Genomic DNA, 56,241 nt, shown 5'->3' on the forward strand with positions numbered 1-56,241 from the left:
GTCTTTTTGACTCAATTCCCTTAATGCTGCTATCGAGCCACTTTCACCTGCATTTTCTTGGTTTTGAAAAAAAAATTCATCATATTCCCACTTTTTCCCGCCTTTTTCTTGGAACGTAACAATAAAATTACTATCTCTGTACCTAAGAAAGCTGCATCTTGGCAAAACAATCAAACGAGGTTGACAAGTTGAATGCTCTGTTGAAGAGTGACAAGTTGATACCGTCGAAGGCTTCCTACAGAGGCGGGCACATTGGCTTTCATCGGAGGATTATGTGGGAAAGACTGGAGCAAGAGATGAAGAAAGGCGGTGAGGGTATTTGTTGCGCCTCACCGCCTTAGCGAATTATAGGTATAAATGTGAATGAACTTAGAAGAAGAGGTAGCGATTGTCTTTCACTTCGGCCTTTAGATAGAGCTCGTTCATGAAACGGCTGGCTGCCTGAAGAGCTTGCTGACGGAGCTGAGCCTCTGTGGCCTTGGCGTCGAACTTGGCGCCGCCACGCTGAGCCTTCTTCACTACCTTAAACATATATGCGCCACCGTTGCCCTTGATGACACGAGGACAGAACTGGCCAGCCTTGGTGGCTGCGATGGCACCGCTGAGTGCAGGCTCGCTGGCACCTGTAGCCTGGATGAATGCTGGAGCGGCGAATGTCACCTGAGATACGGTGGTGACCTGTGCGCCCTTGGCCTTGGCTGCATCGACGCTGTTGACGCCTTTGAGCTTGGCTGCGATCTGCTCGTACTTCTTGTCGCGGATCACCTCAGACTTGATCATGTCTTTAACAGAGGCGATGTCGCGGTAGCCTTCCTTGTGGATGCCGCTGAGAGCCACCACGAGGAGATGATCGTTGTCGCCACACTCATAGAGTGGCGACACCTCGCCTGCCTTGGCGTCGAAGATCCACTTCATGGTCTCGCGTGTGCTGCGTACGCCAGCCACGTTGTGCTCTGAGTTGGCTACGTCGGCGCGCTCAGACACCTTGAAACCATATTTCTTGGCGTTGTTGACAAGAGCATCAGCAGTCTGGCTCTCGCTTACAAACTGGCTGAACTTGTTGTAGGCTGCAGAGTAAGTGGCCTTTGAGAAGTCGATGGTGTGCTTTACGATGGCTGCCACATACTTGGTGGTGAATGCCTTGCGTGCGGTGACTTTGAGGATGATGTTACCTTGTGTAACCTCCACGTTCTTCAAACCTTCAGACTGTGTGAGAGCCTCGATATACTTTTTGGTGTCGGCATCGATGGTAGGTGCGCTTTCGTACATGGCCGAGGTGAACCACTGTGCCTTGCCTTCCTGACCGTATTTCTTGGCGATGGCCTCGAAGTCGGCTCCGCCGTTGAGGGCGTTGTAGATGCTGTCGGCGCGCTGGCGAGCCTGATCCACGGTCTCGCCACCCACCTGTATCAGGCGATACTCTACTGAGTCGGGGAGCTGTGCTGAGCTGATGAGCTTGACTACGTTGAGGGTGTTGTCGTAAGCGGTCTCGAACGGAGCTGTGGTCTGACCTACCGCCATTGAGTCGATCTTTGCGGCGATGTCGCGTGGCATGACCTTAGACGATACGGGCACGCCGGTGAAAGTCACCTGCGACTGGGCCTTGCGTACAGTCTGTGCGGGGTCGGCGCCTTCCTGCAGGCTCTTCTGAGCCTCGTTCATCGATGCCACGAGGGCCTTGCGGTCGGCTGGCGACGCCGTCACCTGGAAGTCAACATACTTGATGTCGCGAGTCTCGATATACTGGCGGTACATCTCCTTTTGCTCCTCGTACTTGGCCTTGATGTCAGCCTCGCTAATGGTGACCTTGCTGTCGTTGATGGTAGAGTAGGCTATAGTAGCCAACTGCACTTCGTTCTCCTCGTTCTGGTCGTTGAATGCCATCTTGGCCGACACGGGGTTGGAGATGAGGCAGTGAGAGAGGAGGTTCTGGTACTTCTGTGCGAGAGTCTGCTGGCGCAGTGTCTTCTCGATGAACATCCAGTAGTCGTAGATTCTCTTGTACTGCTCAGCCATCTGCGGGTTAGACTTCTGTGCCTGCTTGTAGTCGGCGATAAACTTGGTGAGTTGTGAAGCGTCGAAGCGTCCGGTCTGCTGGTTGACGAACGGAGTCTGCATCAAGATAGGGTTGGTGCCTTCCTTGAGGATGTTCTGCAGCTCGGCGTCGGTGACGGTGAGTCCGAGTTTCTCTGCTTCTTTCTTCATGATAATGCTGTTGACGTAGCTGTTCCATACCTGATCTTTGACCTGGTTGAGCTCTTCCTCGGAGAGATTGTCGCGACCTTGGGTCATCTTGATTACTTCCTGGTACTCGTCAACGAGAGTCTGAAAATCCTGTACTGAGATTTTCTCTCCCAACACTTTGCCTACTTGCTGACGCTGCTCGTTGCTGGTAGCTTCGCACGAGCGGAACGCTTCTTCGGCAATGAATGCGAAGAGGCCGAGACCGATGATGACGATCAGGGTCACACCTCTTTTTCTGATTGTTCCTAATGCTGCCATTACTTGTTTTTTATTTGTTTTTTTATTTTTTTTGTTTCCTTGTTTTCGCTTTTAGCGCACAAAATTACTAAATAATTATCAAATAAAGGAATAAAAACGGAAAAAAATGGTTTTATTCGGTTATTTTTAGCTTTACAAGCTCTATTTTGGTCATTGTGCTTTTAATAATCTTGAATTCTAATTTGCCAATCTTGACTATTTCGTTGAGTTTGGGGAAGCTCTGATACTCGTGTAGAATGAGGCCGCCGACGGTCATGTAGTCATCGTTTTCAGGCAGGTCGAGGTCGAGCATCTCGTTGGCTTTCTCTATCTCGAGACGTGCCGAGAGCAGGTATTCGCCGTCGTCGGTGCGGCGGGCTATGTAGTTGTTGCTGTCGTGCTCGTCCTCGATGTCGCCGAAGATCTCCTCGACGATGTCTTCGAGCGAGACGAGTCCGCTGGTGCCGCCAAACTCATCAACGACGATGGCGAGGCTCTTCTTCTGCTGGAGGAAGGTCTGCATGAGTTTCTTTGCCGCCATGGTCTCGGGCACGAAGGGCATGGTGCGTATATTGTCGCGCCACGTAGCGGCTGAGCGGAACATCTCCGAGGAATGGATATAGCCGACCACATGGTCTATGTCGCCCTTATAGACGACGAGCTTTGAGAAGCCTGTCTCGATAAACTGGTTTTTCAGTTCCTCGACTCCGCTCTCGTCGATGTTGACACCTTCGATCTCGGTGCGTGGCACCATGCAATCTTTGACGCGTGTCTCTGAGAAGTCGAGCACGTTGTGGAAGATCTTCACCTCCTCTTCTATCTCGTCGTCGCTCTGCGCATTGTCGATGCTGCTCTGTACGAGGTAGTCGAGATCGACCTTTCCGAACTCGATATCGTCTTTTGCCTTCTGCATCTTCACTCCCACGAGGGCGAGCATCCACTTTGAGAGCAGTGTGGCGAAGCGCGATATGGGGTAGAGCAGTATGTAGCACACGAGGGCGGGGATGGCGAAGAACGAGAGCATGGTATTGGGGTTGCTCTTGAAGATGAGTTTCGGTATGAACTCGCCCGTGAACAGCACCACTACGGTGGAGGCTATGGTGTCGGCGGTGACGCGCTCGCCGTCGCCGAGCGAGGCGAAGAGAGTTGCGTCGAAGATTTGGGCGAAGAGTATGCCATAGATGACGAGGGCGATGTTGTTGCCCACGAGCATGGTGCTGACGAAGTTGTTTGGATGGCGGTAGAAGAGGGCGATGGCTCTCTGCTGTATGCCGTTCTTGCCGCGTTCCATCTCGGCGAGCATGCGGTTGCTCGACACGAAAGCTATCTCCATGCCGGAGAAGAATGCCGAGAACACCATTGATACTATGAGTGCTATCACGTTGTCTGTCATGGCGTGGCGGTTTTTTTTGTGGCGGCATGTTTGGTGGCGGCAGGGCGCAGCACGGGCACGGCGGTGGTGTCGGCAGGAACCGTGGTTCCTGGAGCGGTGCCTTGGGAGGCGGTGCCGGGAGCGTTGTCGTCGGGTTTCACAAACGAGCCTTTAGAGTTTGACACTGTGTATTTTATCATACGTTCGTCGCTACGGAAATAGGTGCCTTGCAGGGTGCGTTCGGGGCTGACCACACGTGAGAACTTGTTGGAATAGAACTCGTGTTTGATGCCGTCCCAGAACAGTTCCTCGCTCGTGAAGCGCAGGCCGTTGACGTTGCGCACACGAACTCTGCCGCGCAGTTCCCAGAGTTTCAGCTGGTCGTAGTACCACGCGGTGTCGGCCTGTATGTAAGCCTGGATATTGAACTTCTCGTCAAACTGTTCGAGAAAGATGCCGCAGATGAAGGTCCAGCGCGACGGCTGTCTGACGGTGTTGACGTCCCATCGCTCGGTGACGATCTTGTATTTTATCACTCCCGAGTCGGAGATGAGCGTGTTGACGCCGTAGCTTGTCATCATCGACACCGAGTCGCGGTCGTGGATGGCAGGGGCGGTGTGTTCCACCTCCTCGGAGCAGGAAAACACCGCCATTGTCATGGCTGCGAGGACGAGAGCCCTCATTCTATTAATATATTTATAAGGTGGAAAACTATCCAATGTGTTGTGGTTTTTGTTCTCTGTTTTCTTTTGTCCTATTCTTCCGAATGTCTATTAGTTCACTTTCCACTTGTTGAACCATCCTTCGTTGAAGGTGAGGCCAATATTGATGCGGAAAGTGTTTTCGGTGATGAGGTCTTTGGCCGACGACTTCACCCACTGTCCGCTGATGTTGAGGAACGAGCAGTGATTCCACCTGTCGAGCAATGGAATGCCGAAACCAGCGCTGATGCTGATCTCCTTTGGTCCGTCGTGGCCGTTGACTTTGAAATAAGGTGTGGCGTAAGACGCTCCGAGGCGGTAGTGAATGCGGTTGTAGAACTTGCGGCTCTGCCAGTTGGGTATCCACTCGCCGCCCACTGTGAGCTTATGTCTGTCGGTGAGCAGTCCGTAGGTGGCCTTATACTCGCCTGTGGCGGGATTGAACTCGGGGTAGGCGAGTTTGCTCCATCGCTGCAGCGAATAGTCGGCGCCCACGACAAACTTCCTGTTGTGTGACCACGCCAGTCCCACAGCGAAGGCGTGAGGCAGGCTCAGTCCGTCTTTCACGGAGAGTGTGTCGCTGGTGGAGATGGAGGTCTGCGAGTTGGTGTTGGTGGTGACGAGCATCGGGTCGGCGTTGAGGTTGTGCCCGAGGCTGTATGTGGCGCCGAGGGTGACGTTGTCCGTATTCGTGAGGTCGAGGCTGTACTGCAGTCCAAAGTCGAGCTTATAGCTATGGATGCTGACGGCATACTGCTTGGTGATGGTGTTGACATACGCGTCGTTGCTGCTGATGGTGAGCGAGCGGTCGTAGTCGCCCCAAAGGTAAGAGCCGTTGACACCAATGGAGAGGCCTTTGAAGAGCTTTGCGCCGACGCCGAGATATACTTGCCGCACGCCGCCCGAGCCGGTATGTGCCTCGGTGGTTGTGGTGGACGATGCGCCCACGGTGGTGGTGGAAGAGTAGTTGTAGCCGATATTGCTGAACGGTACTATACCGAAACTGCAGCCCACGTTTTTCATCAGTCGGAATGCGGCGACGGCATATTCGAAATCAGCGTTGTTGGCGTTGAGCTTACGGTTGCCTTCCTTGAAGTTTGTCACCTGTCCGCTGAGGCCCATGTCGAAGATCATCGTCAGGGAATCGACGGCAGAGTAGGAGGCGGGGTTGAGCATGTTGACCTGGTCAGACTGGCGCAAACCCAGTCCCAACCCGTTCATGCCGCGGTTGAATCCCTGTGCTTGTTCTGACAGCACGCCGAGTCCATACTGACTGTATGGAGAGTTGGTGCCGCTCTGGGCACTGGCGGCAAGGGCTGTTGCCATGGCCGCAAAAAGTGTTGCTATGTTTTTTTTCATTCTTTATTTTGTTCTTCGTTATGGAGAAGTATGGTGTTCAGACCTCTATGGACGAGGAATTTGTCTGCAAAGGTGCACATTTTTTCTGAATTGTGCAAATCGATATCGACTCCTCCCGTTAAATAAACCAAAAGGTTAGGATATTTTGACTTAATTTCACTGATATAGCCTTCTATTTCGTGTCTTATGCCATGTATCACGCCACTTCGGATGGCTGTTGCCGTGTCGTAGCCCACCGTCGGCGTGTCGCCCTGGCGTGTCAGCAATGGCAGTCGCGAGGTGAAGGTGTTGAGGGCGCGGAACCTCATCTTCGGTCCCGGCGAGATGTTGCCGCCGAGGTATTGTCCCGAGGAGGTGACGAGGTCGTAGGTGATACACGTGCCGATGTCGATGACCATAATGTCGTGGCCACGATGGAGCGACCACGCGCCGACGATGGCGGCGAGGCGGTCGGGACCGAGGGTGAGCGGTGTGGAATAGCACACCTCGACGGGCACTGCCGTCACACCCGGCACCAGCTGAAGCATGGGGAAGGGGAGCGACGTGATGGAGTCGCAGAAGTCGGCAGTGAGGTCTTTCACCGTTGACCAGATGCCGCCGTCGATATCGTGCCGTTGGCAGAACGGGGCGATTCTGAAGGGCTGGTCGTGCTCGACGATGATGGAGTCGATGATGTCTTTCCCGTCGAAAACGGCAAGCTTTGCACACGTGTTTCCTATGTCTATTGTGAGCTTCATAAAGCATAAATTCGTTTACAGGGTGCAAAATTATTGAAAAAAAACGAGATAAAAGCATTAAAAGTCAAAAAAAGAAATTAAATTTGCACCGTGAAAAATTCTATGATTATAGTGAAAAGACTGCTATTTTTAGCTTTCTCGCTGACAATCAGTTTGTTAAGCTGGAGTTCGAGCGATGAGGTGCATTTTGACGACGATTCGGTAGAAGTGAGCTTACTCACCTGTTCACCCCACAACGAGGTTTACAGCGTGTTTGGGCACACCGCACTGCGCTATCACGACTTGCGCACGGGAGAGGACTGGGCGTTCAACTATGGCGTGTTTGACTTCCGCAAGCCGCTGTTCGGGTTGCGCTTCACGTTTGGCATCACCGACTATGAGTTGGGTGTCGTGCCGTTCCACATCTTTAAGACCGAATATGCCAAGAGGGGTAGTTCCGTGGTAGAGCAGGTGCTCAACCTCTCGTCAGAGGAGAAAAAGAAATTATACAAGGCTCTTCAGGACAACTACCGTCCCGAAAACCGCATCTATCGATACAACTGCCTCTACGACAACTGCACCACGCGTGCCCGAGACATGATAGAGCAGAGTATAATCGACGACAAGATCGAGTACAGGGACGGAACGGGACCGCAGGCCGACCAGATGCACGGCATCACATACCGAAAACTGCTGCACGAGCGCACGGGCAACCACCGCTGGATAACCTTTGGCAACGACATCTGCCTCGGTCTCGGCGCCGACAGGGAGATAGGATGGAGGGAAAGACAGTTTCTGCCTTCACAGCTCATGGAGAGCTTCCAGGACGCGATAGTGGTGGGAAGCAACAAGGGCACCAGGCCGTTGGTGGTCAACAACCGCTATGCCGTGGAACCGGGAGTGAGGTTTGTGGAAGATGGATTCCCGCTGACACCTTTTCAGTGTTTCGCACTGCTGCTTGTGGCAGCGATTGTCATTTTGTCAGTAGAGCTATACCGCGGAAAGACATTCGTCGTGTTCGACCTCCTGCTGATGGCGCTGACAGGCACGGCAGGCATCCTGGTGGCAGCCCTGTTCTTCTCGCAACATCCCACTACAAGCACTAATCTCCAGATACTTATACTCAATCCGCTCCCGTTCTTCTTCATGGCTAACGTGGCGCGACGACGTAAGACACGCTACTGGAAAATAGTCGCCTTGACGACCGCGATCTTCCTTTTCGGCTCGATATTGCAGGACTATGCAGAGGGAATGGAGCTTCTGGCACTGACTTTGCTGACAAGAGTGTGGATGAACCGTAATTGTAACTAACTGAAAAAAGAAAAGATAAACAATAATGAACCGCAGACAACATACACTGACGCTACTCGCTACGCTCATCTCGATGCTCAGCGTGGACGCACAGGTGATGCAACAGGCTCCGAGACTCGTGGTGAACATCACCATCGACCAGCTCAGGGCTGACTATATGGAGGCTTTCTCGCCGCTATATACACTCGACGGATTCAAGAAACTCGTGAGCAAGGGACTGGTGTTCACCAATGCCGCCTATCCCTTCGCCCCAATAGACTGCTCGGCGGCCATCACCGCTGTACAGACTGGAACTACACCTTATTATAATAGCCTCGTGGGAAACATGTGGCTCGACAGGGAGACACTCAGACCCGTCTATTGCGTTGACGACAAAAAGACACAAGGACTGATGACCGATGAGGGAGGATCGCCACGCAACGTCAGCACATCGACCATAGGCGACGAACTCAAGGCTACCACGAAGGGAAAGGCAAAGGTGTACTCAATAGCACCATTCCGCAACGCTGCCATTCTCGCTGCCGGACACGCAGCCGACGGAGCAGTGTGGATAGACGACAAGACAGGCAACTGGTGCTCGTCGGATTACTACGGCGAGGAGCTGCCCGCATGGGTGAAGAACTACAACACCATCAACCCCGCATACCGCGTCACCACAAGCCAGACATGGGAACCCGACAACAAATACGTGGGGAAGTTTAACTACTTCCTACGTGAAGACAACCCCAAACCTTTCAAACACAAGTTCACCGGCGACACACAATACATTGACTACAAGACCAGCGGACTAGTGAACGAAAACGTGACAAAGGCCGCGCTGCACTGCGTCACAAGCAACAACATGGGCGTGGACGGAATCACCGACATGCTCAACGTCACATACTATGCAGGCAACTTCCGACACGAGGCAAGCGACGACAACCAGATAGAGCTGCAAGACACTTACGTGAGACTCGACAGGCAGCTCGCGGCACTCATATCAAGCCTCGAACTCAGACTCGGCGAAAAGAATATCCTCTTCGTCGTCACCAGCACAGGATGTGCCGACGAGGAAACCACCGACTATGCCAAGTACCGCATACCTACAGGCACGTTCTACATCAACCGGACGGCAAGCCTGCTGAACATGTATTTCGGCGCACTCTGGGGACAGGGAAAATATGTGGACACATGCTATGGGACGCAGATATTCCTCAACCACCGGTTCCTCGAAAGCAAACGGATAAGCCTTAACGACGCCTGCCAAAGAGCACAGGAATTTCTCGGCATGGTGGCAGGAGTGAGAAACGTTTATACTTCGCCACAACTCCTTTCCAGCGCCAATCCCGACATAACAAAGATACGCAACGGATTCAATCCAGAACACTGCGGCGACATCATCATAGAGGTGACGCCGGGGTGGAGACTGTATAACGAGGACAACCAGCAGACACAACTCTCGCGAGCCTCATACATACCGTTCCCCATAGTGTTTTACGGAGCCAACGTAAAGCCAGAACGCATAACAACACCCGTCACCGTGGATCGCATCGCGCCAACGGTGGCAAAGGCAATACGTATCAGGGCACCCAACGCATGCTGGGCTGAACCGCTGTTTTAGACCGCTTTTTTAGCTTCTTAGAGGTTCAACACCAAAAAAATCAACTATTTATGCACGATTACGAAAAAAAAATCGTAATTTTGCAAAGATTTTCCAAAACTCGATAAAAAAAAAGACAAGATAAAATGAATTTCAACAAATTTCTGAAGTCACTCTTCGGTGACAAATCTTCGAGAGACATGAAGCTCATACAGCCTCTCGTGGAAAAAATCAAAGCTGCCTCGCCAGAGATAGAACAGCTCGACAACGACGCGCTGCGCGCAAAGACAAAGGAAATACAACAACGCATCCAATCGTCGGCACAGGAACAGAAGGCACAGATAGCTGCCATCAAAGAGACAATTGAAAACACGCCCATCGACGAGCGTGCAGAACTATTCGAACAGATAGACAAACTCGAAAAGGAAATCCTCGAGATCTATGAGGATAAGCTTAACGAGGCTATGCCGCAGGTGTTCGCGATAGTAAAGGAAACCGCCAAGCGCTTCGCCAACAACGAGGAGACCATCGTCACCGCAAGCGACTTCGACCGCGAACTCGCTGCCAACCCCGCCAACGACTTTATCACCATTGATGGAGAAAAAGCCATTTACCACAACCACTGGACTGCAGGAGGCAACGACCTCAAGTGGGAAATGGTGCACTACGACGTGCAGCTCTTCGGAGGATGCGTGCTACATCAAGGAAAAATTGCCGAGATGGCTACCGGTGAAGGTAAGACCCTCGTCGCCACACTGCCTGTGTTCCTCAACGCACTGACAGGAAACGGCGTTCACGTGGTGACCGTCAACGACTACCTCGCAAAACGTGACTCGGAATGGATGGGACCGCTCTACATGTTCCACGGACTCAGCGTGGATTGCATCGACAAGCACCAGCCAAACTCAGAACAACGCCGACGCGCTTACCAGGCTGACATCACATTCGGTACCAACAACGAATTCGGCTTCGACTACCTCCGCGACAATATGGCCACAGCACCGTCTGACCTCGTGCAGAGAGCACATAACTATGCCATCGTCGATGAGGTGGACTCAGTGCTCATCGACGACGCTCGTACTCCGCTAATCATCTCAGGACCTGTACCAAAGGGCGACGACCAGATGTTTGAGGAATACCAGCCACTGGTGGAGAAACTCGTCGATGTACAGCGCAAACTCGCCACTCAGCTGCTCTCGGAAGCTAAACAGCTGATAAGCGAAGGACGCGAAAAAAACGACCAGAAAATACTCGACGCGGGATTCCTCTCGCTATATCGCTCGCACAAGGCGCTGCCAAAGAACAAACCGCTCATCAAATTCCTCTCAGAAGAGGGAATAAAGGCGGGAATGCTCAAGACCGAGGAGATATACATGGAGAACAACAACAGGAAAATGCCCGAGGCCGTCGAACCGCTTTACTTCGTCGTGGATGAGAAACTCAACTCTTGCGACCTCACCGACAAAGGTACTGACTGGCTTGCAAGACAAGTCAACGACAAAGACCTCTTCGTGCTGCCAGACATAGCAGGACAACTGTCAGCCCTCGAAAACGAACAGCTCTCAGACGAGGAAAGGGTGACAAAGAAAGACGAACTGCTCAACCACTACGCCGTGCAGAGCGAACGTGTACACACTCTACAACAGTTGCTCAAGGCTTACACCATGTTCAACAGAGACGACGAATATGTGGTGATAGACGGAGAAGTGAAAATAGTCGATGAGCAGACAGGACGTATCATGGAAGGACGCCGATGGAGCGACGGACTGCACCAGGCCGTGGAAGCCAAGGAACACGTGAGAGTGGAGGCCGCAACACAGACCTTTGCCACCATCACACTCCAGAACTACTTCCGTATGTACCACAAACTCGCCGGTATGACCGGTACGGCTTCTACTGAGTCGGGAGAGTTCTGGGACATATACAAACTCGACGTGGTGGAGATTCCTACCAACAGACCAATAGCGCGAAAAGACCTCGACGACCGAGTATATAAGACCAACCGTGAGAAATATAATGCCGTGATCGACGAAATCGTGGCAATGAGAGAAAGCGGAAGACCATGTCTCGTCGGTACAACATCGGTGGAGATTTCCGAACTGCTCAAACGTATGCTCGACATGAGAAAGATTCCTTGTCAGGTGCTCAACGCAAAACTACACCAGAAGGAAGCTGACATCGTGGCCCTCGCGGGACAAAGCACCAACGGACTCGGAGCCGTGACCATCGCTACCAACATGGCTGGACGTGGTACCGACATCAAACTGTCGCCAGAGGTGAAGGCGGCAGGAGGACTCGCCATCATCGGTACAGAGAGACACGAGAGCAGACGCGTTGACCGCCAGCTCAGAGGACGTGCCGGACGACAGGGCGACCCAGGATCGTCAGTCTTCTACGTGTCGCTCGAAGACAAGCTCATGAGACTCTTCGCCTCTGAGCGCATAGCAAGCGTCATGGACCGATTCGGATTCAAAGAGGGAGAACGCATCGAAAGCCCGATGATATCAAAGAGCATAGAAAGAGCACAACGCAAGGTGGAGGAAAACCACTTCGGAGTTCGTAAACGACTGCTCGAATATGACGACGTGATGAACAAACAGCGTACCGTCGTATATGGCAAACGACGCCATGCCCTCATGGGAGAACGCATAGGAATGGATATCTCTAACACGCTCTGGGACCGTGTGGTGAACATTATCGAAAATAATGACTACGAGGGATGCAAAGAGGAATTCATTCATATCTTCGCTATGGAAGTGCCGTTCACACAGGAACAATTTATCAACGACAGAAGAGACGAACTCGAAGAACGCACATTCCAACAGGTGATGGAGGCATTCAACAGAAAAACAGAACGCATACAGAACGTGGCATGGCCGATAATACAGCAAGTGTATGAAAACCAAGGCGCTTTCTACGAGCGAATCATGGTGCCGCTCACCGACGGACGACGCATGTACAACATTCCTTGCAACCTCAAAGAGGCGTACGACTCGCACTGCAAGACCATTGTCAAGGAGTTTGAGAAGATGATTCTCCTGCACATCATCGACGAGTGCTGGAAAGAGAACCTCAGGGAACTTGACGAACTCAAGCACAGCGTGCAAAACGCTTCCTACGAACAGAAAGACCCGCTGCTCATCTTCAAACTCGAAAGCGTGAAGCTGTTCGACAATATGGTGAACAACATGAACAACCGTATCGTCAGCATCCTCATGAGAAGCGGAATACCTGAGATGCAACAGGCTCCACAAGAAGCTCCGGCAGAAATGCCAAAGGAGAAACCTCATTACGTGGAATCGAAACAACAGGTACAGGAGGAAAGACTCGTCGATCCTAACCAGCAGGCTGCAGCCGCACAAGACACAAGGGCACAGCAGGCACAACGACGCGAACCCGTGGTGAAGAGCAAGATGCCTGGACGAAACGACCCTTGCCCATGCGGCAGCGGAAAGAAATTCAAAAATTGTCACGGTAGAGGACTCGTATAAGCGTTGACGTTTATGATTACAATAAAGAACTTGAAAAAGTCGTTCGGGGACACTTGCGCATGCAATATTCCCGAACTGACAATCAACAAAGGGGAAATAATAGGTCTTGTCGGCAATAACGGTGCCGGCAAGACCACTCTTTTCCGACTACTGCTCGACCTGCTCAAGGCCGACGAGGGATATGTGGAACTCAATGAGGTAAGAGTAGATCAGAGCGAAGAGTGGAAACACTTCACTGCCGCGTTTATCGACAACGGATTCCTCATCGACTTTCTCACGCCAGAAGAGTATTTCCAGTTTATCAGCAGAATATCAGGAACAAAAGACGACCCCGTAAAGGAACTCGAAGAGAAATACCAGCACTTTACAGGAGGCGAGATCTTCGGAAGGAACCTGCTAATACGCAACCTCTCGGCGGGTAACAAACAGAAAGTCGGCATCATATCCGCGCTGATGACCCAGCCCGAGATACTCATTCTCGACGAACCTTTCAACTTCCTCGACCCTACAAGCCAGAACATTCTGAAAAGACTGCTCGAGAATTACTCAAAGGAAACAGGAGCAACCGTCATCGTCAGCTCACACAACCTCACACATACCGTGGATATCTCAACACGAATATTGCTAATGGAACACGGAGAAATAAAAAGCGACATAACTAACGTTGACGAGGCTTCAGTAAAGCAACTGAACGAGTATTTTGAACAAGTTTAGTTAAATTGTATAAACATACGGAAAAATTCCGTGCGCAAATATTGACGGCAATGATTTTTTGTCGTATATTTGCGTACGGATTTTTTATATTGTTCCAAAAATTAACTAAACACTTTTAGCTTATGATTATCGGTATTCCTAAAGAAATCAAGAACAACGAGAACAGGGTCGGAATGACACCTGCAGGAGTTGCCGAACTGGTGAAGCACGGCCATACCGTCTATGTACAACATACGGCAGGAGAGGGCAGTAGCTTCAGTGACCAACACTATATTGATGCCGGAGCATGCATACTGCCTACCATTGAGGATGTGTATGCTGCAGCTGACATGATAGTAAAGGTGAAAGAACCTATCGAACCTGAATATCCACTGGTGAAACCAGGACAGGTGGTGTTCACGTATTTCCATTTCGCTTGCGACCGCGAACTCACTGAGGCGATGATGAAGAGCAGAGGCGTGTGTATCGCATATGAGACCGTACAACTCGACGACGGATCGCTGCCGCTGCTAATTCCAATGAGCGAAGTGGCTGGACGTATGGCAACAATAAACGGAGCTTATTATCTGCAAAAAACAAAAGGAGGAAAAGGAAAACTCATCTGCGGAGTGCCCGGAGTAAGACCGGCAAAGGTGCTAGTACTCGGTGGTGGAATAGTTGGACAGGCTGCCGCTCGTGTCGCTGCAGGAATGGGAGCTGACGTGGTCATCGCCGACATCTCGCTGCCACTGCTAAGAAAACTCTCGGTGGAAATGCCGCCTAACGTCAACACTATCTACTCTTCAAAACATAACATCAAACGCGAACTGCGCGACGTGGATATCGTTGTGGGCTCGGTGCTCATTCCTGGCGACAAAGCTCCACACCTCATCACAAGAGACATGCTTAAGCTTATGGAACCGGGAACAGTGCTCGTAGATGTGGCAATAGACCAAGGAGGATGTTTCGAAACCTCGAGACCAACTACTCATAGCGAACCTGTTTATGAGGTAGATGGAATTGTGCATTATGCCGTGGCAAATATTCCAGGCGCCGTACCAAACACCTCAACCATCGCTCTTACTAACGCTACGCTGCGTTATGCCATCGCACTGGCAGACAAGGGATGGGAAAAGGCGTGTGAAGATGACCCGGCTCTCGCAAAAGGACTGAACATAGTGGATGGAAAAATCACGTTCAAACCAGTAGCTGACGTCTTCGGATTATAAGCATTCGACTTCGTCTCTGGAAAAATTTTCAGAACATCTTGTCTGACAAATAGAAATATCATCTGGTTTGACAAATGGGAATTACATCGTTTCCGGATAAAAAGAATTGCCGCAGGCAAGTCCTTCAGAGGACAACCTGCGGCTTTTCATTGCTTAGTGGGTTATATAAAATCAAGATTGTGTATTTTGGTAGTTTGTTTTTGAGAATCGATTAGAGGATAGTCTTTACTGCCTCAAGCATACCTTTAGCCTGGATGAGGTCGAGATACTGCTTAACCATAGTGTTAAGACCTTCCACTTTGTTGAGGTCTTCTGCCCAGATGCTTGTGGCGCCAAGCACACCGTCGGCAACCTTCTGTGTGTCGCCAGTTGCCCAAAGCTCCTTCAGCAGGTCCATGATTTCTTGTGCGTCGTTTGGAACGATTTCCACGCCGTCCTCACGCTTGCCACCCTTATAGTAGGTGATGATTGCGGCAAGACCGAATACCAAACCCTTTGGCAGTTCGCCCTTGCGCTCGAGGTAGGTCTTGACACCTGGAAGATCGCGTGCGCAGAACTTCGGGAACGAGTTGAGCATGATGCTCGTCACCTGATGGTCAACATACGGATTGTCAAAGCGCTCAAGAACGTCGCTTGCAAACTTTTCCAACTCCTCGATAGGAAGGTCGAGTGTCTGCATGAGCTCGTCAAACTGAACCTTGTGGATGTATTTCGAGATAACCTCATGGTTGCATGCGTCGCGCACAATGTTTACTCCACTGAGGAAAGCCACAGGCGAGAGAACAGTGTGAGGACCGTTGAGCAATGTCACCTTGCGCTTGTGATATGGCTCCTCTGAAGGAACGAAAAGCACATGAAGACCTGCCTTATCGGCGGGGAACTCCTTGGCTACTTCTTTCGGAGCTTCGATAACCCAAAGGTGGAATGTCTCTGCCTGAACGACGAGATTGTCCCGGTATGATATCTTCTCCTGTATCTGAGCAATCTCCTTGCGTGGGAAGCCTGGAACAATACGGTCAACGAGTGTGGCATAAACACCGCAACTGTTGTCAAACCACTCCTTGAACTCTGAAGGCAATTGCCACAACTCGATATACTTGTTGATGCAGTCTTTCAGCACGTGCCCGTTCAGGAAGATGAGCTCGCACGGGAAGATGATAAGACCCTTTGTAGGATCGCCATTGAAGGTCTGCCAACGACGGTAGAGCAACTGGACAAGCTTGCCTGGATAAGACGAAGCTGGAGCGTCTTCGAGCTTACATGACGGGTCGAAGGCAATACCTGCCTCGGTGGTGTTGGAAATGACGAAACGAATCTCGGGCTGGTCGGCCAGTGCCATGAAAGCGGCATTCTGGCTATATGGGTTGAGGGCTCGGCTGATACAGTCGATGCGCTCAAGCGTATTTACAGGCTTGCCATTCTCGCGTCCCTGAAGGTTGACGTGATAGAGGCAGTCCTGAGCGTTGAGCCAATCAACCATTCCCTTTTCTATTGGCTGAACTACAACGACAGAACCATTGAAATCGGTCTTTTGGTTCATGTTCCAGATGATCCAATCTACGAATGCACGAAGGAAGTTTCCCTCGCCGAACTGAATAACCTTTTCAGGCATGACGCTCTTTGGAGCAAATACTTTGTTTAGTGGTTTCATATCCAAATATTTTATTTATATTGTTATTTTCAGTTTTGACGCTGCAAAAGTACATATATTTTTGCAATCAAGGTAATTTTTTGAAGGAAAAATACACGTAAAGGTTTACGCTTTCTTGCGAGTGCTGTTCTTGAGCCTGCGGAACGACAGAATGGTGATAATCGACACAAGGGCTGTACCCGAAATCCAATAGGTAACGGATTGCGTGCCGAACGTTAAGATATAACAAATGGCGCATAACGGTGTGTGGATCATGATCGACAGTAGGGTTTGGCGCGAAAACCTGAAACCAAACTTCACACGGGAGTAAACATATACTATGACTAACTCTGCTAAATGGGCAATGGTGATGGCTATGCCTGTGCCGATAAGACCGAGATGCTTGAAGCCGAAGATGACAAGAAAGATAAACACGAGATAATACGTTCCCTCGATGATGAGGTATGCCAACGAACAACCCTTAGCAAGGTTGATGTAGCATAACGGCATCGACAATGCCTTTGCTAATAAGGTGAACACGCTGACCTGAGCCATCGGGACAACGGGGGAAAAAGTGTAGGAGAATAACAGGGGAATGACAATGGGAAGGAAGACGATCAATGCGGCTACCATCGGGGAGAGCATCGTCAGGGCCACCTCAATCTGACAATTGACAATCTTTGTCATCTGCTTGCGGCTGCCTGCTGCCGACAGACGAGGATAGTAGTCGTTCTCCATGGCTGAGAATACCATGCCTCCGTATGTCACCGTTAGCATATAGGCTGAGTTGTAAAGACCTACCATGTCAAGGTTGCCAGCGACATTCAGGTAAGAACGAACGATCATCTCGGCGCCACTGCCGATGATGCCGGCAAGGGTGAACGAGACGCCAAGACGGATCATGTCCATGCCCTCGCCAAGCATGCCGAAAGCTCCGCTCAGAGAAAGTGGAACAATACGAAGGGAATGGCGAAGGGTGAACACCATCGTGATGAAAGCGGTCAGGGTGATGACCGGCACTATCGCTGATTCGCCAAAGAAATAATATAATGGCGTGGTGGTGAGAAGAACGAGAATAGCCGTAGATACCTGCACAGTGGCAAGTGCCCGAAGACAGCGAGTCCCCTTGAGAATGGCAGTCTCGCAACCCGTTATCGCCATCATGGCTATGGCAGGGGCAAGAAGCGCATAATGAAGAGTGTGGTCGCCCCAGGAAAACGAGAGCTTGTTAAAAAGCGGACTCAGAACGATGCTCAGGAGAAAACCAGCCAGAGTGATGAGAAGTGTCCATCCTCTCACTACCTTGGCATAATGACGCAACGAGCTACTGTCGCCAGTGTCATACAGCTCTGATATGCGGCGTACAGCACTAAATGAGATGCCTAAACTCGTGGCCTGGGAAATGAAGGTGGAGATGGTGTTGAACAGAGAAACCAAACCCATGCCGCCGGGACCTAATAGCAATGCAATAACCTTGTTGCGTACAAGGCCGATGAGAATGTTCAAACCCTGCACGCTGCCAAAAATGCTTGTGTACTTTAGTACGTGGCGATAGTTGTCTGATGACGAGAAATCGTTTGCCATACGATAAAAAAAACGCTAATTTCCTTTTATTATTGTATAATATGTGAAGAAAAATGAAAAATAAGATGGGGAAATGGTTTTTTCTTTGTACTTTTGCAAAAATAAATGATTTCTCTTATTAATACGACATAATTCATGAACATTGATAGCAATAGAAGACAGAGACCGCTCATCTCGTTTGTGGTGACTTATCACAACGAGGATGTTGCCATGCTGATAGAATGTGTGGAAAGCATAATCAATCTCTCGCTGAGTAAAGATGAGAGGCAGGTGGTCGTGATAGACGACGGATCTGACGTCTGCCCGATGAATAGTCTTATGGCTTATGCCGACGATGTGATTTATGTGAGGAAACCTAATGCCGGACCCGGTGCAGCACGTAATACCGGAATCATGATGGCAACGGGTGAATATCTGCAGTTTGTGGATGCTGACGACAAACTCGTGAAGTTCTACTACGAACAGTGTATCGACGTGGTGAGATATGCTGATCCCGATATGGTGATGTTCGGTCACACTACAAAAGATGACGGGGAAATGCAGGTCACGCTGCCGCCGGAAAAGGCGTTTACAGGTGCCGAGTTCATGAGAAACAATAACCTCAGGGGAATGGCGTGCGGATATGTATTCAAGAAAGACATCCTGCATAACTTGAGATACCCAGAGGATATCTACCACGAGGACGAGGAGTTTACACCGCAGCTCGTTCTGAGATGCGAACGGCTATACGTCACCGACTCGCCAGCTTATTTCTATCGACAACATCAGGGAACTACCATGAGCAACCGCGACAAAAGGTGGAAGGTGAAAAGACTCGACGATATGGAGACGGTCATTATGAGACTCTATAGAAAAACCGACACTCTGCCACATGTGGAGCGCCAAGCGCTACAGCGGCGGATAGCGCAACTCACCATGGACTATCTCTATAATATCATAATTCTGACTCACTCAAGGCGTTTCCTCGATGAGAGAATTGAACGGCTCGAAAAAGAGGGACTATTCCCGATGCCTGAAAAGGCTTATACAAAAAAATATGCCTTGTTTGGCAAACTGATAAAAACAAAATGGGGACGCAACGTGATGCTCATGGGATTGCCCTTGATGAAAAGATGGAATTAAAGGTATGGCCAGCTATTGGCACTGATAATTGCGGAATGACTGGCTATTTGAACAATTACAAAATGAAAATACTGCTACTTGGGGAATACAGCAACGTGCATGCCACTCTTGCACGAGGTTTGAGAGTACTGGGACATGAGGTGACTGTGGCCTCGAACGGCGACTTCTGGAAAAACTACCCGCGTGACATCGACCTCGACAGAAAGGTGGGGAAATGGGGCGGAGTAGGGCTGATGGCTAAGATTTGCACCGTCATGCCTCGTCTTGTTGGATACGACGTGGTGCAACTGATAAACCCAATGTTCGTGGAACTGAAGGCGCAACGGAACATGGCACTCTACCGACTGCTGAGGCTTATGAACAAAAACATAGTTATGGGTGCATACGGCATGGACTATTATTGGGTGAACGGATGCTGCGAGAGGAAATTCTTGAGATACAGCGATTTTAATATCGGTGATGTCTTGAGAAATGACAACGATGCCTTGAGGGAAAAACGAGACTGGATAGGTACCGAGAAGGAACGGCTCAACAGATATATAGCAGAGGATGCAGATGCGATAGTGGCGGGACTATACGAATACTATGCTTGCTACAAACCGCTCTTCACAAGGAAAACATGCTTTATTCCTTATCCTATAGAGATGCCGCATGACAAGGGTATTAAGCAGATTGAAAATGGCATCCTCAATATCTTTGTCGGAATAAACAAGCAGAGAAGCCAGTATAAGGGGACTGACATCATGCTTGAGGCTGCCAAAGAGGTGGTTAACAGATTTCCCGACAGGACAAGGCTCGTGGTAGCAGAATCAGTGCCTTTTGACGAATACAAGAAAATGATAGACTCTGCCGATGTCCTACTCGACCAGCTCTATAGTTACACTCCTTCGATGAACACTCTTCTCGCCATGTCGAAAGGAATAGTATGCGTAGGCGGTGGTGAACGTGAGAACTATGAGATTATTAACGAACAGCACTTGCGCCCTATCGTCAATGTGGAACCTACATACCAAAGCGTGGTACATGAACTCCAGCAACTCGTGACAGACCACCAACGGGTGATGAGGCTGAAACACGAAAGCATGGAATATGTAGAAAAACATCACGAATACGTGAAGGTGGCGAAGGAATATGAGTCTGTATATAAAATATTAAAACACAATAATAAAGCAAATTTCAATTAACAAGCATAACGCACATGAACATCTTTGGAAAGCTTTCCCTGGCGATGCTGCCATTGGTAATGGCTGCCGCTACTTCAACTGCCGACACCCGAGTGAAATGGGTGAGATACGCAGGACCGTTTACAATGCAACAACCTGTGGTCCTCGACAGTATCGACAACAAACAAGTGAAATTCACAACAGACAACCTTGTCAATAGTACTGTGGCGATGTCCATCACCGACAATAAACCCATAGTCGATGTAAACTCGCTCGCTCTCGACACGGCGAAATTTCACGTATTGGGATTTGATGTCGATGCAACCAAGTATCTGAAAGGGATAAAACTCGATGTAAAAGGAACAAAGAAATATAAGGTGTATGCTGATGGCTATGAGAAAACAGGCTCCTTTGACTTGCAGCCGGGATTCCATACGATAAGATTGAAGTTCGTAGCTGACAGTATGGGAATCGACATCTCTATTCCCAATGACAACATAAAGATATTGGAAGACGGCAAACACCGATTCACCATGAGGGATGTGCTTGCCACAAGGGTGGTGGCAGGAGCTTCACTGTCAAAGTCTGGACGATGGGCGCTGATTAGCTATCGATGGATTGACGCTATAAACAAAACCCAAGCCGTGACACAACTCGTAGATTTAAAGACTGGACAGAAAAGGGAAATATCAGAACAGGCAACATGGATGCCAAACTCAGACCGTTATTACTACACAGAGGAAGAAGGCGGCAAACTACAACTGAAGACTGTAGAGCCTTCTACAGGAAAAGTGACGACGATAGTAGGAGAAATGCCCGACGATTATTTCTATATCTCTCCAACAGAGGATTTCGCTATACTTATGAAGTCGCAAAATGGACCAGCCAAGGAACAAGGTGTCTATGAAATAGTACATCCTGACGACAGACAACCAGGATGGCGCAACCGCTACTCGCTTGCACGCTTCGACTTCGCTACTGGGCAGATCGTTCCTCTTACATACACATACAAGCCTGTATATGTAAGCGATATCACTTCCGACGGACGACATATGCTCTTCTCTGTAGCTTCCGACTCGCTCGAACAAAGGCCTACCACACGCCAAACTTATTACGATCTCAACTTGCAGACCATGGACTGTAGAATGTTGGTGGAAAAAGATGGATTCATAGGCAATGCCATGTATATGGGCAATGAGGGCAAGGTGCTGTTCAAGGCAAGCCCAGAGTCGTTTGGTGGTATAGGAAACAGAGTGCCAAAGGGCAAGACTCCGAGCATGTACGACTATTATCTCTATCTCATGGATACGGCAACCAAGAAGATTATCCCGATCACAGCCGACCTTCGCATGAGCATAGAGAGTATCGACTATTCTTATGCCGACAAGTGCGCATATTTCACCGCGCAAAATGGCGACAGCGTCAGCCTCTATCGTCTTGACGCGAAAACGCTCCAGCCAGTGATGATTAAACAACCAATGGAGGTGCTCAGCGGACTTAGCATAGCACGCGAAGGAGGAAACATCCTCGTCTATGGATGTTCAAACTGTGTGCCATACGAGGCATGGAACATAGTGACGCCTGCAAAGACACCAAAATGTGCTCTTGTCTTGGCTCCTAATAAGGAGATGTTTGAAAACATAAAACTGGGAACTGTGAAACCATGGAGTTTCATGACTTCCAGAGGATATGCAGTCACTGGTTTCTATAATCTTCCAGCTGACTTTGACCCAGCGAAAAAATATCCAGTAATAGTGAATTATTATGGAGGATGTTCACCAACGTCAAGACGCTTCGGTAATGGAACACATTATCCTGCACACTACTGGAATGCTCTCGGTTATATCGTATTCTCGGTCAATCCGTCAGGAGCTTCTGGCTTTGGACAAGAATGGGCTTCGAGACACGTGAATACAATGGGAGAGGGCGTGGCACAGGATATAATTGACGCTACCCGACAGTTTGTGAAGGACGTTCCTCAATGTGACGAAGAACACATAGGTTGCGTGTCTGCGTCTTATGGAGGATTTATGACTCAGTATATGATGACCAAAGACAATCCATTTGCTTGCGGAGTATCCCATGCAGGTATCAGCGACCATACCAGCTACTGGGGAGAAGGCTATTGGGGATATTCGTATAGCGAGACTTCTGCAGCCAACAGCTATCCATGGACACGCAAAGACCTGTTCGTAGATCGCTCTCCTCTGTTTAACGCTGACAAAATAAAGAAACCTATCCTCTTCACTCATGGAACAGCCGACACTAATGTGCCTGTAGGAGAGTCTATTCAGATGTACACTGCATTGCGCCTTCTTGGTGTGCCTACAGCATTTATTGAGGTGGAAGGAGAAAATCATGGAATCATGGATCCTGCAAAACGCACAGTCTGGATTAATTCCATTCTCGCATGGTTCCAGAAATATCTTAAAGGAGACGACTCTTGGTGGAATGCAATATATTCGCCGAAGAAATTATAACACGAAAAAATGGTTGATGAGTTATGTTTTTTTTCATGATTCGTCAACCTTCTACAAAATATGGTTCTGGGATTCACTTGAATCCTGTCTTCGGATGGTCAGTATCAAAAGCTTACTTGATATTCTGTTTCCGGATAGTTAGTAACAATAACTTCCTTGATTATTCTGTTTCTGGATAGTTAAGACAAAAAATAGGAAGGGGATCTAATTCCCTTCCTATTTCTATTTTTTGCATAAAGTAGATGATTATGCTTCAGCAGGTGCCTCTTCTGTCGCTTCTGCGTTAGATGCTGCCTCGGCTTCTGCCTGAGCAGCTGCGGCTGCAGCCTTCTTCTCAGCTACCTTCTTCGCAATCTCTGCATTAATCTTCTTCTCTGCCTCGAGCTCCTTTGCATAAGCCTCTTTCTTTGCCTTTGCCTCGTTCTCGCGGATAGCATCAGCTCCCTTGGTCTTGTCGGCTTTCCAAGCGTCGAACTTCTTCTGAGCTGCTGCCTCGTCGAAAGCTCCCTTCTTCACACCTCCACGGAGATGCTTCATCAGGTAAACACCTTCATGGCTGAGGATGCTGCGTACAGTGTCTGTAGGCTGAGCTCCACACTCAATCCAATAAAGGGCTCTGTCGAAATTCAAATCTACTGTGGCTGGATTGGTGTTAGGATTGTAAGTACCAATTTTTTCAGTAAATCTACCATCACGTGGTGCACGTGCGTCGGCGATAACGATGCTGTAGAACGCATAACCCTTACGGCCGCCGCGCTGTAATCTGATTTTTGTTGCCATTTTTTTGTTTTAATTTTTTATTTGTAAGTTTGAATTAATGCTGCCATCCCGTGGCAGCGAGTGCAAAGGTACAAAAAAATATCTTTATCGAAATGGAATATTTTGTGTTTTGCATACTGCTTATGTTTTTTTAACGCATTTTTCAATTCTTTTTAACTAATGTCACACCACATTGCATGCCGTTGACATTCTTCATTAACGAAGTTACTGTAGATATTGTTGAGTTTGTTGATGTGCTGCCAATCTGTTTCAGGAAGGAGAGGAGCTTGGTGGCATCGGTGACAAACATCAGTTGGTTGCCCTCTATCTGAGTGGTGAGGGTGGTGGTGCGGTAGTTGTGGATAAGGTTTAGCTTAGAGTCTTTAATGCTCCATTTCCCGCTATATTTCTTCTTGCCGAAGGTTTCGGTAAAAGTGCCGTCGCTTTTGAAGGTAAGTGTCATTGCGCCTTTCTTCAGCCCGACCTTTTCCAGTTGTGTCTGGAGTTTTTTTTCAAGCGACGATGCCGCTACCTTTGCCGCAGCGTTTGTGAGAACGTTTTCCGACTTAAGTACTATTGCAGGTTCTTCGTATGTCCATGTGCCGACAATATTCTTTTCGGATGCTTGTTTCTTGGAGGAGAATATTGAAGTGAGACCTGAGATGACGTTATCCGACGAACTGTTTCCGCCGAGCACGTTGTTGAGGATGCTTCCTAAGTCACTTTGGGCTGTCGCTGTCTGATAGGCAAATGCCACGAGGCATAATATCGCCGCTTTTACAATGTTTCTTTTCATAATTTTCAATGATTAATATCTTTTTCAAGCCGCAAAATTACATATTTCTGTTCATTCCTGCAACAATCTTGTGAAAAAAAGAATAATCTACGTGTTTTTTTTTTAAAAAGGAAACGTATTTCCTAAAAGATTGTTATCTTTGCAGTGATTTTTAATCGATTGAAGTATGACATTGGTGATAGTGCTGATATTTATAGTGGGATATATCCTGCTCGCGACAACGCATCTTACAAATGTGAACAAGGCTGCCATTGCCATGTTCATGGGCACGGTAGGATGGGTGTTGTACATTTGCTATGGTACTGACTTTGTGATGAGCCAGCACCCAAGAGAGTATTTCGACTTCTTGGCCGGGGAATTACCAAATAGCGATCGGGTGAAGTTTTTCATTTACGACAATATATTCCTTAAATATGTGGGCAAGGCAGCGGCCATAGTCATGTTCCTACTTGCCACGATGACAATAATAGAAATACTTAACAACAATGGTTGTTTTGATTTTATCACTGAATGGATAAGAACAAGAAATTCCAAGAGATTGCTTTGGACAATAACCATTGCCACATTCCTGATTTCTGCCAATCTCGATAATCTGACCACTACAACCATGATGCTTGTGGTCATGCATGGCATCGTGCAAAACAGGCGGCAACGCATGCTCGTCGGGGCGGCTATAGTGTTGGCTGCTAATGCAGGTGGATGTATGACCGTGATAGGCGACCCAGCAGGAGTGATCCTTTGGGGAGAAGGAGCTGTCACGGCAACGAATTTCTCTGCATATCTTGTCTTGCCGGCTATCGTTGCATGGGCATTGCCTACATATCTTATCGGAAGGTGTCTGCCTTCAAGAATTGAAGTGGAGTGGCCTGCAACGCCTTACCGAGGAGATGATACCAACCTCAACCGCTGGCAACGCTTGTCAATGCTTGTGGTGGGAATAGGCGGATTATGGTTCATCCCGACGTTCCACAATATCACAAAGTTGAGTCCTTTTCTCGGGGCTCTCTGTGTATTGTCTGTGCTTTGGGTTGTAAACGAGGTTTACAATAGAAAACTTATGAATACCGAACAGATGATACAACGTCGGTTTCCCCGATCGCTACAATATGGCAGCCTGCAGATGATACTCTTTGTTATGGGCATAATGCTCGCCATGGGTGTTGTAGGAGAGACGGGATTTTTCGGTACAATATCCGAATGGATAGACTATAATATTCATGATGTATGGGTTATTGGCATTATATCGGGTATGCTCAGTGGGGTGGTGGACACATTCACCGTAGTGATGACAAACATCTCGCTGTACTCAATCGTTGATGCAGGATCACTCCAGCATTGGGTTGACTCTGACTATATGGCTTGTTTCGTGCAGAATGGTATTTATTGGAAAATAATGGCTTTTACAACATCTATCGGCGGTTGCATGTTATGTTTCGGTTCCGCCAGTGGATTGGCACTCATGAAAATGGAGAGGATGCACGTGGTATGGTATTTGAAAAATTGCACACCGAAGATACTGCTCGGATGGATTGTAGGATTGATTGTCCTGTGGGCAGAATCATTAATATAATAAGGTTGAAAATAATATAAGGTAGAGAAAATACATTAAAACTTAAAAAATATGGCTAAGATTAAGACTATAGGAGTTCTTACCTCAGGCGGTGATGCTCCTGGAATGAACGCAGCAATACGTGCAGTGACACGTGCCGGCATCTGTAACGGATTTAACATAAAGGGTATTTATAGGGGATATGACGGACTTATCAACGGCGAGGTGAAACCGTTTACGACAGAGAACGTCAGCGGTATCATCATGCAGGGAGGCACAATACTGAAAACTGCCAGAAGCAAGGAATTCATGACTCCCGAGGGAAAACAGAAGGCTTACGACACCATGGTGAAGGAAGGCATAGACGCTCTCGTTGTCATTGGTGGTAATGGTTCTCTTACCGGTGCTCGTGACTTTGCAGCTGAGTTTGATGTTTGTTGTATCGGTCTGCCTGGCACTATCGATAACGACCTCTATGGCACAGACTCCACCATTGGCTACGATACCACACTAAATACTATTCTCGAGTGTGTGGACAGAATACGCGACACAGCACAGAGTCATGAACGAATATTTTTTATTGAGGTGATGGGTCGAGACGCCGGATTCCTTGCACAGAACAGTGCAATAGCAAGCGGTGCCGAGGCTGCTATCATCCCGGAAGACTCTACCGATGTTGACCAGTTGGCTCGGTTTATGGAACGAGGCATACGTAAGTCAAAGAAAAGTTGTATCGTGATAGTGTCGGAAAGTCCTAAATGTGGCGCTCTTTATTATGCCGACCGTGTGAAAAAGGAATTCCCCGATTACGATGTGAGGGTTTCCATATTAGGCCATCTGCAGCGTGGAGGACGTCCTACAGCCCACGACCGAATCCTTGCCAGCCGAACCGGTGTAGGCGCTATCGAGGCAATAATGCAGGGACAGAGAAACGTGATGGTAGGTGTAAGAAACAATGAGGTCGTATATGTTCCTTTTGCAGATGCTATCCGCACCGACAAGCCACTTGACATGAAACTCATCAAGGTGCTTGATGAGTTGAGCATATAATACGTTTTTTGCAAAAAAGACTGTAAAGAAGGTGAGTTTTTCTTTTTTTTGGATAGGTAAAGTCGAAAACTTTGCATTTTCCTTTGAAGATTCAAAAAAAACACCTAACTTTGCAGACACAATGATTACCTATAAGTAGAAAAACTTATAATAAAGAAAAAAGACAATTGAATTAAAAAATTAACAATAAAGCGTATGTCACAGATTAATGGACACATCTCACAGATCATCGGACCAGTCATCGACGTGTTCTTCGATACTAAAGGTCAAGATGCTGAGAAAGTGTTGCCTAAAATTCATGATGCTCTCAAAATTGACCGTCCAGACGGCCGCGAGCTCGTTGTCGAAGTACAGCAGCATATAGGTGAAGACACCGTACGTTGTGTGGCAATGGACAACACTGACGGACTGCAACGTGGACTCGTAGTAAAGCAGACAGGCTCACCTATCGTTATGCCTGCTGGAGAGCAAATCAAAGGCCGAATGATGAATGTCATTGGACAGCCTATTGACGGTATGGAACCTCTTAGCATGGATGGCGCATATCCAATCCACCGTGAGGCTCCAAAGTTTGAAGACCTTTCCACACACAAGGAGATGCTTGCCACGGGTATCAAGGTCATCGACCTGCTCGAGCCGTATATGAAGGGTGGTAAGATCGGACTCTTCGGTGGTGCCGGTGTAGGAAAAACGGTGCTTATCATGGAGCTCATCAACAATATAGCCAAAGGACATAACGGATATTCTGTCTTTGCCGGAGTAGGTGAGCGTACCCGTGAGGGAAACGACCTCATTCGAGATATGCTCGAGTCCGGCGTTATCCGCTATGGAGAGAAATTCAAGAAAGCCATGGAAGAGGGGAAATGGGACCTCTCGCTCGTTGATCCCGAGGAGTTGAAAAAGTCACAGGCAACACTGGTCTATGGACAGATGAACGAACCGCCAGGCGCACGTGCTTCTGTCGCATTGTCAGGACTCACCGTTGCCGAGGAGTTCCGCGACCACGGAGGCAAGGACGGAGAGGCTGCCGATATCATGTTCTTTATCGACAATATCTTCCGTTTTACGCAGGCAGGATCCGAGGTTTCCGCCTTGCTTGGCCGTATGCCTTCTGCCGTGGGTTACCAACCGACATTGGCTTCGGAAATGGGAACTATGCAGGAACGCATCACCTCGACTAAGAAAGGATCTATCACGTCTGTTCAGGCAGTATATGTACCAGCCGACGACTTGACAGACCCAGCTCCGGCTACTACCTTCACTCACCTTGATGCCACTACCGAACTTAGTCGTAAGATAACAGAGTTGGGTATCTATCCTGCAGTAGATCCGCTGGGTTCTACCAGCCGTATCCTCGATCCGCTTATCGTTGGAAAAGAGCATTATGATTGTGCCCAGCGCGTGAAACAGATACTCCAGCGTTACAAGGAGCTTCAGGATATTATTGCCATCCTCGGTATGGATGAGCTCTCTGACGAGGACAAGCTGACTGTAAACCGTGCTCGTCGTGTTCAGAGATTCCTCTCGCAGCCGTTCACAGTGGCAGAGCAGTTTACGGGCATTCCTGGAGTGATGGTGCCAATCGAGGACACCATAAAGGGATTCAATATGATTCTCGATGGTGAGGTTGACGACTTGCCAGAACAGGCATTCCTTAATGTAGGAACCATAGAGGACGCCATAGCCAAGGGCAAGAAACTGATGGAGGCCGCCAAGGCTTAATGTCTAAATAACAACGAATTATGAGTTTGAGATTAAGAATAGTATCGCCTGAGAGAATAGTGTTTGATGGTGAGATTGAGAGTGTGACAGCTCCTGGCGTGTCAGGAGAGTTCCAAGTTCTCAAGGATCACGCTCCGCTCATCTCTTGTCTTGACAAGGGAACGGTGGTGTATGTTGACGGTGAGGGACGCCATGAGATGGAAATATCAAGTGGCTTTGTTGAAGTCAACAAGAACAAAGTCAGTCTCTGTATAGAATTATAAATGGTGCTGAAGATACATTAATGGAGAAGCAAATTGTCAGACAGATAGGAAATACCTTTATCAAAAGAGGGGTCGGCTTTACTATGGCTGTGGCCATGGTTACGCTTGTCGTGGCTTTCACCACCTCCAATGAGTGGATAGTTATTCCAACTGTGATAGGTTCATTATATACTTTATCTATGGTAATAGTCGAGGGACTCCTGTGGATAATGATAGCAAGCCGTTCTGTCGATGGTCTTACCACTTTCTATTCTGCCGTATCTGGATTCCGTATGTTGCTCACTTTAGCGGTGATGTTCGGGTATTATCTAGCTTGTGGTAGGGAAGAGATGCTGGGCTTTTTCTGTGTCTTTGCTCCATTCTACGTAATACTATTGGTGCATCATTCGATATATTTCGGCATGAAGTCGAAAATCATCGATCAGCTCAATGACGAGAACAATTAATAATGTCAAACAACATTCATAACACATCGATTATGAAGAAACGAATAAGGACAATAATCATGGTGCTCGCCTTAATGGTGACTCCGTTCCAGGTTTTTGCCTCCGAAGAGGCGAAGGAAGGGGAGTCGCTCAATATCCCCGAGATAGTGCTCGAGCACCTGTCCGATTCCTACGAGTGGCACATTGCCTCTTATGAGGGAAAGCACCTTAGTGTTCCACTACCAGTCATCGTACGTAGTTCGGAGACCGGAGAGTGGTTCATAGGAACGGCCCATGGCATTGAAAGCAGCGACAGATTCTACTTTGATGCTCTACACCATGGGAAGATATATGAACATCTGTCTGACGGCTGCAATGTCCGTCCGCTTGACCTTAGTATAACAAAGGCAGTCGCACAGATATGGATAGTAGTTGCAGTGCTGCTCATAGTGTTCCTGTCATGTTCAAGATGGTACAAGAAACATGACGAGAAGAGCGAAGCTCCAAAGGGCTTTGTCGGTGCAGTTGAGATGCTCGTGATGTATATCCACGACGACCTTATACGTCCGTCAGTGGGTGAGAAGCATTATAAGCAGTATGCCCCATATCTTCTTACGGTATTCTTCTTTATTCTCACCACTAATCTTATAGGACTCATTCCTTTATTCCCTGGTGGTGCGAATGTAACGGGAAATATCAACGTCACCCTGTTTCTTGCAGTATGTACTATGCTTGCCATCAACCTTTTTGGCAACAAGGAATATTGGAAGGAAATTTTTTGGCCCGAAGTGCCTCTTTTCCTTAAGGCATATCCGGTGCCTGTGATGCCGGTCATCGAGTTCTTTGGTGTGTTTACAAAGCCTTTTGCTCTGATGATTCGTCTCTTTGCCAACATGATGGCAGGTCACGCCGTGATGCTCAGCTTCACATGTGTCATCTTCCTCGGTTGGTCGATGGGCGTCGGCTTCGGTATAGGACTCAATCTTTTCAGCGCATTGATGTTGCTGTTCATGAATTGTCTTGAGTTGCTCGTCGCTTTCGTCCAAGCTTATGTGTTCACGATGCTTAGCGCCGTCTTTATTGGCCTCGCACACAAGGAACACGAACATTGATTTATTATTAGACAAAGAAATTATTAACAATTAAAAACTTATAAAATTATGATTATTTCAACACTTTTGGCTGCTGAAGGTCTGGCACAGCTGGGCTGCGGTCTCGGAGCAGGTATTGCAACAATTGGTGCAGGTTTGGGTATTGGTAAGATTGGCGGTAGCGCTATGGATGCCATCGCACGTCAGCCAGAGGCAACAGGTAAGATTCAGACAAACATGATTCTAACTTCAGCCTTTGTAGAGGGTTGTGCCCTCTTTGCTATTGCAGCTTGCGCATTCCTTATTAAGTAATTCAGTTGACAAGTTGACGAGTTGACAAGTTGACGAGTTGACAAACAAAAATTCATCGAATGGAAAATTTGCCATCAATTTTGACCCCTGACCTGGGACTCCTGTTCTGGATGCTTATCGCCTTCTTGGTAGTCTTCGGTGTACTGGCAAAGTTTGGTTTCCCAGCCATTGTTAACATGGTTGACAGCCGCAAACAGTATATCGACGAAAGTCTGAAGAAGGCACACGAGGCTTCTGCCCGTTTGGAAAACATCCAGAAAGAAGGAGAGACCATGTTGCAAGAAGCACGACAGAAGCAAGCTCAGATATTAAAGGAAGCTGCAGATACGCGCGAAGCAATCGTGAGCAAGGCTCAGGAACAGGCACGCCACGAGGCTGCACGACTCATCGAGGAGGCAAAGGCAGATATCGCACAAGAGAAAGCCGCTGCCATCTCCGAGATTCGTGCGCAGGTGGCTGAACTCTCCGTCAAGGTGGCTGAGAAGATTCTCCGCAAGGAACTCGATTCTTCTGAGAACCAGATGGAGACCATTGACAGACTGTTGGATGAAGTATCTGTAAAATAACAATAAATTGACATGGACATCGGAGTAATATCTGTAAGATACGCTCGTGCGCTTCTCAAGGCTGCAACAGCCGCAAAAACCGAGGATAAGGTTTGTCAGGACATGACAATGCTTGCCAAGAGTTTTATCGACGTGCCGCAGCTGAGACAGGCCATAGACAATCCCATGCTTTCCAAAGATAAGAAGCGGGAATTGCTATCCACAGCCGCAGGAGGCGGCGTGGATAGCCTCACTGCTTCGTTCATAGCACTTGTGCTGAAGGAAGATAGGGAGAATGTGATACAGTTTATGGCCAACTCGTATGTCACTTTATATCGAAAGCAGAAGAACATCATCCGAGGCAAGCTCACGACAGCTGTTGCCGTCTCGCCTGCCACAGAGCAGAAGATGCGGCAAATGGTCGAACAAAAGACCAAGGGAACTGTAGAGTTTGAGACAGAGGTAAAGCCGGACATTATTGGCGGGTTTATTCTCGAATACGATACTTACCGGCTTGACGCAAGTGTACAAAGCCAGTTAAGGAACGTGCTCAACGTGTTAAGAAAATAATAAAGTATTTGTTTTATGTCAGACAAAATAAAACCAAGCGAGGTGTCGCAGATGCTGCTACAACAGCTTCAGGGCATCAATGGAGGACAACAGTTTGACGAGGTAGGAACGGTGCTCGAGGTGAGCGACGGCGTAGCTCGAATATATGGACTCCATAATGCTGAAGCTAATGAGTTGTTAGAGTTTGAAAACGGCACTATGGCTATCGTGATGAACCTTGAGGAGGACAACGTCGGTTGTGTGCTCCTCGGTTCAACTGAAGGCATCAAGGAGGGCATGGTCGTGAAGCGTACAAAGCGTATCGCTTCTATACGCGTTAACGACAATATGCTCGGTCGTGTCATCAATCCACTCGGTCAGGCTATAGACGGAAAGGGTGACATTGACTTGACTGGGGCTTTTGAGATGCCTCTTGACCGTAAGGCTCCTGGAGTTATCTATCGCCAACCGGTGAAAGAGCCGCTGCAGACGGGTCTTAAGGGTGTTGATTCAATGATTCCTATCGGACGTGGACAACGTGAGCTCATTATCGGCGACCGACAGACGGGCAAGACCGCCATTGCCGTTGATACCATCATCAACCAGAAGAGCTTCTATGAAGCTGGAAAACCAGTATATTGTATCTATGTAGCTATCGGACAGAAGGCTTCCACTGTTGCCGCACTTGTAGAAAATCTTAAGCAGCATGGAGCCATGCCATATACCATAGTGGTTTCGGCCACTGCAGCCGATCCTGCAGCTATGCAGTATTACGCCCCATTTGCTGGCGCAGCCATCGGAGAGTATTTCCGCGATCGTGGTGAGAGTGCCCTTGTAGTGTATGACGACCTCTCAAAGCAGGCTGTCGCCTATCGAGAGGTATCGCTCATCCTGCGCCGTCCTTCTGGACGTGAGGCTTATCCTGGCGACGTATTCTATCTTCATAGCCGTCTCCTCGAGCGTGCAGCCCGTATCAACGACCAGCAAGAGGTGGCCGAAAAGATGAACGACCTGCCAGAGTGCATGAAGGGACATGTCAAGGGCGGTGGCTCGCTTACAGCTCTTCCAATTATCGAGACACAGGCTGGCGACGTTTCTGCTTATATCCCGACAAATGTTATCTCAATCACCGACGGACAGATTTACCTTGAGAGCGACCTCTTCAACCAAGGTTTCCGTCCAGCTATCAACGTTGGTATTTCTGTATCACGTGTGGGTGGTTCCGCACAGATAAAGAGTATGAAGAAGGTGGCTGGTACACTGAAAATCGATATGGCACAGTATCGTGAACTTGAGGCATTCTCAAAGTTCTCGAGCGATATGGATCCAGTGACTGCCATGACCATCGACCGCGGACGAAAGAACAACCAGCTGCTTATTCAGCCTCAGTATAGTCCAATGCCAGTAGGTGAGCAGATTGCTATTATCTATTGCGGAACGCATGGACTTATGCATGACGTGCCAGTGGAGAGCGTTCGCCAATGTCAGGATTCGTTCCTCGACAAGTTGCGTACAGCACATCCAGAAGTGATAGAGACGTTAGCTTCAGGAAAGATCGACGACGCTGTGACAAGTGTCATAGAGAAAACCATGGCTGACATTGCCGGACAATATAAAAGCTGATAGCCTATGCCGTCGCTAAAAGAAATAAAGACGAGAATACAGTCGGTCAACAGCACCCGTAAGATTACGAGTGCCATGAAGATGGTGGCATCTTCTAAGCTTCACCATGCACAGGTGATGATAGAGAATATGTTGCCTTACGAGACGATGATTGAGAAAATCCTTAAGACTTTTCTCGCTTCGGAGGCCGATGCGTCAAGCGTTCTTACACAGGAAAGGCCTGTAAAGCGTGTGGCCTTAGTGGTCTATTCGTCAAATAGTAGCCTCTGTGGTGGCTTTAATGCCAATGTCATCAAGATGATGCAGCAGGTGGCGGCTGAATACGAATCTCTTGGAAAGGAGAACATCGTCATCTATCCTATTGGCAGAAAAGTGGCGGAGAAAGCAGCAAAGTTAGGGTTCATCATTGGAGGTGAATATAACGATCTTGCCGAGAAACCCAATGCAAAGCAATGTATCGACCTGGCACGCGAGTTGGGACAACAGTTTGTCCACAGAAAAATAGACCGTGTGGAGTTGATTTATCATCACTTTAAGAGTGCCGGTTCTCAGATTCTCACAAGAAAGACATTCCTTCCTATCGACCTTACCGACGAGTTGACGCGCGACCATGAGCGCGATTTGAAATCTACTGTCACCACAAAAGATGCGCAGGAATATCTTCGTAAGCGTGACGAGGAAAGAGGCGAGCACCGAGGCAGTCTTGATGCAAAGCCGCTGAACAGCAACTTTATCGTCGAACCCGACATGCCTACTGTATTGGGTGCGCTGATACCTAAGATGGCGCATCTGATGCTTTATACGGCACTTCTTGACAGTATAGCGAGCGAGCATGCAGCGCGCATGGTTGCTATGCAGACTGCCACTGACAATGCAGATGAATTGCTCAGAGGACTCAATCTTCAGTATAACAAGAGTCGTCAGCAGGCAATCACAAACGAATTGCTCGACATTGTCGGAGGCAGCGTGAATAATTAATAATGCATTATCTGTCTGATAGATATTGATATTCGAAAAGTAATATTATTCATTCTTATAAACTGGGTGAAAGCATAGGTGTTAGAACTGATGGCTTTCACTCAGTTTTTTTGTGAAAGAAACATAAAAAACGCATAAAAATCAAGAATATTTACATTTTTAGTGTTTTTTTAGATTATGTGGATAGAAACTGAAAGAAAAGCTTGCGTATTTAAAAAAAATGTATTACCTTTGCACTCGTTATCCTGAATACAATCTTTTTACCTTAGAAGGCTAATACCTATTGAGAAAATGCCTCGCGCTGAGAAGCGCGGGGCATTTAACATTGATAATTATTATTCATCTACTTCACCCATCGCAAATCAGTTTATACCCCAGTTCGGTTTTATCATCCCCATAGTTTTACATAAGTTGCCGGCATGGAATTGCGCATAGCTCTTACCCCAAAGCAGCAGATTTGCTCTAGGAATAGTATTGGGATGGAACGTATGAGTCCATTCGTATCTAATGTAAAACGTCAAAATACAAGATTTATGTTAAGACAAAGAGAAATCATCAGCTTGCTCAATCAGGGACAGTCACAGAATGCGATCTGTTCACTTGTCCATTGCAGCAAGCGAAGTGTCTCGGAGGTAAGCAAGGCTGCACGAGACACAGGCAAGAGCTATGGAGAACTGCTTGCGCTCTCCGACAGCGAGTTACTCACCATCCTTTCAACGCAAGAGGCTTCACAGGTGGAGGATCCCCGCAAGGCTGAGCTTGCAGTTTGTGCAAATCAGTTTGTGGAAACCATTAATAGTAAAACTACACTATAGTACTTTGTGAAAGATTATACCAGTACTTTACCCAAATTACACCAATACTTTGCCCAGAATTATATCAGTACTCACAGATTAGTACTGCAGTACTTTCACTGTAAGTATCAGACTACTCTTGCATGAGTTCTGTAGTACTTTCACAGGAGTACCAGATTCAACCTATTCTAAAATAAGACACTCAATCTATTCTTAAATTAGACACTCAACATACTCTAAAAAAGAGAATACGGAAAAACCAGTGAACTATTCTTCCTGATTCTCTTCTTGTGAATAATCAAGAAGCAGTTGTTCTGCCACTTTTGACTGTTTGTTCAGCCTATAGTAGCCACGTGTGTCCATACGTTCAATAAGCGACGATGGTGTTCGGGAATTTTTCAGCAAGTACTGCTGCACATATTTGTAAACGTCGTCGTATTTTGGTGAAAAAAAGAAAGTGCAACTGCGGTTATACACGTTTACCACAAGGTTGCGAAGTGATATGCCTCTATCTCCCATTTTCAGGAGAATATCGATGATGAATTTGTCGTAGGTAGTCATATGTACAAAAAAAGGCTGGTAACAACATTATGCGACCCGCCTTCTTTTATTCTTTGTAGAGTAAAAATTAAGCCAAAACGATTTTGTCTTCTACTGATACAATCTTACCTTCCTTAAAGAGCCATCCTGCACCGAGGAGTACTTCCTCAACACTGATGCTTGCTGCCTTTGCAATTTCGCTAGTTGTCATTGCTTTTCCTTCAGCTGCAAGTGCCTGATAGATGTCACCTGCCTTGAAGCCAGCGTTTTCTGCTGTCACAGCAACTGCTACAGTAGCTTTCTTTGTGGCGCAAGCCTTCTTTGTTGTAGTCTTCTTTGTTGCTGTAGCCTTAGCAGCAGTCTCTTTCTTTGTTACTTTCTTTTCTGCCATAATTCAAATAATAAAACTTAAAAATGTTTGAATCTCTCAATATTTAGCTGCAAAATTAGGTTAATTATTACAAATAACAAAATATTTCGGCAACTAAAATGGCATAAATCCATCATAGTTGCCGAAGGTTTGATTTTTTTTGATTTAGGTCAACGTGAGAAAGACTTAATCTTGACGTAAGTCAACCTTAAGTTGCAGTTCTTCAAGCTGTTTTGGGTCTAGCTCGCCTGGTGCATCGAGCATCACATCACGTCCGCTATTATTCTTCGGGAAGGCAATGCAGTCGCGTATGGAGTCAAGTCCAGCCATGATGCTTACGAACCTGTCGAGTCCGAAGGCGAGACCAGCGTGAGGTGGCGCTCCATATTTGAAGGCGTTGATCAGGAAGCCGAACTGTGCCATGGCGCGCTCTGGTGTGAAACCGAGGATATTGAACATCTTTTCCTGTAGCTTTCCGTCATGGATACGCAGGCTTCCTCCTCCCACCTCGATGCCGTTGCACACGAAGTCGTATGCCTTGGCGCGAACCTGTTCTGGATGCTCGTCGAGCAGTGGTATATCGTCAGGGTTAGGCATGGTGAACGGGTGGTGTGTAGCCATGAGTCGCTGCTCCTCGTCGCTCCATTCGAACAGAGGGAAATCGACAATCCAGAGACATTCAAACTTGTTCTTGTCGCGAAGTCCGAGACGATCGCCCATTTCAAGTCGCAAGGTGCAGAGTTGTGTGCGAGTTTTGTTGGTCTTTTCGCCGCTGAGTATGAGTACGAGGTCGCCATCCTTTGCGCCCATCTTCTCTTTTACCTTCAGGAGTTGTTCGGGAGTGTAGAACTTGTCGATGCTTGACTTAATAGTTCCGTCTTCGTTATACTTGATATATACCAATCCCTTTGCGCCCACCTGTGGACGTTTGACAAAGTCGGTGAGTTGGTCGAGTTGTTTTCTTGTGTAATTGGCGCATCCAGGCACACAGATACCTCCGATATATTCAGCCTGGTCGAATACGGCAAACGCACCGGTCTTCAACACATCCATAAGTTCCACAAACTCCATTCCGAATCTGAGGTCGGGCTTGTCGCTACCGAAGCGTCTCATAGCTTCGTGCCATGTCATCTGCTGGAGCTTTGCTGGCAGTTCCACACCGCGTACTTCCTTGAACAGAGTCCGTGCCATATCCTCGAAGAGGTTGATCACGTCTTCTTGGTCAACGAAGCTCATCTCGCAGTCGATCTGTGTGAATTCAGGCTGGCGGTCGGCTCTTAGGTCTTCGTCCCTGAAGCATTTTGCAATTTGGAAATAGCGGTCAAATCCGCTGACCATAAGCAGCTGCTTGAGTGTCTGTGGGCTCTGTGGCAGGGCGTAGAACTGTCCTGGATTCATACGTGAAGGCACCACGAAGTCGCGTGCTCCTTCAGGAGTGGATCCGATGAGGATAGGCGTTTCCACCTCGATAAAGTCTTTTGAATCGAGGAAGTTGCGTATGATGATAGTCATACGGTGTCGGAGTTCAAGATTTTTTCTCACGCAGCCACGTCGTAGGTCAAGATAGCGGTATTTCATACGAATGTCGTCACCGCCGTCGGTATTGTCCTCGATTGTGAAAGGAGGAGTGACACTTGTGCTGAGGATGTTGAGTTGCGAAACGATGATTTCGATTTCTCCTGTAGGAATGTTTTTATTCTTGCTCTCGCGCTCGCTTACGCTTCCGGTCACCTGTATGCAGTATTCACGTCCGAGTTTGTTGGCACGTTCACACAGTTCGGCATCGGTAGCCTCGTTGAACACGAGCTGCGTGATGCCGTAACGGTCGCGCAGGTCAACGAATGTCATTCCGCCCATTTTTCTTGTGCGTTGAACCCATCCGGCTAAGGTTACTGTATTGCCGGCATTAGAGAGTCGTAGCTCTCCACAAGTATTCGTTCTATACATATTGATATTTTTATGTTATTTTATATTGTTTTGTCTAAGATGTCTCTCAATTTCAAATCTTTGGCAGCCTGTATATAGTTGAAGCGAATGGAGATGGCTTTCTTCCATCCTTCGGTCTTTATCAGCTCCTGAGGAAGCGATATTTTCCATTGTCCCTTTGATTCGAGATGGTCTATCATGGTTGCCATTGTGAGTTTGTCGCTACTAATTGCGGGAAGATAGCGAGTCAGTTCCCCTTTCTCGTCTGTTGACACTTCGCACACGAGTTTCGCTTCCTGCATTTCGTAGAGCAAGTCGTTGACGATGCGTATTGGAATCTTGGTTATGTCGCGTAATTCAGGTGCTGAGAATGGTCTTTCGCCATTGTCGTGTTGTCTGCAGAGGTAAGCCAACATCAATGCACAGAGCATCAGTTTATAGCGGTGTGAGATGTCCTCGGTAGTCGCGTTGAGGTCGTAGTAATCCACATTCTGGCTTGTATAGCAAAGCTCGACGCCGAAGAGGCAAATGGTCCAGCTGATCTGTACCCACAACATAAACATTGGCAATGCGGCAAATGAGCCGTAGATGGCGTTGTAGCTTGAGACCCATATCTGTGAGTTGATGTAGGCGAACTGAAGTATCTGCATGGCTATTCCGGCGAGTATTCCCGGTGCTATGCAATGTGTGATTCTCACATGCGTGTTAGGCACGAAGACATAGAGTCCGATAAACATCAGCGACATGACGATGAACGGAATCATGTTTATCAGTATTTTCACTGTAGGAGTCAGTACAGCCATCTGCGGTAAAAGTCCGGCAATGGTGGCAAGGAAGAAGCTCAATCCCGACATCAGCACGACGGCTATTGGGCAAAGGAAGAGCATGGCCAGATAGTCGGTGACTGTGCGGAAGAGCGAGCGTTGACGTTTTATGTGCCAAATGCCGTTGAACACCCGTTCGATATTTATGACGAGCATCAGTACTGTGTAGAGCATCACCACGAGTCCTACGCCGAGAAATACTCCGCTGCGCGTGTGTATGAGATAGCTGTTGACGAATCCTATCAACGTGTCGGCCACTGCGGGTTGTGAACTGAATGCATCGCGAAACCACACTTCGATATACTTGCTGTAACCGAACCCCCTTGCCACGGCGAAAACCACGGCCATGATGGGAACGACAGCAAGCAGGGTGGAGTAGGTGAGAGCCGAAGCTTCGCTCATGACACCCTTTGCGGTGAAAAAGTTCACCGCAAGCATTAGCCTTCGCCACGTCTTAGTAGCAATACTTTTCATTGTGTCAAGATACATTCCGGTCACATTATTTCATTGTTATGAAAAACATAGTTTCTCTAAAAAGGAAACACTGCCGCTATAAGCCGGGTTCTGTCCAGCAATGCGTGCATTGTTGTGCCTGTCATTTATCTAATCCGTATGTCACCACACGGCTTAAGCATTCTACCCTCCATCGTAGCCACGGGGCATTCGGGCGGACGACCCTTTTAACGATGGTTTACATGAACTTGCAGCCTCCAGAAGGCACAGCCCGCCGATCGCCCGGCGGCTGGTGGTCTCTTACACCACCTTCTCACCCTTACTCCAAACGATATGGAGCGGTCGTTCTCTTCTGCCTGATCCTGCTGTCGCCAACAGCTTCTATTTTCGGAAGTGGAGTGTCCTGTGCTGCCCGGACTTTCCTCTCGTACACCAATATTTGTGTACCAGCGACAAGCCGCAGCAGTGTTTCCGAGTGCAAAGGTACTGCAAAAGAGTGGAAAAACAAAATAAATTGTGATTTATTTTTTTTCCCGAGTGCAGCGTATCTTATTTAAAGGTACTGCAAAAGAGTGGAAAAACAAAATAAATTGTGATTTATTTTTTTTTCCACAAGTTTTGTCTTTTATCTTTTTTCTTTTATATATCCGTGTCTATAGGCGTATAGCAATTCTTTAAGGTCTTTTATCTGTTCTCTCAGTTCGATGCCTTTGTCGGTGTCAGCCACGAGCATGCGGTGAGCCGACATCTCCACGATCTGAGTGGTGCTTTTAATGTCGGTTCCCTGTAGAATGGCTTCCTGTGTAGAGGTAAACGGTTCGTGCTGAACCAACTGGAATCCGCGGCTATGATATACGAGTGTGTATCCGGCGATGCCCGTTTCCTTGTGATAAGCCTCGCTGAATCCTCCGTCTATCACCATCAGTCGGCCGTTGGCCTTTATGGGATTTTCTCCCTTCGAGGCATGCACAGGCACGTGTCCGTTGATGATGTGGCGATTGTTGCCTGTAACGCCGAAAGCGTCGAGGATGCGGTCGCACACCTCTTCGCTGTCACGCAGTTTGAAGTAGTTGCCTTTTTCCTCCTTGTATATTTCCTTGTCGGTGAGGAAATACCGTTCGAATGTAGCCATTTTTGACTTGTCGAACAGCGGGCTGTTTTTTCCGCACCAGAGATAGAGGAAGTAGTCGATGGCATGTTGCCGTTCGTCGTCTTCAGTATCTGAGGCGAATGCAGATCGTATGAGTATGCCTATTCTCTGCATCAGTTCGCGTCCGCTATAGGATTTGTTATTGTAGAGTTCCACTTCTTTCAGTGTGCCGTCGTCGTTGAGAGGTATGGATGCGTGGAAGAGCAGGTTGCTGTTGTATATTGCATACATACATCCATGCGCGAGCAGTATGGAGATATGCTTGTTCAGTTTTTCGCTTGCGGCAAAGGAGTGGTGCAGCTTTTCCATCAGCAGTTCTTCCTCAGGAGTGAGTCGGTTGGGGTCAGAAGGATCGATGGTAGGGAAGTGGCAGCTTGTCATGTCATATTCCTTTCCTTCTATTGTGCATACTCCACGCTTATAGTCGATGCTGTTGAGGAGGCATCTGTTGTCCATCTCCCATTCTGGATGTCGTCCTATTATCTTTGCCTCGGTCTTTAGTTGCAGCACAGCGATGGCCTTGTGCATTTTCGCCGTAAGGAGTTTTGTTTTCTCGTCCATCTCGTTGTTTTTCAACAGTTTTGGCATAAATTCCAGACAGGCATCTTCGGCGTAAGTCTCCATGGCGAATGTGGCGAGCGGCAGGAGGTTGATGCCATATCCCTCTTCGAGAGTGGTGAGGTTGGCATAGCGTAGCGACAGGCGCAGCACGTTGCAAATACATGCGTCGTTGCCGGCGCTCGCTCCCATCCAGAGGATGTCGTGATTGCCCCATTGAATGTCCCAGCTATGATATTGCTTCAGCGTGTCGAGGATGATGTGTGCTCCTTGTCCACGGTCGAAGATGTCGCCAAGGATATGCAGTTGGTCGATGGCGAGGCGCTGTATTACGTTACAGAGAGCTATGATAAAGTCGTCGGCTCGTCCTGTGGTGATGATGGTATCGACGATCACCTTGACGTATGCCGTTTTGTTCATGTCGTCGCTACGTTCGTGCAGTAGTTGCTCGATGACGTAACTGAAGTCAGCCGGCAGCGATTTTCTTACTTTCGAGCGAGTGTATTTGCTGCTGACGTCTCGGCATACCCTCACTAGCTGGTAGATAGTGATATGATACCAGTCTTCGATGTCTTCGTCCGACTCTTTCACGAGTTCGAGTTTCTCTTCCGGGTAATAAATGAGTGTGCAAAGTTCTTTTTTCTCGCTTTCTCTTATCTCGCTTCCGAACAGTTCGTTGACTTTTCGCTTGATGTTTCCCGATGCGTTTTTCAGGATATGTCTGAACGCCTGGTATTCTCCGTGAAGGTCGGCGAGGAAGTGCTCGGTGCCTTTCGGCAGGTTGAGTATGGCCTCAAGGTTAATTATCTCGGTGCTTGCTGCAGCTACCGAGGGAAACGACTGCGAGAGTAGATTAAGGTATCGCAGGTCTTTTTCGATGTCGTAATGAACAGATTGTTTCATATTTTGAGTTGTGAAGATAATTGTCTGAATATTTTTTTTGTCGTCCGGTCGTATAGTGTCGGGACCACGAGAAATCCTTCGGGCAGTTTGAACGAAGTCGTCACGAGAGCCATTAGTCGTCGTGCCCATTTTGTCATTTGCCGGTCGTCGAGCAGGTATCTGAGTTCGTCCTCGTCGGTTTTCAGTTTGTAGAGCATGTCTGTGAGATTGACGATGTCGAGAATACCAATTTTGTTTTTCTGAATTTTCCTTATGATCTTTCCGAAGGCTTCGACGATGCTCGTCGGAGTGTGTAGTCCTGTATTGTCGGTGGTCAGTGTCAGCAGGGTGACATAGTCGTTAGTCCCGTTGTCTTGCCTTTTTGGTGGGTAGATGGCTATCGTTTCGGGATTACATTCCGGCATTGTCGTCCCGAGTATTCTTGCTCCACGGGCGATGTGTTTGAGAGTATGTGTGAGAAAACCATAAAGCTCTATCTGCCTCCATTGCTGTGTGGTGAGGTTTCTCACGATGGCAGCCTCTTCTTCGCTGGTCCATCGTGTGTCGGCGGTGATGGCAGTCTTGCATAGTATTGTTATGGCGTCGTGTGTCTCATTGTCCATTATCTCAGTGACATTACTGTCAAGCACCTTTTGGTAGATGCTGATGGTCTTCTGTGCCATCTCCTCGTCGGTGGTGGCGCTTGTAAACAAGGAGCAGGCGATGGTTTCCACCCGTTTGTTTGCCTTGTATCTTTCCACTGCCTCCCGTTCCATTTTTCCCATCACGATGGTAGCATACGACGTTGCGAAGAGTCTCAACTTTTGGGGTATGAGAAGAGACGAGATAACGTTTGCTCGTGCCATCACCCACGGTTCTATGTCGCCGTGTGGTGTGAGAACGATGCGTGTGTGATATTGTCGTGCCAAGGCATATACTTTGCCCACGCTTCTGTGCCAGCATCCATGGATATTGATTATGTCGGCCTTTTCTTTCGAGAGTTCTTCGTTCAGATGGTTTATCGAGTTTGCGCATCGGCACACTATTCTCCCCTCCATCGACTTGCAGAGAGTGTCGATGTATTCGGCGATAATGCTGTCGCCAGTCGGGTTATAGTGTATGATGTTCATCGTCTGTAGAAGTCGTATTTGTCACATCTTGAGTGTTTTATCTTCAGCCAGATGTCGCGCCACATTATCGTTGACACGAGTAATGGCACTTTCCATGGACTGATTGTCTCTCCGGCATCTTTCATGGCCTTTGATGCGGTGAAGACCTTAGCGGCATAGGTGAGAATCATGAACAGCGCGGCTGCCAGTGCCATGTCGTATCGTTGCGTGGATAGTCCAGCTGCCAATACCGCAATTTGCGCAATGATATTGATGTGCTGTAACGCTGTGTCGGCGCGTTTCAAGAATGAGTAGGCGAAGCCGTTGTCAAGATACTTTCTCGTCTCGATGAAATAGAGATGATCGTTGATCCACGATTTTTTTGTGGGTGCGTCTTGTATCATGGTAGCCTTGAGAGAGTCAGCCACGACAGCTTTCCCTTTTTTGCCATATTCGTTTGCGAGGAAGTCGTATTCGCCTCTTAGCAGTTTGAGGCTGGCAAGGAATCCGTTCCCCTCTATGAATCTCTTCCGTCGGAACATCATGTTGTGCCCCTGATAAGCATAGACGTCACGTTTCTGCGCCTCATACGCGTTTCTCCACCAGCAGATGATGCGTTCCACCCGTTCGTAGTCGGTGGCGTTGACGTCGTATCGTGTGGCTCCGAGCACGAGTTCGGTGTCATGAGAGCAATGCTGTGCCATGGCCTTCAGCCATTGGTTGTCGGCAGGATGGCAGTCGGCGTCGGTGAAAAGAATCCATTCGTGTCTTGCCGCTTTCACTCCTATGGTGAGTGCCAGTTTGCGTCGGCTGACGTAGTGGCTTGAGTCAGGTATGAAAGTGACGTAGAGATTTTTGTGATTGTTCTTCAGGCGTTTGAGCACTTCAGCTGTTTCGTCGGTCGATGACTCGTCCACCACTATCACCTCATATTCTCCTTGATAGTCTTGTGATAGCAGTAGTGGAAGGTTGCGCTCCGTCTCCACCTCGCCGTCGTGTACGGCGAGTACGATGGAGACAGAGGGCAATGTGTTGTCGTCACTGTCGGCGGCATTGTCGTTATTCTGCTGGCTTTTTGGTCTTCTCATCAGCGGCGATGCGATGATGTCGAGAATGCCCAGCATGGCGAGTGCTGCACAAATTATTATCGTCAGTGTGTCGAATGTCATATCAGATATTGTTCATGTCTTCTGTCGTGTAGCCCTTAGGCAGCTGACGGCAGTTGTATTGCGAGGCCATGATCTCGCCGTAGGCTCCAGCCGAGCGTACGGCGATGAGATCGCCTCGCTTGGTGCTGTTGAGTTCAGTCTGTTTTGCGAAGACGTCGCTCGACTCGCATATTGGACCCACCACGTCGTATGTCTCCATTGCCTCGTCGCTTGTGATGTTCTCTATCTTGTGGTAAGCCTGATAGAGAGCTGGACGAATGAGGTCGGTCATTCCCGCGTCAACGATGGCAAACTTCTTCACCTCGCCCTGTTTGATGTAGAGAGTGCGTGTGATGAGCGATCCGCACTGTCCCACTACGGCACGTCCCAGTTCGAAGTGCAGTTTTTGTCCTTTTCTGAGGTGCAGGTTGGCTGCGTATGTGTCGAAGAAAGCCTTGAAGTCAGGCACTGGTACTCCGTCGGGGTTTTGGTAGTTGATGCCGAGTCCGCCTCCCACGTTGATATTCTTCACTACGATATTCTCACGTTCGAGTTCCTCTTGCAGTTCGTTGACACGCAAGCAGAGTGCCTTGAAGTCGGTCATGTCGAGAATTTGCGAACCTATGTGGAAGTGAAGTCCCACAAACTCCACGTTGCTCATCTCCTGTGCCTTTCTTATCACAGCCACCATGTCTCTCATGGCGATACCGAATTTGTTTTCAGCCAGTCCGGTGGTGATGTTGGCATGAGTGTGTGCGCCCACGTTGGGGTTGATGCGGAACGCCACTCGTGCCGTTTTCCCTTTTTCGGCAGCGAGCATGTTGATGACGTCGAGTTCGGCGAGGCTTTCCACGTTGAAGCAGAAGATGTCGGCATCGAGTCCGAGATTTATTTCCCAGTCGCTCTTGCCCACGCCTGCATATACGATGCCTTCGGGCTTGAATCCCGCCTTTATGGCGGCCTCTATCTCACCTCCGCTGACGCAGTCGGCTCCGAGTCCAGCTTTTCGTATTATACTGAGCAGCTGTTGGTTAGCGTTAGCCTTAACGGCATAGTGAACGCAGTATCCTTCGTGTTTTGCGGCTTCTTCCGCTATGGCGCTCAGTGTGCGGCGCAGTAGTGTAGTGTCGTAGTAGTAGAAAGGAGTCCTGATATTCTGGAACTTTTCTACGGGGAATTGACCTTTCATAAGTCTTGTATTTGTTTTGTGTGAAAAATGTTTGTCTTATTTGTTGAACAGAGTGTCGCTGAGGCTTTGCAGTGCACGTTTTTTGTCGCTCTCTTTGATGAGGAACGAGATGTTGTAGTTGCTGCCTCCATAGGAGATCATACGGACGGGGATGTTTTTCATCGCCTCGGTAGCCAGTGTCTCGAATCCTACGTTGCTCCAGTCGAGGTCGCCCACCACGCAGATAATGCACATGTCCTTGTCAACGGTGACGGTGCCGTATTTCTTCAGTTCGTCAACAATCTCGTCGAGATGCGAGTTGTTGTCGATGCTCATAGACACTCCCACCTCCGATGTGCACACCATGTCGATGGCAGTCTGGTAGCTTTCGAATATTTCGAACACCTTTCTGAGGAATCCCGTTGCGAGAAGCATGCGGCTGCTTTTGATCTTTATGGCCGTGATATTGTCTTTTGCTGCCACAGCCTTTATCTTGCCGCGCTCGGTGCGGTTGCTGATGGTGGTGCCTTCAGCCTGCGGGTCCATGGTGTTGAGCAGTTTGACGGGTATTCCTGCAAACTTGGCAGGCTGTACGCATGTGGGGTGGAGGATTTTTGCACCGAAGTAAGCTAATTCGGCAGCCTCCTCGAAATGAAGCTGATGAACGGGTTCGGTTTTTTCCACCACTCGTGGGTCGTTGTTGTGCATGCCGTCGATGTCGGTCCAAATCTGTATCTCCTCGGCGTTGATGGCGGCACCGATGAGCGAAGCGCTGTAGTCGCTGCCTCCACGCTGCAGGTTGTCGATTTCGCCGTAGGCATTGCGGCAGATAAATCCCTGGGTGATATACACTTGTGCTCCCTCGTTTTCAGAGAGGATAGAAGCGAGTTTCTCCTTGATGTAAGATGGATCTGGTTCTGCATTTTTGTCTGTGCGCATGAAGTCGAGAGCCGAGAGCAGTGTGGCTTTGATGCCTTGTTCCTTCATGTAGTTTGCAATCATGTTGGTGCTCATCATCTCGCCCTGTGCCACGATGTTCTTTTCCTCGAAGCTGGTGAAGAGCTCTTTGGTGAACGAGCGCAGATACTTGAATTCCTCGAGCAGGAAGGCACGTGTGGTCTCTTTCCACTCTTCGGTAGAGTAGAGTTCCTCGACGTGTTGCATGTATTTCTCTTCGAGTTTGTTGATTACCTCGTTAGCGCCTTCGGGATTCTTTTTGTAGAGATAGTTAGAGATCTCCAAGAGAGAGTTTGTCGTTCCCGACATGGCAGAGAACACTACGAACACCTGTTCGCCTGATTGGGTCACCAGTTTTGTCACTTCTTTCATTCTGGCTGGAGTGCCTACTGAGGTGCCTCCGAATTTCATTACTTTCATATCGATATGCTTTTTTTTTTTACTATTCAATTGCGTACTCAGTCGAGTTCCATTTTTATTTTGTTGTAGTCGCCGGTCACCTCTTCGAGATGTCCTTCGGCGCATCGATACACGATGCCAGGATATTTTTCAAGCATCGGAAGGTTGTGAGTGCTCATCACCACCGAAGTGCCTGTCTGCGAGATGTTTCTGAGCAGTTGGATAATTTTTTCCGCCGTCTCGGGGTCGAGGTTTCCTGTAGGTTCGTCTGCGATGATCACCTTCGGCTTGTTGAGTATGGCACGTGCGATGGCCACTCGCTGCTGTTCGCCTCCGGAGAGCTCGTGTGGCATCTGGTCTATTTTCTCTTCCATACCCACTTCGGCGAGCACCTCTTTAACCCTTGCCTCTATCTCGTCTTTCTTTTTCCATCCTGTGGCCTTGAGCACAAATTCAAGGTTTCGCCTTACGGTCCTGTCGGCCAGCAGCTGGAAGTCTTGGAAGATGATGCCCATCTGTCGGCGCAGTGCAGGTACATGCTTGCGTTTCAGCGACTTGATGTCGTGGTTGAGCACGACGGCCTTTTCAGCCTCATCGAGGTCGAGTTCGAAGTACATGGTCTTGAGAAGCGAGCTTTTTCCCGTTCCCACTCGTCCTATGAGGTATATGAACTCACCTTCTCCGGCGTTGAAGTTCACGTCGGCGAGGATCACTTTGCCGTCGGTTTGGCAGATCTTGGCGTTTTTGTATTCGATCAACATAATGCTGTGGCTTAATGCTTGTGCCAGTTAGGGTCGTGGCGCACCTGCAGTTCGCGTGCGAGGTCTTCTATGCGCAAGCCTTTGCTGGTGAGAAGAACGATGAGATGGTATATCATGTCCGAACCCTCATAGACGAGACGTTCGTTGGTGCCGTTGCATGCCTCTATCACTGCTTCGAGTGCCTCTTCTCCCACTTTCTGTGCCATGCGGTTGAGTCCGTCCTTGAAGAGCGATGTGGTGTAGCTTCCTTCTGGCATCTCCTCGTGTCGGCGGTTGATGAAGTCTTGCAGGTAAGTGAGGAAGAGCAGAGGGTTTTTCTCGTTTGTCTCTCCCCAGCATGTGTCGGTACCGGTGTGGCATGTGGGTCCTGTCGGGTTAGCCTTGACGAGCAGTGTGTCGTTGTCGCAGTCCACCTTGATGTCCACGAGTTCGAGGAAGTTGCCCGAGGTCTCTCCCTTAGTCCAGAGACACTGTCTTGAGCGGCTGAAGAAGGTCACCTTCTTTGTCTCGATGGTTTTGTCGAGTGCCTCTTTGTTCATGTATCCGAGCATGAGCACTGTCTTTGTTGTGGCGTCCTGTATGATGGCAGGGACGAGTCCGCCTGTTTTTTCGAAGTCGATATTCATATTTCTTCTTTTTGTTTTTTCCTACGTTGTTGTTTTGCTGGTCCTTATGGTCAGTCTATGTTGTCAGATTCTCACTTCAATGCCCTCGTTGCGAAGGTATTCTTTCAGGCTGCCGATGGGAATCTCGCCGAAGTGGAAGACGCTGGCGGCGAGTGCAGCGTCGGCATGGCCTATGGTGAAGGCGTCGCGGAAGTGTTCTTTCTTTCCCGCTCCCCCGCTCGCTATGACGGGTATGGAGAGGTCGTCGGCGAGCTTGGCGAGTGCCTCGTTGGCATATCCGTCCTTGACGCCGTCGTGGTTCATGCTGGTGAAGAGTATCTCTCCGGCTCCGCGTTCCTGTGCCTCGTGAGCCCATTCGAAGAGTCCGCGTTCGGTGCGTTCGCGTCCGCCTTTGAGGTAGCAGTGCCATCCGTCGGGGTCGAGTCGTGCGTCGATGGCGCAGACGCATACCTGACTGCCGAAGCGTCTTGTTATCTCGTCGATGAGTTCCGGCCGTCGTATGGCGGCACTGTTGACGCTCACCTTGTCGGCGCCGGCATAAAGGAGCCGTTCCACGTCGCTGAGTTCGTTGATGCCTCCGCCCACGGTGAACGGGATGTTTATTTCCCTTGCCACGTTGGTGACCATCTCGGTAAATGTCTTTCTTCCCTCGAAGCTGGCTGTGATGTCGAGGAAGACCAGTTCGTCGGCTCCCGCCTCGCTGTAAGCCTTTCCCAGTTCCACGGGGTCACCGGCTTTCCTGAGGTTGACGAAGTTGGTGCCCTTAACGGTTTCACCATCCTTGACGTCGAGACAAGGTATGATTCGTTTTGCAAGTCCCATACTATATATATAATAAGGTGTGAATACTATGGCTGTTGTTGTTTCGACCATTCCACGAGGTGTTGGAGGTCGATTTTCCCCTCGTATATCGACTTTCCGAACACCACGGCGGGGATTCCCCTCTGGTTGAGTTCGTAGATGTCGTCGGCCTTCGACACTCCGCCGCTGGCTATGAGGTGAAGTGAAGGGGAGGCGTCCATTATCTGCGAATAGAGCTCCACTGCCGTGCCTCCCATCATGCCGTCTCGCGAGATTTCGGTGCAGAGCACGGTTTTCACTCCGTGTCTCACATATCGTTCGAGGAACGGCAGCAGGTCGGTGTCGGAGTCTTCTTTCCATCCGTTGATAGATATCTTTCCGTTTCTCACGTCAGCTCCGAGAATGATTTTCTCCGCGCCGTATTTGTCGAGCCATCCGTCGAAGAGGTCGGGATTGCTGATGGCCACCGAACCAATGGTGACCATTGCCGCCCCGTTGTCGAAGGCCTTTGTGATGTCGTCGTCGGTCTTTATTCCTCCGCCGAAATCCACGGTCAGCGCTGTTGTCGAGGTGATGGCGTTGAGCACATGCACGTTGACGATGTGTTTCGACTTTGCTCCGTCGAGATCCACCATGTGCAGTCGTGTAAAGCCTTTGTCTTCCAGCATCTTTGCCATATCTACGGGGTCGCCATATACGGTCTTTGTGTCGTAGTTGCCTTTGGTGAGGCGTACGCATTTGCCTTCTATGATATCTATAGCGGGTATGAGTTCAATCATGTCGTTACTGTTTAGAGGTCGATGAAGTTCTGTAGGATGCGTGCTCCCACGCTGCCGCTCTTCTCGGGGTGAAACTGTGTGGCGAAGAAGTTGTCCTTGGCGAGCGCGGCGCTGTAGGGCTGTATGTAGTCAGCCGTGGCGATGGTGTCGGCAGAGAGCGGCACGTAGTAGCTATGCACGAAATACACATATTCGTATCCCTTGAATCCCTTGAACAGCGGCGACTTGGTGTCGGTTATCTTGTTCCATCCCATTGCGGGCACCTTTTCCTCGTGTCGTGAAGGCACGAATCGTCTGACGTCGGCATCAAAGATGCCAATGCAGTCGGTGTCTCCCTCCTCAGAGTGGCGGCACAGCAGCTGTTGTCCCACGCAGATGCCGAACACGGGCTGTCTGAGGTTGCGTATCACCTCGTCGAGGCGTCGTTCCCTGAGATAGTCCATGGCGCTTCGTGCCTCCCCTTGTCCTGGGAAGATCACCTTGTCGGCCTTGGCCAGACGCTCGGCGTTGTCGGTGAGGTCGGGCTCTATGCCCATTCTCCTCAGGGCGTTCACCACCGAGTAGATGTTTCCGGCGTTGTATTTTACTATCGCTATGTTCATGTGAGTTTCTTATGTGTGTAGTGGCTCAGAGTCAATTTAGCGTCAACTCAGGGTCAACTGAAAATGATAGTCTTGTTGTGGTATGTGAGTATTTTCCTCTCGATGTGTTTTTTTACGGCACGCGAGAGGACAATTTTCTCAAGGTCGCGTCCTTTGAGCACGAGGCTCTCAGGCGTGTCTTTATGGCTTATTCGCACCACGTCCTGCTCTATTATCGGTCCGGCGTCGAGTTCGGCGGTCACGTAGTGGCTTGTGGCGCCGATTATCTTCACGCCCCTTTCCCAAGCCTGGTGATATGGTTTTGCGCCGATGAAGGCAGGCAGGAACGAGTGGTGGATATTGATGATGTGGTTTGGATATGCCTTTATCATCTCGTCGCTGATGATCTGCATATATCTCGCCAGCACGATAAACGTCACCTTTTCTTTTGCGAGCAGCTCCATCTCAGCCTGTTCCACCTCGGCCTTGTTGGAGTGGTCTTTCTTTATCGACCACACGTGGAAGGGGATATTAAACTGTTCGCCCACGTATCTCAGATCCTCGTGATTGCTGATGATGCAAGGTATCTCGACGTTAAATTCTCCGGCGTTGTATCTTGCCAGCAGGTCGTAGAGGCAGTGGCTCATCTTGCTGACGAAGATAGCCATGCGTGGCTTCACGTCGTTGAAGTAGAGGCTGCATGCCATCTCGTATTTCTGTGCATAGAGCGTGTCGATATATTCCTTTATCTTGTCTCTTGGAATGAGGAAGTTGTCGAGTTCCCATTCTATGCGCATGAAGAGCATGCTGTCCTGATGATCTACATACTGGTCAAGATAAACGATGTTTCCCTGATTGTCGGTGATAAACCTTGTTATTTCCGAGATTATGCCCGGCTGGTCGGGGCAATGCAGGAGGATAATGGCAGTGGGTTTCATTTTTTCTTTTTTTGTTCTGTTCTATACTATTCTCTTGTTGGTTTTTTCAGTCGTTGTCGTCGCTGTCGCCTGCGCGGAGGATGACCGATGTCGCCCCGATGGTAAACAGCGTGCCGTCCTCGATGACGCGTCGTTCGCGGTCGCCGAGTATCTCGTTGTCAACGAAGGTGCCGGTGTAGCTTGGTCCGTCGCGTAGCACGTATTTCAGTTTTCCCCTTTTGTCGCGGCTCACGTTGAGCGTGCAGTGGTTGATGTCGATGCTCGGGTCGTTGGTCTCTATGGGCAGTGTTGTGGCGCTGCCTTTCATGTATCTGCCAATGGTGTTGTCGCCCATCTTCAGCGGCAGGACCTGCTTGTAGTGGAACACGTTTTCTATCACCACCAGCGAGCCGGCTCCGTTCTCGTTGGCCTGCTCGTCGGGTTTCTCCTCTTTCTGCATGTTACGCAGTTTCGAGGTGCCTATGCGTATTCCGAATTCCTTTCCGCACTGGTCGCATTTGAACACTAACGACTGTCCGTCGGTGTATTTTGTCTCGTCGAAAGTGATGTAGTTGTCACATTTCGGGCATCTTACTCTTTTCATCTTCTGTTCTCGGCGTGTTTCATCTTGTATATCCAGGCCTGTTCGAAGTGCTTGCTTCCGCGCACCTTGTTGAGAGCCTTCAGGGCATCCTCCTCGGTGTCGTATTGCCCGTAGATCACTCTCACGACCTTATTATTAATATAGGTGAAAGCCTTGTCGTGGCCTTCCTTGTGCAGCTCCTCAACATAGCGGTCGGCGCCGCCGCGTGTCACCTGGCTTGCCAGCACAATGCCGTAAGCCACGCCGCGCGGGGCTGTAGTGTCGGGTTTCATGGCTGTCTTTTTCGAGGCTGTGGCGTCGGCCTTTGCCGCGGTTTCGCCTTTCGCCATGTGGCTTGCCTTTGCCGTGTCGGCATCTTCGGCCGGAATGGCTGCTGCAGTCTGCCGTATCTTTTCTTCCACGCGTCTCACGTTGGTCTTTGTCATCTTGGCGTTTGGCGTGTCGAGCACGGAAATCTTTGTCAGCACGCCTGTTGACATGTCGCTGACATACATCTTTCCCTCGATGCTGTTGCTCACTGGCGTTGAGATGAGGAAGAAAGCCACGATGGCGGCGGCCGCCACGGCAATGTTTCTTATCCACGACACCTTGATGCTGATGGTGCGCTCGCTGTATGCCGTGTTGTCATCGTCAGCCTCGGCTGCCGGCTCGATAAACGAGGTGGGCAGGGCGGGCGTGGGCTTGCGCTCCTCCTCCAGCAGAGGTATCTCTGCCACTGGGGCGCTTTCTTTCTGCCTTGGCGTGGCGTCGAGCCTATCGATGACAAAGGCGTCGAGCCCGTAAAGTGCGGGAGTGAGTATTCCTGCCTCGCACGGCTCAAACACGATGTCGCCCTGGTCGTTGACGGCGAGTGTGCCTATGTTTCTCAGTTCAAATGTTCCTTGCTCGCAGAGTGAGGCTTTCATCCTCTCTGTGTCGTTGGCAATGGCCCGCTGTGCCTCTGGGTAGCTTATGTCGTATGCCTCCACATAAGACTGTGCGAGCAGCGAGTCGTTGATATTCTTCAGATGAGGGTTGAACCCTAACGAACGCAAGGGTGGCAAGAACGAGTTGTCGCTCTTGTCATATCTGGCCTCGACATGATGTGCCACAAAGCCTCCGAAACCGGGCACAATTACGCAGTCATTGTCGAGCAGAAGTATCTCTATATGTCTGTCTAATTCAATCACGAGTGCAAAATTACTCCATTTTTTTGGAAAAACCAACAAAAATGGGTTGAAAATCATATAAAATCATCAAAATCGTTTCATATATCATTTTAAATTGCTACTTTTGCACACCGAAAGTAAAATAACCATTGTAAAAGATGAACTATATAGAGACAGAAATCAAGGGCGTGTTCGTCATCGAACCACGCGTCTTCCCCGACCAGCGCGGCTATTTTCTCGAGGCTTGGAAGAAGGAAGAGTTTGAGCAGCATGTCGGGCATGTTGACTTCATACAGGACAACGAGTCGAAATCCTCACGCGGCGTGTTGCGCGGACTGCACTATCAGAAAGGCGATGCCTCGCAGGCAAAGTTGGTGAGGGTGGTGAAGGGAGCCGTCCTCGATGTTGCCGTCGATCTGCGCCGCGACAGCGCCACCTTCGGCCGACATGTCATGGTGGAGCTCACTGACGAGAACAAGCGCCAGCTGTTCATTCCCCGCGGCTTTGCCCACGGTTTCCTCGTGCTCAGCGACGAGGCTGTGTTCACCTATAAGGTTGACAACGCCTACTGTCCGCAGCAGGAGGCGTCCATCCGCTTCGACGACCCCGAACTCGGCATCGCATGGCCAATGGATATGGCCGAGGTGCTCACCAGCGAGAAGGATCTCCGCGGCGCGACATTCGCCGATGCTGAGTATTTCTAATGGTGGGGAATATTCCTTTAGTTACCCCAATCCCTTATTAACCATACACATCAAGATGAAGATTATTACCACACTTCTCCTCGCCGCTGCAGTTGGCTGCGCCGCCGTGTCGTGCCAGAAGAAGACTGACGTGAAACTTAGCGCCGTAGAAGACACCAAGGCGAAGGAGATGATGCAAGGCGTATGGATAGACGACGAGACACAGGAGGTGAACTTCATGGTCAAGGGCGACACCATACTCTATCCCGACAGCACGAGCCAGCCGGCCTTTTTTAAGGTAGTCAACGACACGCTCGTCGTAGGCGAGCCGCCGTCGCGTTACCCCATTGTCAAGTTCTCGGCCGCCATACTCGTGTTCAAGAACCAAAACGGCGAGGAACTCAAGCTCACCAAGAGCAACTCGCCCGACGACAACGCCGAGTTTGAGCAGCATAAGCATCAGCCGTTTGCCGTCACCACCCGACAGCTGAAAAAAGACACCGTCGTCACCCTCGGCGGCGAGCGCTACCATTGCTATGTGGCCATCAACCCCACGAAATACAAGGTGTTGCGACGCGTGTTCAACGACGACGGAGTGGCCGTTGACAACGTCTATTACGACAACATCATCCACCTCAGCGTGTATCGCGGGGCAGAGAAGATCTATTCGAGCGACATCACCAAGAAACTCTATGCCTCGAAGGTGCCCGCCGACTTCCTCAACCAGTCGATACTCGGCGACATGAATCTCTCGCGTGCCGACAGCGACGGCTTCCACTTCGAGACCGTCATTGGCATCCCCGAAGCCACCACGAGCTACGTACTCGACACCACGGTGTCTAAAGACGGAAAAATCAAGGTGGGAGAAATGAAGTAGGAACAATAAAAACTCAAATGAAAAGACATTTTCTCGCAATCCTGACGTTATTGACCGCCATCGTCACCGCCACCGACGCAAAGGTGATATATGTGGCACCACAGGGCGACGACGCGGCGGCAGGCACCATCGACGCACCGTTAGCCACGCTGCCAGCAGCCTACAGGCTGACCGAAGGCGGCGACACCGTATGCTTCCGTGGAGGCACATACAACGTGACAGACAGCCAGGTGATGAAAATCAATGGCGTGTATGCCTTCGTGTTCGCACTTGAGAAAGCCGGTACGGCAGAGCATCGCACATGCTATATGGGCTATCCCGGCGAACGACCCGTGTTCGACTTCTCCGCACTGATGCTCGACGGCAAGCACCGCTTTGCCGCCTTCTATCTCGGTGCAGACTACGTTCATCTGCGTAATTTCGACATCGTCGGCGTGCCTGTACGCATCAAGGGACATACACAGTCTGAGTGTGTCAGCGCAAGGCGCGGGTCGCACTGCATCGTCGAGGACATCGCCATGCACGACGGCATGGCGATAGGATATTACCAGAAGCGAGGGTCGCATAATCTTGTCGTCGATTGCGACGCCTATAACAACTACGACGATTATTCCGAAGGTCCCTATGGCGGCAATGTGGATGGCTTCGGCTGCCACGTGTTCGATACGTTTGAGGTGGGAAACGTGTTCAGAAGATGCCGCGCATGGCGCAATTCAGACGACGGCTTCGATCTTATCTCGTGTGCCGCACCAGTGGAGATAGACCACTGCATGGCGTTCTACAACGGCTACTGCCCCTCCTCAAATCCCGCCGACACTGTCAATTTCGTAAGTGCTGGCGACGGCAACGGCTTCAAGGCTGGCGGATGGGGGATGAACAAGCGAAAGACAAAGTGCCCCGACGTGTGCCCTGCTCATTATATACATCACTCTCTCGCTTACCGCAACAAGGCGCACGGCTTCTATGCCAACCACCACCTGGCAGGCAACACCTGGGAGAACAACACCTCGTGCGGCAACCGCTCAAACTACAACATGCTAAACCGTAAGAACACTTTCGAGGCCATCGACGTGCCCGGCTACGACCACAGTCTGGCAAACAACGTGTCGTGGACGTTCACCGACGCGTCCCTTGGCGGTCATCTCATCAATATCGACCCCGACCGCATCACTCTCACCAACAACAGCTTTGCTCCATCTGTCAGCTCGGTGGAGGTGACTGCCGAAATGTTTGTGAGCACCTCTGTCTCCCTTCTCTTCACCAGACGCCTTCCCGACGGCCGTCTGCCATCGATAGACTTCCTGCGTGGCAAGGCCGGCACCATACTTGAAGAGCGGCAGATGGGGTGGTGAAGCAGTGGAGACTTGACGGCTTCTGTTGGGGAAACATGAATAATACTGTTGCTAATTAGGGTGTAAAGTATGATGTACTCGAGTTTCGGAAGTTTAAGACAGGGGACAGTCCTCTGCCTAAACGTCACCTAAAAAACTCAAAAAGGTTAACTTGTTAACGGTTAACTGGTAACTTTTCCCACTTCTTACCCCACCCAGCCCTCTCGCTGCGACAAAAGGTTGCAAGCAGAAAAAACTTCGGTATCGCGCGCGCACGCGTTA

48 protein-coding genes, 1 other RNA gene and 1 pseudogene are annotated in these 56,241 nt (G+C 49.2%); 23 read left to right on the forward strand and 27 right to left on the reverse strand.

Annotated features, from left to right (window positions below; all coding sequences use genetic code 11):
- Window positions 1-369 precede the first annotated feature (369 nt).
- The 5 genes from CIK99_RS05805 to CIK99_RS05825 form a co-directional block, all read right to left on the reverse strand.
- Complete coding sequence (locus CIK99_RS05805) at window positions 370-2,502, reverse strand: peptidylprolyl isomerase (RefSeq protein WP_094380614.1); 2,133 nt, start codon at window positions 2,500-2,502, stop codon at window positions 370-372.
- A 112-nt stretch (window positions 2,503-2,614) separates the two neighbouring features.
- Window positions 2,615-3,874: a hemolysin family protein gene (locus CIK99_RS05810; protein ID WP_094380615.1), complete on the reverse strand. Its 1,260-nt coding sequence runs from the start codon at window positions 3,872-3,874 to the stop codon at window positions 2,615-2,617.
- Window positions 3,871-4,536 carry an LPS export ABC transporter periplasmic protein LptC gene (lptC, locus tag CIK99_RS05815; RefSeq protein WP_094380616.1) on the reverse strand — a complete coding sequence of 222 codons (666 nt, stop codon included), beginning with the start codon at window positions 4,534-4,536 and terminating at the stop codon, window positions 3,871-3,873. The genes CIK99_RS05810 and lptC overlap by 4 nt, the downstream gene beginning before the upstream one ends.
- A 90-nt stretch (window positions 4,537-4,626) precedes the next feature.
- The gene (locus CIK99_RS05820) at window positions 4,627-5,913 is read right to left on the reverse strand and encodes a hypothetical protein (RefSeq protein WP_094380617.1); all 1,287 of its coding nucleotides are present in this window, start codon (window positions 5,911-5,913) and stop codon (window positions 4,627-4,629) included.
- Window positions 5,910-6,650: a type III pantothenate kinase gene (locus tag CIK99_RS05825; protein WP_094380618.1), complete on the reverse strand. Its 741-nt coding sequence runs from the start codon at window positions 6,648-6,650 to the stop codon at window positions 5,910-5,912. Before CIK99_RS05825 ends, CIK99_RS05820 begins: the two co-directional genes overlap by 4 nt.
- A gap of 102 nt (window positions 6,651-6,752) precedes the next feature.
- Here CIK99_RS05825 and CIK99_RS05830 point away from each other — a divergent pair, with 102 nt between their 5' ends.
- From CIK99_RS05830 to ald, 5 genes are all read left to right on the forward strand, one after another.
- Window positions 6,753-7,940: a DUF4105 domain-containing protein gene (locus tag CIK99_RS05830; RefSeq protein ID WP_094380619.1), complete on the forward strand. Its 1,188-nt coding sequence runs from the start codon at window positions 6,753-6,755 to the stop codon at window positions 7,938-7,940.
- 25 nt (window positions 7,941-7,965) lie between these two features.
- Window positions 7,966-9,540 carry an alkaline phosphatase family protein gene (locus CIK99_RS05835; protein ID WP_094380620.1) on the forward strand — a complete coding sequence of 525 codons (1,575 nt, stop codon included), beginning with the start codon at window positions 7,966-7,968 and terminating at the stop codon, window positions 9,538-9,540.
- Between the two features lie 125 nt (window positions 9,541-9,665).
- Window positions 9,666-13,010 carry a preprotein translocase subunit SecA gene (gene secA / locus CIK99_RS05840; protein ID WP_094380621.1) on the forward strand — a complete coding sequence of 1,115 codons (3,345 nt, stop codon included), beginning with the start codon at window positions 9,666-9,668 and terminating at the stop codon, window positions 13,008-13,010.
- A 12-nt stretch (window positions 13,011-13,022) separates the two neighbouring features.
- A complete protein-coding gene (locus CIK99_RS05845; protein ID WP_094380622.1) occupies window positions 13,023-13,724 on the forward strand; it encodes an ATP-binding cassette domain-containing protein in 702 nt (233 codons plus the stop codon).
- A gap of 122 nt (window positions 13,725-13,846) precedes the next feature.
- Window positions 13,847-14,932, forward strand: a complete 1,086-nt coding sequence (ald, locus tag CIK99_RS05850; RefSeq protein WP_094380623.1) for an alanine dehydrogenase — start codon at window positions 13,847-13,849, stop codon at window positions 14,930-14,932.
- A 211-nt stretch (window positions 14,933-15,143) separates the two neighbouring features.
- On the opposite strand, the gene CIK99_RS05855 is transcribed toward ald, so the two are convergent.
- The gene (locus CIK99_RS05855; protein ID WP_094380624.1) at window positions 15,144-16,583 is read right to left on the reverse strand and encodes a tagaturonate reductase; all 1,440 of its coding nucleotides are present in this window, start codon (window positions 16,581-16,583) and stop codon (window positions 15,144-15,146) included.
- Window positions 16,584-16,688: 105 nt separating this feature from the next.
- Window positions 16,689-18,146 (reverse strand): oligosaccharide flippase family protein, encoded by a 1,458-nt coding sequence (locus CIK99_RS05860; protein WP_094380625.1) that lies wholly within the window; start codon window positions 18,144-18,146, stop codon window positions 16,689-16,691.
- A 135-nt stretch (window positions 18,147-18,281) separates the two neighbouring features.
- On the opposite strand from CIK99_RS05860, the gene CIK99_RS05865 reads away from it, so the two are divergent.
- The 3 genes from CIK99_RS05865 to CIK99_RS05875 all read left to right on the forward strand — a co-directional run bounded on the left by CIK99_RS05865 (window position 18,282) and on the right by CIK99_RS05875 (window position 22,911).
- Window positions 18,282-19,268, forward strand: a complete 987-nt coding sequence (locus CIK99_RS05865) for a glycosyltransferase family 2 protein (protein WP_094380626.1) — start codon at window positions 18,282-18,284, stop codon at window positions 19,266-19,268.
- Between the two features lie 62 nt (window positions 19,269-19,330).
- A complete protein-coding gene (locus CIK99_RS05870; RefSeq protein WP_094380660.1) occupies window positions 19,331-20,452 on the forward strand; it encodes a glycosyltransferase in 1,122 nt (373 codons plus the stop codon).
- A gap of 14 nt (window positions 20,453-20,466) precedes the next feature.
- Complete coding sequence (locus CIK99_RS05875) at window positions 20,467-22,911, forward strand: prolyl oligopeptidase family serine peptidase (protein ID WP_094380627.1); 2,445 nt, start codon at window positions 20,467-20,469, stop codon at window positions 22,909-22,911.
- A gap of 246 nt (window positions 22,912-23,157) precedes the next feature.
- On the opposite strand, the gene CIK99_RS05880 is transcribed toward CIK99_RS05875, so the two are convergent.
- Window positions 23,158-23,691 (reverse strand): 30S ribosomal protein S16, encoded by a 534-nt coding sequence (locus CIK99_RS05880; RefSeq protein ID WP_094380628.1) that lies wholly within the window; start codon window positions 23,689-23,691, stop codon window positions 23,158-23,160.
- Between the two features lie 142 nt (window positions 23,692-23,833).
- Entirely contained in the window at window positions 23,834-24,466 is a 633-nt protein-coding gene (locus tag CIK99_RS05885; protein WP_094380629.1) for a lipocalin-like domain-containing protein, read from the reverse strand.
- Window positions 24,467-24,632: 166 nt separating this feature from the next.
- Between CIK99_RS05885 and CIK99_RS05890 the strand changes: the two genes are divergently transcribed.
- The 12 genes from CIK99_RS05890 (at window position 24,633) to CIK99_RS05945 (ending at window position 35,388) form a co-directional block, all read left to right on the forward strand.
- Entirely contained in the window at window positions 24,633-26,036 is a 1,404-nt protein-coding gene (locus tag CIK99_RS05890; protein ID WP_094380630.1) for an SLC13 family permease, read from the forward strand.
- A 51-nt stretch (window positions 26,037-26,087) separates the two neighbouring features.
- Window positions 26,088-27,065, forward strand: coding sequence for a 6-phosphofructokinase (gene pfkA, locus CIK99_RS05895; protein WP_094380631.1), 978 nt, complete (start codon window positions 26,088-26,090; stop codon window positions 27,063-27,065).
- Window positions 27,066-27,260: 195 nt separating this feature from the next.
- A complete protein-coding gene (gene atpD, locus CIK99_RS05900; RefSeq protein ID WP_094380632.1) occupies window positions 27,261-28,787 on the forward strand; it encodes a F0F1 ATP synthase subunit beta in 1,527 nt (508 codons plus the stop codon).
- A gap of 20 nt (window positions 28,788-28,807) precedes the next feature.
- Complete coding sequence (atpC, locus tag CIK99_RS05905) at window positions 28,808-29,050, forward strand: ATP synthase F1 subunit epsilon (protein WP_094380633.1); 243 nt, start codon at window positions 28,808-28,810, stop codon at window positions 29,048-29,050.
- A gap of 20 nt (window positions 29,051-29,070) precedes the next feature.
- A complete protein-coding gene (locus tag CIK99_RS05910; RefSeq protein ID WP_094380634.1) occupies window positions 29,071-29,496 on the forward strand; it encodes a hypothetical protein in 426 nt (141 codons plus the stop codon).
- Window positions 29,497-29,570: 74 nt separating this feature from the next.
- Window positions 29,571-30,587, forward strand: coding sequence for a F0F1 ATP synthase subunit A (gene atpB / locus CIK99_RS05915; protein WP_371590982.1), 1,017 nt, complete (start codon window positions 29,571-29,573; stop codon window positions 30,585-30,587).
- A 48-nt stretch (window positions 30,588-30,635) separates the two neighbouring features.
- Window positions 30,636-30,878, forward strand: coding sequence for an ATP synthase F0 subunit C (gene atpE, locus CIK99_RS05920; RefSeq protein ID WP_094380635.1), 243 nt, complete (start codon window positions 30,636-30,638; stop codon window positions 30,876-30,878).
- A gap of 59 nt (window positions 30,879-30,937) precedes the next feature.
- Window positions 30,938-31,444 carry a F0F1 ATP synthase subunit B gene (atpF, locus tag CIK99_RS05925; protein WP_094380636.1) on the forward strand — a complete coding sequence of 169 codons (507 nt, stop codon included), beginning with the start codon at window positions 30,938-30,940 and terminating at the stop codon, window positions 31,442-31,444.
- A 12-nt stretch (window positions 31,445-31,456) separates the two neighbouring features.
- Window positions 31,457-31,993, forward strand: coding sequence for a F0F1 ATP synthase subunit delta (locus tag CIK99_RS05930; protein WP_094380637.1), 537 nt, complete (start codon window positions 31,457-31,459; stop codon window positions 31,991-31,993).
- Window positions 31,994-32,008: 15 nt separating this feature from the next.
- Complete coding sequence (gene atpA, locus CIK99_RS05935; protein ID WP_094380638.1) at window positions 32,009-33,595, forward strand: F0F1 ATP synthase subunit alpha; 1,587 nt, start codon at window positions 32,009-32,011, stop codon at window positions 33,593-33,595.
- Between the two features lie 6 nt (window positions 33,596-33,601).
- Window positions 33,602-34,573: a F0F1 ATP synthase subunit gamma gene (locus CIK99_RS05940; protein WP_094380639.1), complete on the forward strand. Its 972-nt coding sequence runs from the start codon at window positions 33,602-33,604 to the stop codon at window positions 34,571-34,573.
- Window positions 34,574-35,106: 533 nt separating this feature from the next.
- Window positions 35,107-35,388 carry a hypothetical protein gene (locus tag CIK99_RS05945; protein WP_144007912.1) on the forward strand — a complete coding sequence of 94 codons (282 nt, stop codon included), beginning with the start codon at window positions 35,107-35,109 and terminating at the stop codon, window positions 35,386-35,388.
- 246 nt (window positions 35,389-35,634) lie between these two features.
- Here the strand turns inward: CIK99_RS05945 and CIK99_RS05950 are convergent, their stop codons facing one another.
- The 18 genes and pseudogenes from CIK99_RS05950 to CIK99_RS06035 all read right to left on the reverse strand — a co-directional run bounded on the left by CIK99_RS05950 (window position 35,635) and on the right by CIK99_RS06035 (window position 53,089).
- Window positions 35,635-35,928, reverse strand: coding sequence for a hypothetical protein (locus CIK99_RS05950; RefSeq protein WP_094380641.1), 294 nt, complete (start codon window positions 35,926-35,928; stop codon window positions 35,635-35,637).
- Window positions 35,929-35,995: 67 nt separating this feature from the next.
- The gene (locus CIK99_RS05955) at window positions 35,996-36,298 is read right to left on the reverse strand and encodes a winged helix-turn-helix domain-containing protein (RefSeq protein WP_094380642.1); all 303 of its coding nucleotides are present in this window, start codon (window positions 36,296-36,298) and stop codon (window positions 35,996-35,998) included.
- Between the two features lie 165 nt (window positions 36,299-36,463).
- Window positions 36,464-38,224 (reverse strand): aspartate--tRNA ligase, encoded by a 1,761-nt coding sequence (aspS, locus tag CIK99_RS05960; protein WP_094380643.1) that lies wholly within the window; start codon window positions 38,222-38,224, stop codon window positions 36,464-36,466.
- A 20-nt stretch (window positions 38,225-38,244) separates the two neighbouring features.
- Window positions 38,245-39,501: a YihY/virulence factor BrkB family protein gene (locus CIK99_RS05965; protein ID WP_158215913.1), complete on the reverse strand. Its 1,257-nt coding sequence runs from the start codon at window positions 39,499-39,501 to the stop codon at window positions 38,245-38,247.
- Between the two features lie 63 nt (window positions 39,502-39,564).
- Window positions 39,565-39,949: RNase P RNA component class A (gene rnpB / locus CIK99_RS05970), an RNA gene on the reverse strand.
- Between the two features lie 156 nt (window positions 39,950-40,105).
- Window positions 40,106-42,091 (reverse strand): fructose-1,6-bisphosphatase, encoded by a 1,986-nt coding sequence (locus CIK99_RS05975; protein WP_094380645.1) that lies wholly within the window; start codon window positions 42,089-42,091, stop codon window positions 40,106-40,108.
- Window positions 42,088-43,200, reverse strand: a complete 1,113-nt coding sequence (locus CIK99_RS05980) for a hypothetical protein (protein ID WP_094380646.1) — start codon at window positions 43,198-43,200, stop codon at window positions 42,088-42,090. The genes CIK99_RS05975 and CIK99_RS05980 overlap by 4 nt, the downstream gene beginning before the upstream one ends.
- Window positions 43,197-44,348 (reverse strand): glycosyltransferase, encoded by a 1,152-nt coding sequence (locus CIK99_RS05985; protein WP_094380647.1) that lies wholly within the window; start codon window positions 44,346-44,348, stop codon window positions 43,197-43,199. Before CIK99_RS05985 ends, CIK99_RS05980 begins: the two co-directional genes overlap by 4 nt.
- 1 nt (window position 44,349) lies before the next feature.
- Window positions 44,350-45,519 (reverse strand): annotated as a pseudogene (gene lysA, locus CIK99_RS05990) (diaminopimelate decarboxylase); the annotation flags it as partial.
- A gap of 33 nt (window positions 45,520-45,552) precedes the next feature.
- Complete coding sequence (locus CIK99_RS05995; protein ID WP_094380649.1) at window positions 45,553-46,872, reverse strand: aspartate kinase; 1,320 nt, start codon at window positions 46,870-46,872, stop codon at window positions 45,553-45,555.
- A gap of 38 nt (window positions 46,873-46,910) precedes the next feature.
- The gene (locus CIK99_RS06000) at window positions 46,911-47,612 is read right to left on the reverse strand and encodes a cell division ATP-binding protein FtsE (RefSeq protein WP_094380650.1); all 702 of its coding nucleotides are present in this window, start codon (window positions 47,610-47,612) and stop codon (window positions 46,911-46,913) included.
- 11 nt (window positions 47,613-47,623) lie between these two features.
- Window positions 47,624-48,238 carry a bifunctional phosphoribosyl-AMP cyclohydrolase/phosphoribosyl-ATP diphosphatase HisIE gene (gene hisIE, locus CIK99_RS06005; RefSeq protein WP_094380651.1) on the reverse strand — a complete coding sequence of 205 codons (615 nt, stop codon included), beginning with the start codon at window positions 48,236-48,238 and terminating at the stop codon, window positions 47,624-47,626.
- A gap of 63 nt (window positions 48,239-48,301) precedes the next feature.
- Complete coding sequence (gene hisF, locus CIK99_RS06010; RefSeq protein ID WP_094380662.1) at window positions 48,302-49,060, reverse strand: imidazole glycerol phosphate synthase subunit HisF; 759 nt, start codon at window positions 49,058-49,060, stop codon at window positions 48,302-48,304.
- A gap of 26 nt (window positions 49,061-49,086) precedes the next feature.
- Window positions 49,087-49,818: a 1-(5-phosphoribosyl)-5-[(5-phosphoribosylamino)methylideneamino]imidazole-4-carboxamide isomerase gene (gene hisA, locus CIK99_RS06015; RefSeq protein WP_094380652.1), complete on the reverse strand. Its 732-nt coding sequence runs from the start codon at window positions 49,816-49,818 to the stop codon at window positions 49,087-49,089.
- An 11-nt stretch (window positions 49,819-49,829) separates the two neighbouring features.
- Window positions 49,830-50,420, reverse strand: coding sequence for an imidazole glycerol phosphate synthase subunit HisH (hisH, locus tag CIK99_RS06020; RefSeq protein ID WP_094380653.1), 591 nt, complete (start codon window positions 50,418-50,420; stop codon window positions 49,830-49,832).
- A 53-nt stretch (window positions 50,421-50,473) separates the two neighbouring features.
- The gene (gene purU, locus CIK99_RS06025) at window positions 50,474-51,337 is read right to left on the reverse strand and encodes a formyltetrahydrofolate deformylase (protein ID WP_094380654.1); all 864 of its coding nucleotides are present in this window, start codon (window positions 51,335-51,337) and stop codon (window positions 50,474-50,476) included.
- A 46-nt stretch (window positions 51,338-51,383) separates the two neighbouring features.
- On the reverse strand, window positions 51,384-51,920 hold the full coding sequence (locus CIK99_RS06030) for an FHA domain-containing protein (RefSeq protein WP_094380655.1): 537 nt from the start codon (window positions 51,918-51,920) through the stop codon (window positions 51,384-51,386).
- Window positions 51,917-53,089 (reverse strand): SPOR domain-containing protein, encoded by a 1,173-nt coding sequence (locus CIK99_RS06035; protein ID WP_158215914.1) that lies wholly within the window; start codon window positions 53,087-53,089, stop codon window positions 51,917-51,919. The genes CIK99_RS06030 and CIK99_RS06035 overlap by 4 nt, the downstream gene beginning before the upstream one ends.
- Before the next feature lie 137 nt (window positions 53,090-53,226).
- On the opposite strand from CIK99_RS06035, the gene rfbC reads away from it, so the two are divergent.
- From rfbC to CIK99_RS06050, 3 genes are read left to right on the forward strand one after another with little or no spacing between them, the layout of a single operon-like run.
- On the forward strand, window positions 53,227-53,772 hold the full coding sequence (gene rfbC, locus CIK99_RS06040) for a dTDP-4-dehydrorhamnose 3,5-epimerase (protein ID WP_094380657.1): 546 nt from the start codon (window positions 53,227-53,229) through the stop codon (window positions 53,770-53,772).
- A gap of 55 nt (window positions 53,773-53,827) precedes the next feature.
- Window positions 53,828-54,628, forward strand: a complete 801-nt coding sequence (locus CIK99_RS06045) for a DUF4738 domain-containing protein (RefSeq protein WP_158215915.1) — start codon at window positions 53,828-53,830, stop codon at window positions 54,626-54,628.
- A gap of 17 nt (window positions 54,629-54,645) precedes the next feature.
- Entirely contained in the window at window positions 54,646-55,980 is a 1,335-nt protein-coding gene (locus CIK99_RS06050; protein ID WP_094380659.1) for a right-handed parallel beta-helix repeat-containing protein, read from the forward strand.
- Window positions 55,981-56,241: the final 261 nt, after the last annotated feature.

The sequence above is a fragment of the Prevotella sp. P5-92 genome (genome assembly GCF_002251245.1).
In the GTDB taxonomy this organism is placed as follows: domain Bacteria; phylum Bacteroidota; class Bacteroidia; order Bacteroidales; family Bacteroidaceae; genus Prevotella.

What these genes read in the sequence shown, in the direction of transcription:
- CIK99_RS06050 (WP_094380659.1), top strand. Translation starts at nt 54,646, where the DNA reads ATGAAAAGACATTTTCTCGCAATCCTGACGTTATTGACCGCCATCGTC.
- CIK99_RS05955 (WP_094380642.1), bottom strand. Translation starts at nt 36,298, where the DNA reads ATGGCAGAAAAGAAAGTAACAAAGAAAGAGACTGCTGCTAAGGCTACA.
- purU (WP_094380654.1), bottom strand. Translation starts at nt 51,337, where the DNA reads ATGAAACCCACTGCCATTATCCTCCTGCATTGCCCCGACCAGCCGGGC.
- secA (WP_094380621.1), top strand. Translation starts at nt 9,666, where the DNA reads ATGAATTTCAACAAATTTCTGAAGTCACTCTTCGGTGACAAATCTTCG.
- CIK99_RS05870 (WP_094380660.1), top strand. Translation starts at nt 19,331, where the DNA reads ATGAAAATACTGCTACTTGGGGAATACAGCAACGTGCATGCCACTCTT.
- CIK99_RS05810 (WP_094380615.1), bottom strand. Translation starts at nt 3,874, where the DNA reads ATGACAGACAACGTGATAGCACTCATAGTATCAATGGTGTTCTCGGCA.
- CIK99_RS05820 (WP_094380617.1), bottom strand. Translation starts at nt 5,913, where the DNA reads ATGAAAAAAAACATAGCAACACTTTTTGCGGCCATGGCAACAGCCCTT.
- CIK99_RS05860 (WP_094380625.1), bottom strand. Translation starts at nt 18,146, where the DNA reads ATGGCAAACGATTTCTCGTCATCAGACAACTATCGCCACGTACTAAAG.
- CIK99_RS05910 (WP_094380634.1), top strand. Translation starts at nt 29,071, where the DNA reads ATGGAGAAGCAAATTGTCAGACAGATAGGAAATACCTTTATCAAAAGA.
- CIK99_RS05805 (WP_094380614.1), bottom strand. Translation starts at nt 2,502, where the DNA reads ATGGCAGCATTAGGAACAATCAGAAAAAGAGGTGTGACCCTGATCGTC.
- CIK99_RS05995 (WP_094380649.1), bottom strand. Translation starts at nt 46,872, where the DNA reads ATGAAAGTAATGAAATTCGGAGGCACCTCAGTAGGCACTCCAGCCAGA.
- CIK99_RS05855 (WP_094380624.1), bottom strand. Translation starts at nt 16,583, where the DNA reads ATGAAACCACTAAACAAAGTATTTGCTCCAAAGAGCGTCATGCCTGAA.
- CIK99_RS05975 (WP_094380645.1), bottom strand. Translation starts at nt 42,091, where the DNA reads ATGAAACAATCTGTTCATTACGACATCGAAAAAGACCTGCGATACCTT.
- CIK99_RS05890 (WP_094380630.1), top strand. Translation starts at nt 24,633, where the DNA reads ATGACATTGGTGATAGTGCTGATATTTATAGTGGGATATATCCTGCTC.
- CIK99_RS05985 (WP_094380647.1), bottom strand. Translation starts at nt 44,348, where the DNA reads ATGACATTCGACACACTGACGATAATAATTTGTGCAGCACTCGCCATG.
- hisA (WP_094380652.1), bottom strand. Translation starts at nt 49,818, where the DNA reads ATGATTGAACTCATACCCGCTATAGATATCATAGAAGGCAAATGCGTA.
- atpD (WP_094380632.1), top strand. Translation starts at nt 27,261, where the DNA reads ATGTCACAGATTAATGGACACATCTCACAGATCATCGGACCAGTCATC.
- CIK99_RS05835 (WP_094380620.1), top strand. Translation starts at nt 7,966, where the DNA reads ATGAACCGCAGACAACATACACTGACGCTACTCGCTACGCTCATCTCG.
- CIK99_RS06000 (WP_094380650.1), bottom strand. Translation starts at nt 47,612, where the DNA reads ATGTTGATCGAATACAAAAACGCCAAGATCTGCCAAACCGACGGCAAA.
- CIK99_RS05825 (WP_094380618.1), bottom strand. Translation starts at nt 6,650, where the DNA reads ATGAAGCTCACAATAGACATAGGAAACACGTGTGCAAAGCTTGCCGTT.
- lptC (WP_094380616.1), bottom strand. Translation starts at nt 4,536, where the DNA reads ATGAGGGCTCTCGTCCTCGCAGCCATGACAATGGCGGTGTTTTCCTGC.
- hisF (WP_094380662.1), bottom strand. Translation starts at nt 49,060, where the DNA reads ATGGGACTTGCAAAACGAATCATACCTTGTCTCGACGTCAAGGATGGT.
- CIK99_RS05945 (WP_144007912.1), top strand. Translation starts at nt 35,107, where the DNA reads ATGTTAAGACAAAGAGAAATCATCAGCTTGCTCAATCAGGGACAGTCA.
- hisIE (WP_094380651.1), bottom strand. Translation starts at nt 48,238, where the DNA reads ATGAATATCGACTTCGAAAAAACAGGCGGACTCGTCCCTGCCATCATA.
- hisH (WP_094380653.1), bottom strand. Translation starts at nt 50,420, where the DNA reads ATGAACATAGCGATAGTAAAATACAACGCCGGAAACATCTACTCGGTG.
- CIK99_RS05930 (WP_094380637.1), top strand. Translation starts at nt 31,457, where the DNA reads ATGGACATCGGAGTAATATCTGTAAGATACGCTCGTGCGCTTCTCAAG.
- CIK99_RS05965 (WP_158215913.1), bottom strand. Translation starts at nt 39,501, where the DNA reads ATGAAAAGTATTGCTACTAAGACGTGGCGAAGGCTAATGCTTGCGGTG.
- CIK99_RS05865 (WP_094380626.1), top strand. Translation starts at nt 18,282, where the DNA reads ATGAACATTGATAGCAATAGAAGACAGAGACCGCTCATCTCGTTTGTG.
- atpE (WP_094380635.1), top strand. Translation starts at nt 30,636, where the DNA reads ATGATTATTTCAACACTTTTGGCTGCTGAAGGTCTGGCACAGCTGGGC.
- CIK99_RS05940 (WP_094380639.1), top strand. Translation starts at nt 33,602, where the DNA reads ATGCCGTCGCTAAAAGAAATAAAGACGAGAATACAGTCGGTCAACAGC.
- CIK99_RS06030 (WP_094380655.1), bottom strand. Translation starts at nt 51,920, where the DNA reads ATGAAAAGAGTAAGATGCCCGAAATGTGACAACTACATCACTTTCGAC.
- CIK99_RS05875 (WP_094380627.1), top strand. Translation starts at nt 20,467, where the DNA reads ATGAACATCTTTGGAAAGCTTTCCCTGGCGATGCTGCCATTGGTAATG.
- atpC (WP_094380633.1), top strand. Translation starts at nt 28,808, where the DNA reads ATGAGTTTGAGATTAAGAATAGTATCGCCTGAGAGAATAGTGTTTGAT.
- atpA (WP_094380638.1), top strand. Translation starts at nt 32,009, where the DNA reads ATGTCAGACAAAATAAAACCAAGCGAGGTGTCGCAGATGCTGCTACAA.
- CIK99_RS05845 (WP_094380622.1), top strand. Translation starts at nt 13,023, where the DNA reads ATGATTACAATAAAGAACTTGAAAAAGTCGTTCGGGGACACTTGCGCA.
- rfbC (WP_094380657.1), top strand. Translation starts at nt 53,227, where the DNA reads ATGAACTATATAGAGACAGAAATCAAGGGCGTGTTCGTCATCGAACCA.
- ald (WP_094380623.1), top strand. Translation starts at nt 13,847, where the DNA reads ATGATTATCGGTATTCCTAAAGAAATCAAGAACAACGAGAACAGGGTC.
- CIK99_RS05980 (WP_094380646.1), bottom strand. Translation starts at nt 43,200, where the DNA reads ATGAACATCATACACTATAACCCGACTGGCGACAGCATTATCGCCGAA.
- CIK99_RS05885 (WP_094380629.1), bottom strand. Translation starts at nt 24,466, where the DNA reads ATGAAAAGAAACATTGTAAAAGCGGCGATATTATGCCTCGTGGCATTT.
- atpB (WP_371590982.1), top strand. Translation starts at nt 29,571, where the DNA reads ATGGTGACTCCGTTCCAGGTTTTTGCCTCCGAAGAGGCGAAGGAAGGG.
- CIK99_RS05880 (WP_094380628.1), bottom strand. Translation starts at nt 23,691, where the DNA reads ATGGCAACAAAAATCAGATTACAGCGCGGCGGCCGTAAGGGTTATGCG.
- CIK99_RS05830 (WP_094380619.1), top strand. Translation starts at nt 6,753, where the DNA reads ATGATTATAGTGAAAAGACTGCTATTTTTAGCTTTCTCGCTGACAATC.
- CIK99_RS06045 (WP_158215915.1), top strand. Translation starts at nt 53,828, where the DNA reads ATGAAGATTATTACCACACTTCTCCTCGCCGCTGCAGTTGGCTGCGCC.
- aspS (WP_094380643.1), bottom strand. Translation starts at nt 38,224, where the DNA reads ATGTATAGAACGAATACTTGTGGAGAGCTACGACTCTCTAATGCCGGC.
- CIK99_RS05950 (WP_094380641.1), bottom strand. Translation starts at nt 35,928, where the DNA reads ATGACTACCTACGACAAATTCATCATCGATATTCTCCTGAAAATGGGA.
- pfkA (WP_094380631.1), top strand. Translation starts at nt 26,088, where the DNA reads ATGGCTAAGATTAAGACTATAGGAGTTCTTACCTCAGGCGGTGATGCT.
- atpF (WP_094380636.1), top strand. Translation starts at nt 30,938, where the DNA reads ATGGAAAATTTGCCATCAATTTTGACCCCTGACCTGGGACTCCTGTTC.